Source organism: Shewanella sp. MM_2022_3 (assembly GCF_022557375.1).
GTDB lineage: Bacteria > Pseudomonadota > Gammaproteobacteria > Enterobacterales > Shewanellaceae > Shewanella > Shewanella xiamenensis.
Map to the genome: position 1 here is coordinate 1 of NZ_JAKZGV010000038.1, position 43,065 is coordinate 43,065.

33 protein-coding genes are annotated in these 43,065 nt (G+C 46.0%); 25 read left to right on the forward strand and 8 right to left on the reverse strand.

What is annotated here, in order from left to right:
• Window positions 1-302 precede the first annotated feature (302 nt).
• Window positions 303-1,595 (forward strand): aminotransferase class I/II-fold pyridoxal phosphate-dependent enzyme, encoded by a 1,293-nt coding sequence (locus MMG82_RS16085; RefSeq protein WP_047538434.1) that lies wholly within the window; start codon window positions 303-305, stop codon window positions 1,593-1,595.
• Between the two features lie 78 nt (window positions 1,596-1,673).
• Here the strand turns inward: MMG82_RS16085 and MMG82_RS16090 are convergent, their stop codons facing one another.
• Together MMG82_RS16090 and MMG82_RS16095 are read right to left on the reverse strand one after the other, a co-directional pair.
• A complete protein-coding gene (locus MMG82_RS16090) occupies window positions 1,674-4,826 on the reverse strand; it encodes a DUF2339 domain-containing protein (RefSeq protein WP_241407099.1) in 3,153 nt (1,050 codons plus the stop codon).
• A gap of 211 nt (window positions 4,827-5,037) precedes the next feature.
• The gene (locus MMG82_RS16095; protein WP_172591066.1) at window positions 5,038-6,171 is read right to left on the reverse strand and encodes a methyltransferase; all 1,134 of its coding nucleotides are present in this window, start codon (window positions 6,169-6,171) and stop codon (window positions 5,038-5,040) included.
• A 259-nt stretch (window positions 6,172-6,430) separates the two neighbouring features.
• On the opposite strand from MMG82_RS16095, the gene MMG82_RS16100 reads away from it, so the two are divergent.
• The 17 genes from MMG82_RS16100 (at window position 6,431) to dinB (ending at window position 24,114) form a co-directional block, all read left to right on the forward strand.
• Window positions 6,431-7,093, forward strand: coding sequence for an alpha-ketoglutarate-dependent dioxygenase AlkB (locus MMG82_RS16100; protein ID WP_241407100.1), 663 nt, complete (start codon window positions 6,431-6,433; stop codon window positions 7,091-7,093).
• Between the two features lie 134 nt (window positions 7,094-7,227).
• On the forward strand, window positions 7,228-7,548 hold the full coding sequence (locus MMG82_RS16105; RefSeq protein ID WP_037415031.1) for a BolA family protein: 321 nt from the start codon (window positions 7,228-7,230) through the stop codon (window positions 7,546-7,548).
• Window positions 7,549-7,760: 212 nt separating this feature from the next.
• On the forward strand, window positions 7,761-8,867 hold the full coding sequence (locus MMG82_RS16110) for a TRAP transporter substrate-binding protein (RefSeq protein ID WP_069453374.1): 1,107 nt from the start codon (window positions 7,761-7,763) through the stop codon (window positions 8,865-8,867).
• 155 nt (window positions 8,868-9,022) lie between these two features.
• A complete protein-coding gene (gene luxS, locus MMG82_RS16115; RefSeq protein ID WP_037415025.1) occupies window positions 9,023-9,532 on the forward strand; it encodes an S-ribosylhomocysteine lyase in 510 nt (169 codons plus the stop codon).
• A gap of 130 nt (window positions 9,533-9,662) precedes the next feature.
• The gene (locus tag MMG82_RS16120) at window positions 9,663-11,714 is read left to right on the forward strand and encodes a TonB-dependent receptor (protein ID WP_241407101.1); all 2,052 of its coding nucleotides are present in this window, start codon (window positions 9,663-9,665) and stop codon (window positions 11,712-11,714) included.
• A 403-nt stretch (window positions 11,715-12,117) separates the two neighbouring features.
• A complete protein-coding gene (locus MMG82_RS16125; RefSeq protein WP_037415063.1) occupies window positions 12,118-13,452 on the forward strand; it encodes a Na(+)-translocating NADH-quinone reductase subunit A in 1,335 nt (444 codons plus the stop codon).
• The gene (locus tag MMG82_RS16130; protein ID WP_241407102.1) at window positions 13,452-14,651 is read left to right on the forward strand and encodes an NADH:ubiquinone reductase (Na(+)-transporting) subunit B; all 1,200 of its coding nucleotides are present in this window, start codon (window positions 13,452-13,454) and stop codon (window positions 14,649-14,651) included. The genes MMG82_RS16125 and MMG82_RS16130 overlap by 1 nt, the downstream gene beginning before the upstream one ends.
• Window positions 14,644-15,432, forward strand: coding sequence for a Na(+)-translocating NADH-quinone reductase subunit C (locus MMG82_RS16135; protein WP_047533885.1), 789 nt, complete (start codon window positions 14,644-14,646; stop codon window positions 15,430-15,432). Before MMG82_RS16130 ends, MMG82_RS16135 begins: the two co-directional genes overlap by 8 nt.
• Window positions 15,432-16,064 (forward strand): NADH:ubiquinone reductase (Na(+)-transporting) subunit D, encoded by a 633-nt coding sequence (locus MMG82_RS16140; RefSeq protein WP_037415013.1) that lies wholly within the window; start codon window positions 15,432-15,434, stop codon window positions 16,062-16,064. The genes MMG82_RS16135 and MMG82_RS16140 overlap by 1 nt, the downstream gene beginning before the upstream one ends.
• 5 nt (window positions 16,065-16,069) lie before the next feature.
• A complete protein-coding gene (nqrE, locus tag MMG82_RS16145) occupies window positions 16,070-16,678 on the forward strand; it encodes an NADH:ubiquinone reductase (Na(+)-transporting) subunit E (RefSeq protein WP_006080469.1) in 609 nt (202 codons plus the stop codon).
• Between the two features lie 46 nt (window positions 16,679-16,724).
• Complete coding sequence (nqrF, locus tag MMG82_RS16150; RefSeq protein ID WP_037427058.1) at window positions 16,725-17,981, forward strand: NADH:ubiquinone reductase (Na(+)-transporting) subunit F; 1,257 nt, start codon at window positions 16,725-16,727, stop codon at window positions 17,979-17,981.
• A gap of 98 nt (window positions 17,982-18,079) precedes the next feature.
• Entirely contained in the window at window positions 18,080-19,138 is a 1,059-nt protein-coding gene (locus MMG82_RS16155) for an FAD:protein FMN transferase (RefSeq protein WP_037415060.1), read from the forward strand.
• Window positions 19,139-19,149: 11 nt separating this feature from the next.
• Window positions 19,150-19,374: a (Na+)-NQR maturation NqrM gene (nqrM, locus tag MMG82_RS16160; protein ID WP_011071354.1), complete on the forward strand. Its 225-nt coding sequence runs from the start codon at window positions 19,150-19,152 to the stop codon at window positions 19,372-19,374.
• Between the two features lie 238 nt (window positions 19,375-19,612).
• A complete protein-coding gene (gene bfr / locus MMG82_RS16165; RefSeq protein WP_037415005.1) occupies window positions 19,613-20,086 on the forward strand; it encodes a bacterioferritin in 474 nt (157 codons plus the stop codon).
• A 9-nt stretch (window positions 20,087-20,095) separates the two neighbouring features.
• Complete coding sequence (gene bfr / locus MMG82_RS16170; protein WP_047533927.1) at window positions 20,096-20,563, forward strand: bacterioferritin; 468 nt, start codon at window positions 20,096-20,098, stop codon at window positions 20,561-20,563.
• 299 nt (window positions 20,564-20,862) lie between these two features.
• Window positions 20,863-22,866 (forward strand): methyl-accepting chemotaxis protein, encoded by a 2,004-nt coding sequence (locus MMG82_RS16175; RefSeq protein ID WP_047533930.1) that lies wholly within the window; start codon window positions 20,863-20,865, stop codon window positions 22,864-22,866.
• Between the two features lie 174 nt (window positions 22,867-23,040).
• Window positions 23,041-24,114, forward strand: coding sequence for a DNA polymerase IV (dinB, locus tag MMG82_RS16180; protein ID WP_047533933.1), 1,074 nt, complete (start codon window positions 23,041-23,043; stop codon window positions 24,112-24,114).
• Between the two features lie 30 nt (window positions 24,115-24,144).
• On the opposite strand, the gene MMG82_RS16185 is transcribed toward dinB, so the two are convergent.
• From MMG82_RS16185 to MMG82_RS16195, 3 genes are all read right to left on the reverse strand, one after another.
• A complete protein-coding gene (locus MMG82_RS16185; protein WP_047533935.1) occupies window positions 24,145-25,791 on the reverse strand; it encodes a methyl-accepting chemotaxis protein in 1,647 nt (548 codons plus the stop codon).
• 63 nt (window positions 25,792-25,854) lie between these two features.
• Entirely contained in the window at window positions 25,855-26,409 is a 555-nt protein-coding gene (locus MMG82_RS16190; protein WP_047533938.1) for a cache domain-containing protein, read from the reverse strand.
• Window positions 26,410-26,593: 184 nt separating this feature from the next.
• Window positions 26,594-28,054, reverse strand: a complete 1,461-nt coding sequence (locus tag MMG82_RS16195; protein ID WP_047533941.1) for an aminoacyl-histidine dipeptidase — start codon at window positions 28,052-28,054, stop codon at window positions 26,594-26,596.
• A gap of 218 nt (window positions 28,055-28,272) precedes the next feature.
• Here MMG82_RS16195 and MMG82_RS16200 point away from each other — a divergent pair, with 218 nt between their 5' ends.
• The 5 genes from MMG82_RS16200 (at window position 28,273) to MMG82_RS16220 (ending at window position 37,180) form a co-directional block, all read left to right on the forward strand.
• Complete coding sequence (locus tag MMG82_RS16200; RefSeq protein WP_047533942.1) at window positions 28,273-29,811, forward strand: leucyl aminopeptidase family protein; 1,539 nt, start codon at window positions 28,273-28,275, stop codon at window positions 29,809-29,811.
• A 919-nt stretch (window positions 29,812-30,730) separates the two neighbouring features.
• Window positions 30,731-32,896, forward strand: a complete 2,166-nt coding sequence (locus tag MMG82_RS16205) for a TonB-dependent siderophore receptor (RefSeq protein ID WP_047533944.1) — start codon at window positions 30,731-30,733, stop codon at window positions 32,894-32,896.
• A gap of 408 nt (window positions 32,897-33,304) precedes the next feature.
• A complete protein-coding gene (locus MMG82_RS16210; protein ID WP_037414991.1) occupies window positions 33,305-34,594 on the forward strand; it encodes an NCS2 family permease in 1,290 nt (429 codons plus the stop codon).
• Window positions 34,595-34,771: 177 nt separating this feature from the next.
• A complete protein-coding gene (gene proB / locus MMG82_RS16215; RefSeq protein WP_037414989.1) occupies window positions 34,772-35,890 on the forward strand; it encodes a glutamate 5-kinase in 1,119 nt (372 codons plus the stop codon).
• Window positions 35,891-35,902: 12 nt separating this feature from the next.
• The gene (locus tag MMG82_RS16220) at window positions 35,903-37,180 is read left to right on the forward strand and encodes a glutamate-5-semialdehyde dehydrogenase (protein ID WP_047533946.1); all 1,278 of its coding nucleotides are present in this window, start codon (window positions 35,903-35,905) and stop codon (window positions 37,178-37,180) included.
• 57 nt (window positions 37,181-37,237) lie between these two features.
• On the opposite strand, the gene MMG82_RS16225 is transcribed toward MMG82_RS16220, so the two are convergent.
• The 3 genes from MMG82_RS16225 to MMG82_RS16235 all read right to left on the reverse strand — a co-directional run bounded on the left by MMG82_RS16225 (window position 37,238) and on the right by MMG82_RS16235 (window position 39,171).
• Window positions 37,238-37,540 (reverse strand): hypothetical protein, encoded by a 303-nt coding sequence (locus MMG82_RS16225; RefSeq protein WP_037414983.1) that lies wholly within the window; start codon window positions 37,538-37,540, stop codon window positions 37,238-37,240.
• 110 nt (window positions 37,541-37,650) lie between these two features.
• A complete protein-coding gene (ybaK, locus tag MMG82_RS16230; RefSeq protein WP_047533948.1) occupies window positions 37,651-38,127 on the reverse strand; it encodes a Cys-tRNA(Pro) deacylase in 477 nt (158 codons plus the stop codon).
• Window positions 38,128-38,250: 123 nt separating this feature from the next.
• The gene (locus MMG82_RS16235) at window positions 38,251-39,171 is read right to left on the reverse strand and encodes a DMT family transporter (protein WP_047533950.1); all 921 of its coding nucleotides are present in this window, start codon (window positions 39,169-39,171) and stop codon (window positions 38,251-38,253) included.
• Window positions 39,172-39,479: 308 nt separating this feature from the next.
• Between MMG82_RS16235 and dnaK the strand changes: the two genes are divergently transcribed.
• Together dnaK and dnaJ are read left to right on the forward strand one after the other, a co-directional pair.
• On the forward strand, window positions 39,480-41,399 hold the full coding sequence (gene dnaK, locus MMG82_RS16240; protein ID WP_047533951.1) for a molecular chaperone DnaK: 1,920 nt from the start codon (window positions 39,480-39,482) through the stop codon (window positions 41,397-41,399).
• Window positions 41,400-41,508: 109 nt separating this feature from the next.
• The gene (gene dnaJ, locus MMG82_RS16245) at window positions 41,509-42,642 is read left to right on the forward strand and encodes a molecular chaperone DnaJ (protein WP_047533953.1); all 1,134 of its coding nucleotides are present in this window, start codon (window positions 41,509-41,511) and stop codon (window positions 42,640-42,642) included.
• Window positions 42,643-43,065: the final 423 nt, after the last annotated feature.

Consider the following 43,065-nt stretch of genomic DNA (forward strand, 5'->3'; position numbering starts at 1 on the left):
CCATACCATAGGCCAACTAAAAAAATAAAGCAAGCCTGAAAATGATTGTCATATTAATAACAATATAATAACGGATAAATGGGTGAAACTTATTTTACTCAAAATACTTGTTCTTTAATTGCAGCAGTTAAATTTTAAAGCACTATGTATAAAAATGTTTAGACTTCTAGATGGCCGTCTGGTAGCTTGGGTGCAGTGCACAAATCTTGTGCGGTTTTAGTGTCTATTTTCGCAAAGTGCCCCCAATGTTTGTGTTGGCTTAGGCGCAATGGTTGGGAATTTTTCAGGGGAAGGAAGCAAAAATGAAACTTGAATCACTGGCGTTACACCACGGATATGAGTCTGAGGCAACGACTAAAGCTGCTGCGGTACCTATTTATCAAACGACGTCCTATACCTTCGATGATACCCAGCATGGTGCTGATTTATTTGACTTAAAAGTTGCTGGGAATATTTATACGCGGATTATGAATCCAACGACCAGCGTACTTGAGCAGCGTCTTGCCGCCATTGAAGGCGGGATTGGTGCGCTTGCTGTGGCGTCTGGCATGGCGGCTATTACCTATGCGATTCAAGCTCTAACTCAGGTTGGCGATAATATCGTCAGCACCAGCCAGCTCTATGGCGGTACTTACAATCTGTTTGCCCATACGCTGCCGCGCCAAGGAGTGGAAGTGCGGATGGCGGCCTTTGATGATTTTGAAGGACTTGAAGCTTTAATCGATGCCAAAACCAAGGCGTTATTTTGTGAGTCTATCGGTAACCCCGCCGGTAATATTGTCGACCTTAAACGTTTAGCCGAGATTGCCCATAAACATAGTGTGCCTTTAATTGTCGATAACACTGTCGCCACGCCAGTACTATGTCGCCCGTTTGAGCATGGTGCCGATATCGTTATTCATTCCCTCACCAAATACATTGGCGGCCATGGTACAACCATCGGCGGTGTGATTATCGATTCGGGTAAATTCGATTGGGTGGCGAATAAAGAACGTTTTTCCTTGCTAAATCAGGCCGATCCTTCCTACCACGGCGTGGTCTACACCGAAGCCTTTGGCCCCGCGGCCTTTATCGGACGTTGCCGTGTGGTGCCGCTGCGTAATACGGGGGCGGCACTTTCACCCCACAGTGCATTCCTGTTGTTACAAGGACTTGAAACGCTGAGTCTGCGTATGGAACGTCACTGTGCTAATGCGCTCGCGTTAGCCGAGTATTTGATACTGCATCCTTCCGTTAGCTGGGTAAATTATGGTGCTCTGCCGAGCAGTCCTTACCGTGAGAATTGTGAAAAGATCACTGGCGGTAAAGCCTCTGGGATCATCAGTTTTGGTATTAAAGCGGTAACGCCAGAGGAAGGTAAAATCGCGGGAGGTAAGTTTATTGATGCCCTGAAGATGGTTTTGCGCTTAGTGAACATTGGTGATGCGAAATCGTTAGCTTGTCATCCTGCCAGCACCACCCACAGACAGCTGGATGCGAATGAACTTGCTAGAGCTGGGGTGTCTGAAGATCTCATTCGTATTTCCGTCGGCATTGAACATATCGACGATATTATCGCCGATGTTTCGCAGGCGCTGGAAAAAGCATTGATGTAAAGTTTGTCATATCATCGTATGTGTTTGAAAAAGGCCGCTAGTAGAAGCGGCCTTTTGCGTTTGAAGGATAAACGTCTCTTACTCATTTGCTTCTTGAAGGCGGTTACGCGCTTTTTGATAGAAGTAAGATACGCTCAGTAAAATGACTCCAATTAACATAAAGGCGATGACTTTTTGCACCAGTTCGAAGGACGCCATATCCAGTAATAACACCTTGAGCGTGGCTAAGGTAAAGATCCCTGCGGCGAGGCGGATCATATCCGCATGTTGGGGTTTTAAGCTGATAAACATCAATACACTGCCATGCACCACTAATAAAATCGCACTGAGCGGCGCGGCAATCATGTTATCAAATACATAACTCCAGGTGAGATAGCTGAGCGCAAGTAATCCATGCCAACCCCATTTTAACCATTGCAGCGGTAAGAAGCGTCGATGTAAACGGATAGCAACGCCGCGGCGTAATATCAGCGTGGCAAGCAATGCTAAGGCGGTAAATTCGCAGAGGATCAGTAACGCATTATTCAAATCTACTCTCAACGATATCTCAAAATGCAGCAGGATAGGCAGCAGCGCTAGGCCAAGGCAAAGACCGTAGGCAAGACTGTAGCTTGAGCGCACTGCGGCTTGGATTTCACAGGCAATGTGACCGAATAAGCTGGTCTTTTCGCCCGTATGGTTAGTCCCTCTTTGGAGTAATAGTGCAAAGTAGCCACTGAGCGCTAAAGCCGTCATCGACCAAGCCACCACATCAGTGCGATTTAATCCATAGACAAGTACGGCCAACGGCAGTGCAAAGTAATAGGGACTCAGTTGCCATTGAAGGGTTAATAGTAGCCGCCACCTGTCGGGGAGAGTGCGATAACGAATGAGTACAAATCCCATAACAAGCATGCCAATCAGCAGCGCAATAAGCCCTTGCCAGATTTCAATCAGACATAAGCTCGCTGTGGTGAGTATGGCAAGCCAGGTCAGAATTTTAGTTTCAATCTCAAGGGCTTTGTGTCTAACCACATAGGCAAGTCCAAGGCTGAATAGGCTGCTAAGCCAGAATGCGGCTGCGGTAAACTCCCAATAACTGCGGATGACTTTAGGTAATAAAAACAGTGGTAAAAGAAGATAACAGCCGATTTGTATCTGTTTAGCGGCCTGAGCGAATAAGGATTCTGGATAGCATCTACGATACCAATAATGACCCAATAATAGGGCTGCGAACAATTCAATCCGCGCGAGTTTGGCCATCAGTGGCTGTGCACTAAAACTCATGCTGCCGGAGAGAGTAATGCCTTCGATTACAGCGAATAGCAATGGTAGCAGCAATAGCCAGGCGGCAAACTCACTGACCACCAGTTTGTCTTTGCTACTTAAATATAAGAGTAACAGGCTAAGGAGTGGCATAATGGCGAGGTAGTAATCACTGCTAACAAGATAAGCTGTAATCAATAGCGTCGCGACATAAAACCCGCTGAGGCTTTCTTTTAGCAGATAACAGAGTTGCCCTTCTAAGGTGGAGAGTGTTGATTCATTAGTTTTTAATTGATTGATTGTAAATAACAATCCGCCAGCACTTAAAGCTAATGCGATAAGGGGGAAGCCAAGGGCACCCACTGGCGATAAGCCGCCGAGTTCGAGTAAGGTCAAGCCCGAGAGTAGGCTGTAGGCATTGAGCGCCAGTCCCATCACTAGCAAGACATAGGCTTCGGCGCGCACTGAAATCAGTTTTTCGTTGAGCCCAATCCACAACAGCAATATTGCCTCGAGTAGCAATACTAATCCTAAGAAATCATGGCTTACCAGATAAAGTGCCGCAAAGGCGGCAAAGCTTCCGCCAAACACTAGCAAGAGGCTAGATTGGGATTTAGCGAGCCGATTGTTAAGTTTAAGGTATAGCCCTACGCAGACTAGTGCGTTAGCGATAAAGATTTCCCCTGCAAACTCAGTAAATTGTGTCAGTTCAAAAATCACAAAAGCCAATAACGCAATCGGCAGTGCCAATACCCTATGGCTTAGTGATGTTGTCGATGAGTTAACGATAAGCCCAGCTAGCCCATAGAGATAAAAGAGCGCGTTAAGACTCAAAACGGCCAGCACAGCTTCGCCGTGCCATTGCTGGAGTGGTAAATCGACAAAATAGCTGAAGGCTTCAATACAAGCGATATGTAATAAGGCGGTCATTTCAAGCAGTAATGGCCACTGCAATTTGCGGCTTTGTGCTAATGCCCCAGTACCAATCAGCAGTAAGTAGGGAATATATAGCAGCGGCGCATAGCTTTGGGATAACAGCATCATTGGTGCCGTTGAGCCACCAATTAAGGCGATGACCGCAATGACTTTGGCATCGAGGCGCATTGAAAGGCCATAGCCCGCTAAGGTAATCAATAGCAATAGAATAAAGCTGGCGCCGTTGGGAATAATCTCAAAATAGGGGCCAATAAAATAAGCGCACAGGTAGTTTAAGATCAGCCCTAATCCAACGATTCCCGAGCCAAAGTCGGCCATACCTTGGCGTTTTTGACGGATAAAAATGCCGCCAGCGATTATCGCATTAGCACAGCCAAAGCCGAGCAATGCTTTACCGAGTTCAGAAAACCAGTGATTGATGGAATATTGCAGCAGATAACCAAAACCTAGGGTGAGGGTAATAATGCCGGCCACAGTCATTAAAAACACTGGCCCCAAGCCCTTCGCTTGATAATGTTGATAGAAGCCTTTTAGCTGTTCTTTTATGGCCACAAAGGGAGCCATTATTGCGGCAACGCCTTGCGATAAAAAGGCTTCTACTTGGGCTTCAACTTGGCTTGTTGCTTGAACACCTAGTTCTACCCGAGTTTGCTTTATCAGCTCGATATCAGTGGCTTGTGGCGAATCATGTTGCTCGCGAGAGCGCGGGTTAGTTTGGCGCTGCCATGGATCATCCTGCCAAGGTGACGTGGCTGGGGCTTGTGACTTAATAGGATGTGAAACCGTTTCGGACTGCAGAGCGGCATGGCTCGCCATTGCGTGGGTATCTGTTGTGATCGCAATCGGGGATGACTCGGTAGCAGATTGCTCAGTTATGCTGCTCGTGTGAATAAAACCATTATTTTGCTGTTCAAGCTTTAAGCTTAAGGAATCGAGTTTGGCTGAGAACTCAGCTAGTTGGCGGTCAAGTGAAGATTGCTGCGCGAGGTGCTGCAACGTTAATTGCGTCAATTCTGCCTTGAGTTGCTCTACGTCATCCTTTAACTGCATATCAGTATCCTAAATACGCTATCCATATAAATCAGGTACATAAAAGTCTAAGTTGTTTAGTTTTATGTATTTGCTTTCGCGGATTGTACTGACAACTTCGGGCGGCGGCTAGTTAAAAGCCGCTGTTCAGAACATTCTGATGATGAGCATCTGAGCTAATTTTGCGAAAACAGCGCTAATCGCTAGCGCCAGTTTCGCGGTGTAGAAAGGACTATTTTTGGGCTTGCAGGATGACAAATTTGCCATTTGAGGCAACGGTGGTGCAGTTTTTAAATAAGCGTTGTAATTTCACATGGTAAGCCAAGTGACGATTGCCCACTATATGTAAAATCCCACCATTTTTTAACCGACGACGGGCATCTAAAAACATTTGCCAAGCAATATGATCGGTAATGGCTTCGCCCTGATGGAAGGGCGGATTACACAGTACTAAATCAGGCTCTATATCATCGGGAAAGTGGCTCATGCAATCATCCCAATGAAAATGTCCCTTGCCTTCGGGGAGTTGATTGGTTGTCCAATTGGCCTTTGCCGAGGCAACAGCCATTTCGGAGTCATCGATAAAATGGATATCGGCATTGGGATATAATTGGGCGGCACGAAGCCCGAGCACGCCATTACCACAGCCAAGGTCGACAACCGTTTTAAACTCTCCTTGGGGTAGATTATCGAGCATAATTCGTGCGCCAATATCGAGCTTGTTGGCGGCAAATACGTTGCTTAAGTTGCTGATTTTCAGTTTAAACTCTGGAATATCCCAAATGATTTCATTTGGCAGTGTTCTTGGCTTACCATCACTAATACAAGTGATCACGCGGGTTTTCTTCCAAGCAAGGCTGGCGCTCGCTGGCCCCAAGTGTTTAGCAAATAATGCCAGTAAACTCGCGTTGATTGATTTGGCTTTTGCGCCAACTAAGACGCGACAGCCAGCGGGTAATACCTGCGACAGGCGCATGAGCTGGTGGGCAAAGTAGGTGAGATTCTTCGGTAATTTCATCAACACTAAGGCGACATCTTGAGGCAAGGTGTCGCGACTGGTAAACCATTGCAGGTTATCCATCGGCAATTGATTGCGATGATGATTTTGCTCGGCACCTAAAAAACTGGTTCTGGCATCGGTTTCAACGCGAAGCGGCCAGTTGGGATTGATACGCGAGAGGGCGCAACTTAAGGCGCCAAAACTATCGTTAATAATGGCCGTTGGCACAGCTGGTTGTTCACCTTCAATCAAACTATTGATTAAATGCTCGTCTGCGGCATCCCACGCTTGAAGATTCGATTCCTGCGATGCGGGATAGCGAAATAGTTCGAGTTCTATTCCTGCTACTGAAAATTGTGTCGTCATGTTGTGTTGTGCCAATAAAAATAAGGCGCTGATTATCGCAGATTTCATGGCCGCTTGCGATGTTTGCCTTAGTTTGTAGACCTTGAGGTATGCCTTTGATGCCGTACCATGGCAGCCAAGTTTACTGGTCAAATTTGAATCCTCAGACTGAGGCTGGATACACTGTTGACTCGCAACGCTGCGCAAACCTACGTAAAACACTACTATCATTGGCGTTAGGCTGATTGTCGAAAGAGCGAACTGTGAATAAGGTGGGGGTATGAAACAAGCTGAATTAGGATTCGAATTTGAGGATTATCCTTTGGATACACCTGATGATGTGCTTGCCATCGAAAGCCTCGATATTGGACAACTCGAACCACCTATCACCTTAGTGCGGGATTATCTAGGTAAGGCGCAGCAAAATGCGTTGATTAATGAGGCGCAATCATATCCGCTTACTCGCCCGCAAATTCAAGTGTTTGGACGATACCATTCGATCCCTCGCCAGCAGGTTTGGTATGGCGATTTGGGATGTGACTATATGTATTCGGGGCTATTTATTCGCGCCTTGCCTTGGCCTCAGTATCTGCAAAAATTACGCGATAAATTGCAGCGAGATTTTAGCCTTGGCAGTAATGGGGTGTTAGTTAACCGTTACGTCGATGGCCAGGATTGTATGGGAGCCCATAGTGATGATGAACCTGAAATTGCCCACGGCAGCGATATTGCCTCAATCAGCTTAGGTGCGACTCGTGATTTTGTGATTAAACATAAACATAGCAAGCTTAAATACACGATTAGTTTACATAGTGGTGATTTATTAATTATGCACTGGCCTATGCAACGTGATTGGTTGCACAGTGTACCTAAGCGCCTAAAGATCATAGAGCCTCGTTGGAACTACACATTTAGGCAACTTATCGTTAATTATCATGGATAATTGAAAGGTTATTGAATTCAAAATGTTGTCGGATTTGTTAGGTTTTAAGTTGCAAAACGGGCGCTGAAATTTGATCTTTTATACTTGAAGCAGTACTCTGCGGCCACTGGATTTACCCATATTGAGAGTTGAATATGTCCAATACCCAAGTGCAGAGCACCGTGGCTGAGACCATCAATCAGAAGTTAACTGAGAGCTTCTCACCAACCTATTTAGAAGTGCTAAACGAAAGCCATCGTCATCATGTACCTCCTAATTCAGAGACTCACTTTAAAGTTGTGGTGGTCAGCGATGAATTTGAAGGGCTCCGTTTGCTTGCCCGTCATCGCTTAGTGAACAACTGTTTAGCCGATGAGTTAGCTAATGGTGTCCACGCGCTTTCTATTCATACCTTTACTCAAAGTGAATGGGCGACGAACGTCGAGGTGCCTAAAACCCCCAATTGTCGCGGCTAATTAACGCTATTTAGGACGAGTCATGCTTAAAACAAAAAGCCACTTTAATAAAGTGGCTTTTTGTTTTAAGTCAAATTGGTCTCATTCTTAGGTTCCCCTGTCGAATATTCTGTGTTAACAATATGTTCTATTTATCGAGTTAAGCGCCTATTTTCTACAAAAAGAGTGCTATTTTTCATGTGGTTAACAGTTTTTGTTGCGGGGATTGCGTGATGCGTTATTTGGGGGGGCTGTTATTTGCGGTATTGTTTTTTGGCGTGACTGGCTGTAATCCCTCATCTCAACATGCGGAGTCTATTTCCGTTGCTGAAAGGCCTCCTGTTAAAGAGGTGATTGAATGGCGTTTAGCCACTTCTTGGCCAAAAAATTTTCCTGGGTTAGGCATGGCCCCTGAGCGTTTTGCCACGCTTGTCGATGAGATGTCCCACGGCCGATTGCACATTAGCGTCTACGGCGCGGGAGAATTAATGCCTGCCTTTGCTGTATTCGATGGCGTTAGCCAAGGTAAAATCCAGATGGCGCATGCAGCCTCCTATTATTGGAAGGGCAAAGCCCCCGCCTCCCAGTTTTTTTCTTCAATTCCCTTTGGGATGACAGCACAAGAGATGAACGGCTGGTTACATTATGGTGGTGGTATGGCGCTGTGGGAGGAAGTCTATCGTCCCTTTGGCATTATCCCTCTGGCTGGTGGTAATACGGGAATGCAAATGGGGGGGTGGTTTAATAAACCCATTAATACGATAGCTGACTTTAAAGGATTGAAGATCCGCATGCCAGGACTCGGTGGTGAGGTGCTTAAACGTGTCGGTGCTGTGCCCGTCAATATGCCAGGAAGAGAACTCTATGGTGCTCTGCAAACTGGTTCAATCGATGCGGCTGAGTGGGTTGGGCCTGTGAATGATCTCGCCTTTGGCTTACATAAAGTGGCTAAATATTATTACTATCCCGGTTGGCATGAACCAGGTTCCAATATGGAGTTTTTAATTAACAAGGACGCTTTTGAGAATCTGCCTAAAGATTTGCAAGCCATCGTTAAGACGGCTGCACGTGCCATTAATCAAGATATGTTGGATGAATACACCACGCGTAATGTCAGTGCACTTGAAACTCTCGTAAAAGAGGAAGGGGTAGAGCTTAAGGCGTTTCCGTCTGCTGTGTTAACTGAACTTGAACGGATCTCACAACAGGTGATTGCAGAGCAGGCGCAACAAGATCCCATGATGGACAAAGTGTATAGGGCTTATCATGCTTATGAGCAAGGCGTGCGTGAATACCATAAGATTTCTGAAGATGCCTACAGCCAACAACGACAGCATTAATGATGGCTATTTACCCAAAATGTTCATATTAGCACCTTACTGATATGAGATGATTTCATCTTGCGTTAACTTGTTACTGTTTGGTGTTATGCTTGCACTCATATAAATAGATAGCGACAGTGGCGTTGTATCGCCCTGATAATTTGGAGATCCCTATGCCATTACTTGATAGCTTTACTGTTGACCATACTCGAATGAATGCACCTGCTGTGCGTGTCGCCAAACATATGACTACCCCCAAAGGTGATGCGATCACAGTATTTGATCTACGTTTTTGCGCGCCGAATAAAGATATCCTAAGCGAGCGTGGTATTCACACTTTGGAACATTTATTTGCAGGCTTTATGCGTGACCATCTAAATGGCAATGATGTGGAAATTATTGATATTTCGCCAATGGGCTGCCGCACTGGGTTTTATATGAGCCTGATTGGTGTGCCCACTGAACATCAAGTGGCTGATGCTTGGCTTGCTTCTATGGAAGATGTGCTGAAAGTTGTTGAACAATCTGAAATTCCTGAGCTGAACGAATATCAATGCGGTACCTACGAGATGCACTCTTTGGAGCAAGCACAGGAAATTGCACGCAATATTATCGCTGCTGGTGTGAGTGTTAACCGCAACGATGATTTAAAACTCAGTGATGAGATTTTAGGTAAACTCTAAGCCACAAATATGGGCTTAATGCGAAAGCGTCAAGAAAGCGACATTAGTCGCTTTTTTTTTCGAACTAATTCCGCTATTTTACAAAATAACAACAAACGCCGTACGCTAACAAAAATTTTGGGAGCTTGGTATGCCAAGTCGCTATTTTGTCATGTCGCTGACCGCGCTGGCGGTTTCCTGTATTTACGCTAACTCACTCAATGCAAATCCCCTTTATTCTCAAACGCTCGATTTAGCCAAGCTCAATGATCAGTACCATTCCAGCGATGATGCGATGCAATTAAGCAATCTTAATAGCTTAACCTTGCTTCGAGCCGACCATAGTGGCAATTCCGCCAATATCAGTATGCGTTCTGCCAGCCAAGGTGTCGCTGTAATGCAAGATCGGGTGTATTTCTCACCTGCGCCTTACTCAGCCCCTCAACTGCAACTCTTACCCCATCTTTTATTACAGCAAAGTGTGACGACTACACCACTGGCCAATATGGCTGTTGGTGGTCAGGGAGCGTTTGGGGTTGTAGATTATCAAAGCCTTAACATTATTGAGCGCCCGCAATCCGGCAGTGTTCAAATTGAGGGGACAACGGATTCCGATGTAAATGCTGGCCTGCGTTGGGGCGTTAAGCAAAAAGAATACGGAGCCTTATTTGCCGCCAATTATTTAAAACAACAAGGCGATGCGAATTTTTTAAACGGCAGTGATGCTGACAGAAAAAAAACGGATATCTTATTTAAGGTCAACGCCACGAGCTTGCTTGGTGCTCGCAGTCCACAGCAAACTGAATTTACCTATCAATTTATCGATGACGATAGTTATCGCTCATTGCTTGGGATAACGGCTGCCGACTGGCAGCAAGATCCATTACAGCTATATTCCGCTACAGCACAAGATACCCACCAAGGGAGACAGCATAAATACCAGTTATCACATCAAGTGGATTTGGGTGACAGTCGAGTGATTAGCGACTTTTACTATCAATCATATTCACAACAACTGGATCAGCTTGGCGTGTTTAATGGGCAAAATATTGGCTTGGGAACCCTTTACGACATTGCCGCCTTTGACCGAAATCCCAGTGTTAATGGTGCCGATATCAATATGTTGGTACAAGATAATGATTACAGTGCGTTTGGTGCTCAGACTCAGGCGATAAACCAATATGGAGAGCATCAAATTACCTACAGTGCTCGTTATCATACCGATAAAGCCGAAATGCGTTTCGGTGATCAAACGGCTTTGTGGCAAGCGGACAGAAGTATAGTGCGTGATGAGTCTAATGCGGTGTTAGCCTACACCGATGATGCCACTGCGCTGACGTCGGCAATCGACTCTTTATGGCGTTGGCAAGGTATGCAAATCAAGTTAGGGCTTACTTACGAGCATGTCAGTGTCAATCGTGAGCTTAGCTTAGTCTTTGCAGGGCTTGATGAAGCGGACTTTTCTGATAGCGATTGGATGCCACAATTTGGTGTGCTGTATGACGCTGGCGATTGGCGCTTTAGTACTGATATCCGCCGAGCGTGGGCAGCCGCGAGTGCAGGCAATCTTACTCAGGAAGCACAGGAGTCACTCCATTATCAAGTCAGCGCCCAATATGCGAGCGAAGGGATTAAGGCCGATTTGCGCGCCTATGTGCAAGAATTTGATAATCTACATGTTGATTGTGATAGCTATTCCATGTGTGTTGATAGTCGTCTACTCACCCAAGAGAATATTCCTGATGTGCTCAGCTATGGGATTGAACTCGGCCTAGGTTATCAGTGGATGCTGGGTGAATTTGAATTGCCCTTAGGCTTAAGCTATCAGTATCTTAGCGCTGAATATCAGACGAGCACCTGCACCGATATCCAAGGTTGCGTCCTGGAGGGCGACAAACTGGCTTGGTTACCCGAGCATCAATTGCAATTGAGTGCGGGGATTGAATACGCCCAATATCAATTAAACCTTGTTGCTGCTTATCAATCTGAGCGTGATTTCAGTCAGTATGGTAGTGAGTTGCAGCGTGTTGACGGTCAATGGCGTGCCGATATAGCGGCTAATTACGATATTGATAAGCACCATCGATTGTATGTTCGGGTCGAAAATCTACTTGATGAGTCCTTGGTAACCTCAGCATCAAATAGCGGAATTCGAGTAGAAAATGGACGGATCAGCTATTTGGGCTATCAATGGCGTTTCTAAACTGAGTTAAATCTTGTTTGACGTTTGTTCAGCAAGAAAGCGAAAAGGTATTTATATTTCTGGTTATCTTGATATATCGACCTTTTGCTAAATTAATTCTTTTAAAATTAATGTTATAGTATTTAGTGACCGTAATACTCTCTCTTTCTGAGCCCTCACTCGGTCGGAAGGTGAACGCTGTAGTGCATGATTCTTTTAAATCCTTATTTTAGGTTTGAAAACACCTATAATTTTCGTGGCGATGGCACGGCAATTGGGGTAAAATGCGCGCGACCAGCGTGATTGCGATCGCATTTCTGTGATAAATCTGCGCTAGCTCAATGCAGTAGGTTTTGTTTAAAACCTACGTATTTAGCAGGAACGCGGCGCATTGTCTTTCCTTCAAAACGTAGTGCTTGTGGATATGATTACAATTAAGAAAGGATTGGAACTGCCTATAGCAGGCGGACCAGAGCAAGTTATCCATAATGGCCCAGCCATTAAACATGTAGCTACTTTGGGTGAAGAGTATATTGGCTTACGTCCAACGATGAAGATCAAAGTGGGCGATAAAGTACAAAAAGGTCAGGTGATTTTCGAAGATAAGAAAAATCCTGGCGTAAAATATACGGCTTTAGCCAGTGGTACTATATTAGACATTAACCGGGGCGCCCAGCGTGTGCTGCAGTCTGTTGTTATTCAAGTGGAAGGTAACGAAAGCGTTTCCTTTGCTAAGTATGACGCCACTGCTCTTGATACGCTTGACTCGCAACTGGTCCGTGACAACCTGATTGAGTCAGGTTTATGGACTGCATTGCGTACTCGTCCTTTCAGCAAAGTGCCAGCCGTAGATTCTTCTGCTGCGGGTATATTTGTAACCGCCATTGATACGCAACCCCATGCTGCCGATCCCGTAGTGGTGATCCGCGAGCATAAAGAAGATTTTGCTAATGGTCTTAAAGTCTTAGCAAGACTTACCGAAGGTAAAGTTTACCTTTGCAAAGCGCCTGGCGCCGATATCCCTGCCGCAAACGCCCAAGTTGAAGAATTTGCCGGTGTTCACCCTGCAGGTCTTGTTGGTACTCATATCCATTTCCTACTTCCAGCTTCTGCAAAACGTACTGTTTGGCATGTCGGTTACCAAGATGTAATAGCCATTGGTCAGCTATTTACGACGGGTCAACTGAATACCGAACGTGTGGTTGCAATTGCCGGTCCTAAAGCAGCTAAGCCACGTTTGGTTCGCACTGTTTTAGGTGCAAGCATGACTGAGTTGACTGCTGGCGAAACCTTAGATGGTAACGTGCGTTTCATTTCAGGCTCTGTGCTGAATGGCCGTACTGCAGTTGGTCCTCAAGGATATTTAGGCCGTTACCATATGCAGGTCAGTCTGCTTGAAGAAGGTACTGAAAAAGAATTTTTGGGTTGGGTATTGCCTGGCGCCAACAAGTTCTCTATCACTCGCGCATTCCTTGGTCACTTAAGTTCTTCTCGTTTGTTCAATATGACAACGAGCACTGGTGGCTCGGACCGTGCAATGGTGCCAATCGGTAACTTTGAGCGTGTAATGCCTCTGGATATTCTTCCTACAATGTTACTGCGTGACCTGATTTCGGGTGACTTTGACGGTGCGGCTACCCTAGGCGCGTTAGAGTTAGATGAAGAAGATCTCGCACTGTGTACGTTCGTATGTCCAGGCAAATATGACTACGGTTCATATCTGCGTGACTGTTTAGATACGATCGAGAGGGAAGGCTAATGAGCTTGAAAGATTTTTTCGAACGTATTGAACCCGACTTCGAGAAAGGCGGTAAATACGAAAAGTTTTATGCCCTCTTCGAAGCGGCATACACCATTTTTTATACGCCAGGTAAAGTGAACAAGGGAAAAACCCATGTTCGCGATAACCTTGACCTAAAACGTATGATGATTACGGTTTGGGCCTGTGCATTTCCCGCGATGTTCGTCGGTATGTACAACGTAGGTTTACAAGCACAACTCGCATTAATTGCGGGTTTTGCGACCCCAGATGTATGGCAAGTGAGCTTGTTTGGCATGTTCGGTACCGAACTGACAGCAAACTCTGGTTGGCCTGCATTAATGTGGTATGGCGCCTGTTTCTTCCTACCTATCTACGCGGTGACGTTTGCTGTCGGTGGTATTTGGGAAGTGTTGTTTGCCTCTATCCGCGGTCATGAAGTTAACGAGGGTTTCTTCGTTACCTCTATCCTGTTCGCCTTAACTTTGCCAGCCACTATTCCATTATGGATGGTTGCACTAGGTATCACCTTCGGTGTGGTTGTGGCTAAGGAAGTGTTCGGTGGTACAGGGCGTAACTTCTTAAACCCAGCGCTGGCCGGTCGTGCATTCCTGTTCTTCGCTTACCCATTGAACATGTCTGGTGACGCTACATGGGTTGTGGCTGACGGTTACTCTGGTGCGACTGCACTGAGTCAAGCTGCTGCGGGCAATTTGGATTATGCCTTCAACCAAAACTGGTGGGATGCGTTCTTCGGTTTCATTCCGGGTTCTGTCGGTGAAGTGTCTACGCTAGCGATTCTTTTAGGTGGTTTGGTCATCATCTATACCCGTATCGCATCATGGCGCATCGTGGGTGGTGTAATGCTGGGTATGATTGCCATTTCTACGCTGCTGAACGTTGTGGGTAGCGACACTAACCCAATGTTTGCAATGCCTTGGTACTGGCACTTAGTGTTAGGTGGTTTTGCATTTGGCATGATGTTTATGGCGACTGACCCAGTGTCTGCGTCATTCACTAACCAAGCTAAATGGGCATACGGTATCTTGATTGGTGCAATGGCTGTGTTTATCCGCGTGATTAACCCTGCGTTCCCAGAAGGCATGATGTTAGCGATTCTGTTTGCTAACTTGTTCGCGCCATTGTTCGACCACTTCGTGGTTCAGGCAAATATCAAGCGGAGGATTGCTCGTGGCTAGTAATAGAGATTCGTTCGGAAGAACGCTATTTATCGTCGTTGGCTTATGTCTAATTTGTGCGATATTTGTGTCGACTGCGGCAGTATTACTGCGCCCAACTCAAGCAGAAAACAAACTGCTTGATAAGCAAAAGTACATTCTGGAAGCTGCAGGTCTGATTGACACTAAAGCTGGTAAAGTGACCAAAGCGCAAATTTTGGAAACTTACGGTAAGCATATCGAAGCTAAGTTAGTAAACTTAAAAACCGGTGATTGGGTTGAAGGTGTTGACGCCAATACATTTGATCAACGCAAAGCGTCTCGCGATGTGAAAACCTCATTTGTACCTGAAAACGATATCGCTTCAGTTAAGCGTGTTTCAGAAGATGCAGTGGTTTATCTGGTTCGCGACGATCAAGGTAAGTTAACCAGTGTGATCCTGCCTATCCATGGTTATGGCCTGTGGTCGACTATGTATGCTTTCCTCGCGTTAGATGCTGATCTGAACACGATTCAAAGCTTAGTTTACTACGAGCAAGGCGAAACCCCTGGTTTGGGTGGTGAAGTCCAAAACGCTCAGTGGAAAGCGAAATGGCATGGTAAAAAGTTATTTGATGCGCAAGGTAATATTGCGATTAGCGTAACCAAAAACCCCGCTGTTGCTACCACTGAATACGGTGTAGATGCATTATCCGGCGCGACTCTGACCAGTAATGGTGTTCAACACTCTCTGACGTTCTGGTTAGGTAAAGAAGGTTTTGCGAGTTTCATTGAAAAAGCACGCAATGGAGGTCTCAGCTAATGTCTGACGCTAAAGAACTGAAACAGGTTCTGACTGGACCTATCGTCAACAACAACCCGATTGCATTACAAGTCCTTGGTGTATGTAGTGCGTTAGCGGTAACGAGCAAGCTCGAAACTGCACTGGTAATGGCGTTGGCATTAACTGCGGTAACAGCGTTTTCGAACCTGTTTATCTCAATGATCCGTAATCATATTCCTAGTAGCGTACGTATTATCGTGCAGATGACCATTATTGCCTCTCTGGTAATTGTGGTTGACCAATTGCTGCAGGCTTATGCTTATCAGATTTCTAAGCAGTTATCGGTATTCGTGGGTCTTATAATTACGAACTGTATCGTAATGGGACGCGCTGAAGCCTATGCGATGAAAACACCACCAATGATGAGCTTTATGGATGGTATCGGTAACGGTTTAGGTTACGGTGCGATTCTGTTAGCCGTTGGCTTCGTGCGTGAACTGTTTGGTAACGGTTCTCTGTTCGGTGTTGAAATCCTGCACAAGATCTCTGATGGTGGTTGGTATCAACCAAATGGTTTGCTATTACTGCCGCCAAGTGCGTTCTTCCTAATCGGTATGCTGATTTGGATTATTCGTACCTATAAGCCAGAGCAAGTTGAAGCAAAAGGGTAATTGAGATGGAACATTATATTAGCCTGTTAATTCGCTCTGTTTTCATTGAAAACATGGCACTGGCCTTCTTCTTAGGTATGTGTACTTTCTTAGCGGTATCAAAGAAAGTGACTACCGCGATGGGCCTAGGGATTGCGGTAGTTGTAGTGTTAACTATCTCTGTTCCTGCTAACCAAGTTATTTACCAAGGGCTGTTAGCGCCTGGCGCACTGGCTTGGGCTGGTGCACCTGAAGCTGACTTAAGCTTCTTGAAATTCATTACCTTTATCGGTGTGATTGCGGCTTTAGTTCAAATTCTGGAAATGGCACTGGATAAGTACTTTCCTCCTTTGTACAACGCGTTAGGTATCTTCTTACCTCTGATCACTGTGAACTGTGCGATTTTCGGTGCGGTATCATTCATGGTTGAGCGTGACTACAAACTGGGCGAAAGTGTGGTGTTTGGTTTCGGCTCTGGAGTAGGTTGGGCATTAGCTATCGTATTGATGGCCGGTATCCGTGAGAAGCTGAAGTATGCCGATGTGCCCAATGGCCTACGTGGTTTAGGTATTACCTTTATCACCGCTGGTTTAATGGCCTTAGGTTTCATGTCGTTTTCTGGTGTGTCTCTGTAAGAGACACCAAACGGCTTCTTGAATTGGACCTTCTAAGGATAAGTTAATGGATATTCTTGGTATTTTTAAATCTACTCCGCTTGAGGTTTACCTCGGTGTGAGTATGTTTACTGCTATCGTCCTCGTCTTAGTGTTAGTGATTTTATTCGCTAAATCTAAGCTAGTGTCTAGCGGTGACATCACGATCGGCATCAACGACGATCCTGAAAAAGCGATTACAACCGGTGCTGGTGGCAAGCTGTTAGGCGTGCTGGCGAACAACGGTATCTTCGTATCGAGTGCCTGTGGTGGCGGTGGTTCTTGTGGCCAATGTCGCGTAGTGGTTAAGTCTGGCGGCGGTGATATTCTGCCAACAGAATTGGACCACATCAGCAAGGGTGACGCCCGTAAAGGTTGTCGTCTGTCTTGCCAGGTGAACGTTAAGAACGACATGGAAATCGAGCTTGACGAAGAAATCTTCGGTATCAAGAAGTGGGAATGTACTGTTATCTCTAACGATAACAAGGCGACCTTCATTAAAGAACTGAAGCTGCAAATTCCTGATGGTGAATCTGTTCCGTTCCGTGCGGGTGGTTACATTCAGATCGAAGCGCCAGCACACCATGTTAAATATGCTGATTTCGACGTACCAGCAAAATACCGTGGTGACTGGGAGCACTTTGGTTTCTTCAATCTTGAATCTAAAGTTGACGAAGAAACGATCCGTGCTTACTCAATGGCTAACTACCCAGAAGAGTTCGGCATCATCATGTTAAACGTGCGTATCGCAACGCCACCTCCACGTAACTTGAGCTTACCATGCGGTAAGATGTCATCTTACATTTGGAGCCTAAAGGCTGGCGATAAAGTGACTATTTCTGGTCCATTCGGTGAATTCTTCGCGAAAGATACCAATGCAGAAATGGTGTTTATCGGTGGTGGTGCGGGTATGGCACCAATGCGTTCACACATTTTCGACCAACTGAAGCGTCTGAAGTCTAAGCGTAAGATGAGCTTCTGGTACGGTGCACGTTCTAAGCGTGAAATGTTCTACGTGGAAGACTTTGACGGCTTAGCGGCTGAAAACGACAACTTCGTATGGCATGTGGCCCTGTCTGATCCTCAACCAGAGGACAACTGGGATGGTTACACAGGTTTCATCCATAACGTACTGTATGAAAACTACCTGAAAGACCATGAAGCGCCAGAAGATTGTGAGTTCTACATGTGTGGACCTCCAATGATGAACGCGGCCGTGATCGGTATGTTGAAAAATCTTGGTGTCGAAGACGAAAACATCCTATTGGATGACTTCGGCGGCTAATGTGAATTAGCCCAAGGTGAGAAGAGTTGCAGATGTGGAGTAAAGCTCTCATCTGCAACTTTTGCATTAAAGGGCATCCAAAAGAGTTGTTAGTCACTATGTTTAAAACCCTAGCGTTAAAAACCCCTGTGTTAAAAACCTCAGTGTTGAAGCATTCAGTGAACTGGCTGGTCCTTGTAGGTCTAGCCTTTTTTATTTCAGCCTGTAGCAAACAGGATGAGGTTATCTCCCTTGCGGGCAGCACAATGGGCACGACTTACCATATTAAAGTGGTTCCTAATGAGCAAATGCCCACGGCCCAGCTATTGCAGGCCGAAATTGACTTAGCCCTAGAGCAAGTCAATAACCAGATGTCGACCTATCGACCTAATTCAGAATTGTCCCGTTTCAACCAGTTACCGCTTGAGCAAAGTGTCGAAGTGTCGCCGGATACTGTCAAAGTGGTTAAAGAAGGCATGCGTTTGTATCACGTGACAGACAAAGCCTTAGACATTACCTTAGGGCCGCTGGTGAACTTATGGGGATTTGGCCCCGATAAGCGCCCAACCAAAGTACCGACTCAAGCCGAGATTGATGCAGCTAAGGCTAAAACGGGTATCAGTGAGCTTTCTATCGAAGGCAATCGCTTAAGCAAGCATAACGCCCATTTGTACGTGGATTTGTCATCTATCGCCAAGGGCTTTGGCGTGGATAAAGTGGCTACTATTTTAGATAAATATCACGCAACGGGTTACTTAGTTGAAATTGGTGGCGAGCTGAGCATTAAAGGTACCAAAGGCGATGGCAGTTCGTGGCGTGTCGCCATAGAGAAGCCGACCGATGAGGGCATGGCGGTACAGCAGGTGATTGAACCGGGCACTATGGCCATGGCGACGTCGGGGGATTACCGCAATTATTATGAGGAAGAAGGTCAACGTTTTACCCATATAATCGATCCGCGTACAGGTTTGCCTATCAATCATAAGTTAGCATCTGTGACCGTTTTGCATAAAGAATGTATGACGGCCGATGGTTTTGCGACGGCGATGATGGTTTTAGGCACAGAAGCGTCATTGGAGCTTGCCAAGAAAGAACACTTGGCGATAATGCTAATAGAAAAGCAAGGCGAAGGATTTAAAGTCTACTACAGTGACGCCTTCAAGCCTTTCCTTAAGTAGTTGGAGTTAACATGAGCACTTTTATCGCGGCATTTGTGATTTTATTACTGTTCTTTTTGCTTATGTCGATAGGTTATCTCATCAAGCGCAAAGCCGTTGAAGGAAGCTGTGGCGGTTTAGGTGTATTAGGGATTGAAAAAGCCTGCGATTGTGATGATCCCTGCGACAAGCGTAAGCGTCGTATGGCCGCTGAAGAAGCGCGCCGAGCGAAGTTAACCAAAGACCGGATCATTTAATTATCCGCTTCAACTAAAATAGCCTCCTCTGGAGGCTATTTTTTTGCCTCAAATTTAGCATCGTTAAAATTAATCCTTGATTTATGAGGAGGATAGCAGGCTAATCTAAGCGATAATGAGAATGCTTTTTATCTTTAAGTTTGTGAAAAATAAAGAAAATTTGAGTTAGCTTGAAAACTGTACTAGGCTAGAAGCTTGATTTAGATCAATCTTTCACTCATATCAAGGATCGTAACTTATGAAAGGTCATCCAAAAGTGGTGGGACAACTCAATCGGGTGCTTACCTGTGAGTTAACGGCCATTAATCAATATTTTCTCCACGCCAGAATGTTCAAGCATTGGGGGCTGGAGAAGCTAAACCACGTCGAATACAAGAAATCCATCCAAGATATGAAACACGCCGATAAGCTTATTGAGCGGGTATTATTTTTAGAGGGATTACCGAATCTACAACAGCTCGAAAAACTGCGTATTGGCGAGCACACTCAAGAGATGCTCGATTGCGATTTAGCCATGGTGCAGGAACAACTCTCGCTGTTGCGGGATGCCATTACACTCTGCGAAGTTGAGCAGGATTATGTCAGTCGCGATCTGCTCGAAGATATTCTTGAAGATGAAGAAGAGCATTTAGATTGGCTCGAGTCACAGCAGGAGCTGATTAGCTTAACAGGCATTCAAAACTATCTTCAATCGCAAATTAGTGAGTCATAGGAGCTGAATATGAAAGGTGATAAAGACGTCATCGATGCGTTAAATCGACTCCTAACCGGAGAGTTATCGGCGATGGATCAGTATTTTGTCCATGCTCATATGTACGAAGATTGGGGACTCAACGAACTTTATGAGCGTATTGCCCATGAGTCGGATGATGAGAAAGCCCATGCCGCAAAACTGGTGCAGCGTATCTTATTCCTCGAAGGTGTGCCCAATGTGGCTGCAAGGGAAGCGCTCAACATTGGCTCGACTGTCGAAGAGATGCTGCGTAACGATCTCGCCTATGAATACAAGGTGGCCGATGATTTACGTAAAGTCATTGCGTTGTGTGAGCAGAAAAAAGATTATCAAACCCGTGAGATCTTAGAAGTGCTACTCGATGATACCGAATCTGACCATATGTATTGGTTAGAGAAACAGCTCGGTTTAATTGACCGCATTGGTTTAGCGAATTATCTGCAAACTAAGATGTAACAATATCCGATTGCGCGGCTCAAGCACAAAGGCCAGTCATTTTATGACTGGCCTTTGTTTTGGGATTTTGAGTATTTAGTCTAACACTCTGTAAAAATTAGCTGTAGTAATGAGATGTTCTGTTTGAGGTGGATTGTTTAGCGATTCCTGTTATGTCATTAATGTCTATTCTTTACAAATACTTGTTTACGTTTTTTCTCATCATTTTGGCTGTTGTTGGCGGGTAAAAATTGTTACCGTGTGAAGCTGTTTTTGCAGGCTTTTATGTTAAGTGGTTGGTTAACCAGACGGGAAGATGAATGAGATATATAAAACGTTCTCTAAGTTTGCAGTTAGTGGTAACTATCGTCGGTGCCCTCGCTGTACTACTTACTTTAGTTGCCGCTTTGCTCGTGAATAAAGAAAGTAATAATACACGTAAGCAGGTGGATGCCGACATTTCGGCACTTGTAGCCTTAAAAGCCAATGAGATCAGTGGTTACTTTGTTGCCAAGGGGCAAGTAATCCACTCGGTATTTGCCGAGCCTGGGCTTATCAACTGGTTTAGTCAGTATCATGCCCGAGGCAGTAATCTGGCGCAGGATCAGCAATATCAAGATATTATTCGTTATTTTCGCTCGTTTTCCGACCGTGATAGCGATGTGAAATCAGTATTCTTTGGTTCGGCAAACACCTTTGAGTATTTTGACCTTAATGGCCGTTTCGATGGCGATCCTGATTATTACACCAATAAGCGTCCTTGGTGGCAGGAGGCGATTGATCAACATGGCCTGTTTGTGGGCGATCCTGCGGTCGATGCCAACGATGGTTCTATTTCTGCAACGGTTAAAACCCCAGTCTATAGTGCTAATGGCGAACTTATTGGCATTGGTGGTATGGATATTCTGATCGATACCATTGGTAAAAACCTATTAGCACCGATTAAATACCGCAACTATGGCCAAGCCTTCCTGATGACGGATGAAGGTAAGCTTGTGTATTTCCCAGGATTCTCGGATAAATTCCCTCCCGGCTCACTTGCCAATCAAATTGATAGCCAATTTAAAGATACCTCCGGTTTTACAGCATTAATGCAACAAATGCAGCGCGAGCCTCAGGGGTTTGCCGAAGTTACTTTTAATGGCGTATCACAGCGAGTGACCTTTGTGACTGTAGGCGGGGATTATCCTAAGCAAAAGTGGCATTTAGCCTTTATGTTGCCCCATGAAGTAATTGAAGCGCCTGTTACCAAAGCCTTTTGGAATGCCTGTTTTGTTGCATTAGGGATCATGCTGTTAGTGGGGATTACTGTTTGGTTGATGTTATTACCCTTTAGACGCCAGCTCAGCAAGTTACTCGATGCGATGGAAGACATTGCCGAGGGTGACAGTGACTTATCCCAACGCATTTTAATGGAACGGGAAGATGAGCTAGGTAAACTGGGTGATGCTTTCAATCGTTTTGCTGAAAAGGTTCAGCAAATGTTGCTGCATACCCGTAGCTTAACCCAAGAGGTCGGCACTGGAGTGATGGATGCGCGCCAAGTGTGTGATTTAGCTGTCTCGTCGGTGTCATCGCAAAAACAACAAATCGATTCTGTCGCGACGGCAGCAACTCAAATGGCGCAGACGAGCCAAGAAATGGCGATAAGTGCTCAACGTGCAAATGATTTTGCCGAAAAGGCACAGACTCAGGCCCTTGACGGTACGCAAATTGTGTCCCGTGCGACCGAAGGGATGAAGGCATTATCGGTTCAAGTCATCGAAGCGGCTAATGTGATTAAGCGGCTACGAAGCAGCTCAGAGCAAATTGGTGAAGTCTTGAGCGTGATCCGCAATATTGCCGACCAAACTAACTTGCTGGCATTGAACGCGGCCATCGAGGCGGCGCGGGCGGGTGATCAAGGTCGAGGCTTCGCCGTTGTTGCTGACGAAGTGCGCACGCTGGCTTTGCGTACCCAAGATTCTACCGCCAATATTCAAGGCATTATCCAAACTCTGCAACAAAGTGCGCTTCAGGCTGAACAAGTGATGGAATCAGGGGTTGAGCAGGCAAGAGTAGGGCAAGACTTAACCACGCAAGTCGAGCAAGCCCTCAGCGACATCGCCAGTGCGATTACGTCTATCCAGCAGCAAACGGTGGAAATTACTGTGGCGATAGGCCAGCAGGCAGTGGTTGCCGATGAAGTGGCGCAAAACGTGGTGAGCGTGCGTGGTTTATCCGATCAATCCCTATTGTCAAGCCAAGATCTCTCCCAAAGTCTACAAGGATTTGAGCAAGCAACTCGAGAACTGACACGTAATATTGGTCAATTTAAAATTTAAATGCTGTTGTTTTAAAACCAAAGGAGCCTTAGCGCTCCTTTGGTTTTTTTGGGAATGTTATACTTGGATAAGGATGCTTGAGTCGATAGGTGAACTTCGCGACTGCGTAAATATGTCCTAGATACTTGATCACTGTTTTTATATACAGTATTTTGGGTGTTGGAGGAACCTTTAGTGCGAAAAATCATTCATGTTGATATGGATTGCTACTTTGCTGCGGTGGAAATGCGAGACTTTCCCGAATACCGTGGTAAACCGTTAGCCGTTGGTGGGAGCCGTGAGCGGCGAGGGGTTATCAGCACCTGTAATTACGAAGCGCGCCGATTTGGTGTGCGCTCCGCTATGGCAACGGCTTATGCGCTTAAACTGTGCCCAGACTTAATTCTTGTCCCCGGTCGAATGCAGGTCTATAAGGATATATCGCAACAAATTCGCGCTATCTTCTCTCGATACACTGAATTGATTGAACCCCTCTCCCTCGATGAAGCCTACTTAGATGTTAGCGATTGCAAGCTGTTTAAGGGCTCTGCAACTCTGATTGCTGAAGCGATTCGCCATGATATTTTGGCCGAAACAGGGCTTACTGCTTCGGCTGGCGTTGCTCCTGTTAAATTCCTCGCCAAGGTGGCCTCTGACTTAAATAAACCTAATGGTTTGTATGTTATTTCGCCCGACAAGGTTCCTGAGTTCATTAAAACCTTATCCCTACGCAAGATCCCCGGTGTGGGGAAAGTCACCGCAGAAAAACTTTCCTCTTTGGGGTTAAATACTTGCGGAGATATACAAACTTATCCAAAACAAGACCTTATTACTCGTTTTGGCAAATTTGGTGCCGTATTAATTGAAAGATCCCATGGGATTGATGAGCGTGGGTTATCAGTGAGTCGCGAGCGTAAATCTGTCGGCGTTGAAACTACGTTGGCGCAGGATATTTATACCCTCGAGCAGTGCCAGCAAGTGATGCCTGGATTAATACAAGAGTTATCAACTCGCCTAAGTCGTAGTGCCAAGGATCGACAAATCCATAAGCAGGTGGTGAAGCTTAAATTCAGTGACTTTAAACAAACAACCATTGAACATCGCAGTAATGATGTGTCTGTGATGATGTTTTACGAATTATTATCCCAGGCAATGACAAGGCAAGAAGGGAGGGGGATTCGGCTACTCGGCGTGGCTGTGGGACTTACTGATAAATCACCGATTGCGAAGGTTGATCCATTGCAAACCCAACTCGCGTTATCAATTTAATCAATCTCATCCCTTACACGTTATCAATCGCTATAACTTAAAGCGGCTGACTAAGGCTGTTAGTTCATTGGCCATGGTTGAAAGTTGGATACTTGCAGCATGGATTTCGTCTGTTGTATGTCGACTCTCTTCTGATTGCTCTGCAATATGCTGAATATTGTGATGGCTTTCGTTTTCCATTATTGACTGTGCTTTCGCGGCAAGCGCGATTTGATTATTCATTTCGCTGATTTCGCTCACCATTTCCGCAATATGAGCCAAAGCTTCTCCAGCATTGCTGGCGGCTTCCACACTAGCAATCGCTTTTTGATTACCGATATTGATAGCTGCAACGGCACTTTGAGTGCCATTTTGGACATTCGCTATCATCAGTTTTATTTCCTCCGTTGATTGATGGGTTTTGGAGGCGAGAGAGCGCACTTCATCGGCCACGACGGCAAAACCTCGGCCTTGTTCTCCTGCACGAGCGGCTTCAATAGCAGCATTTAGGGCAAGTAAATTGGTTTGTTCGGCGATAGCTTGAATCACTTCAAGTACTTTTCCTATGTGCTGCCCTTCGAGCTCTAGCTTGTTAATTTGGTTTTCTGCTTGGCTAACATCTTGGGCGAGTTGTCGGATAACAGCTATGGTGTTTTGTACTTTTTCTTGGCCTGTGGCGGTAAAGTTGTCAGCCTGTTTAGCCGCCTCTGCTGCATGGTTAGCGCTGCTTGAAACCTCTTGCACAGAGGCTGCAATATGGTCGCTTGCATCAGCCACTTTCCGAGTCGTTTCTTCCTGTGTCCTTAAGGTTTGCTTGGCCATTTCGCTGGCGTGGGCAAGCCCTTGTGCTGATAGCGTAAGCCTGGCGGTCGAGTCTTTAAACTGCGAAATAATACTATGCAGATTGTCCAGGAAATGATTAAAGGCACGGGCTAAGTCTCCAAGCTCATCCTTGGAGGTTAAGTTAATCCTTGCTCTTAAGTCTCCATCACCATCGGTAATATCATGAATTTTCGCCAATAAAACAGCGAGTGGCCGACTAATTAATTTAGGTAATGCTATGACATAGATGGCGCAAATAATAATGCTGATTGCAAGGGCGACAAGTTGTAGTTTTTGTCCTTCTAGGGCATCAGCTTCAACTTGTTCTACGGCACCCTTTGTATGGCTATTTAGCTCATCGGTCAGATGACTGATATGTACATGGAGCTTATCAAAGAGGGTTGCACCTTGACCAAAGCTTAAATCTATTGCTGTGGTGCGACCATTTCGGCCATTGTTAGTGCGTTGATTACTAATTTCATTGGTTATTTTTTGCCATTCATTAAAGGTTTGGGTTAACTCTGTGAGTTGATTTAGAGCCTGCTGGCTTGTTGTTACCTTGGCAAAATGTGTTAAGTGTTGGTTGACTAGCTCAATACTTTGGTTGTGTTGCTTCAAAAGTTGGTTGTAGGAGTCTGTTCCAACATTAACAAACATTAGACTTCTTTCTGCCACTTGCGCTTGGTATAACTCTTTATCCGCTTGTAGCAGCAGGGATTGGCTAGGTAAATATTCTAATGCCAGTTTATCTGCACTTTGTTTTAGTGCTTTTAGGCCCACAATCCCTGTGAAAGATGCAAAAATAACGACCCCAGCAAGTAGTAGACTCGGGTAGATAAGTTTTTGGTTTATTGATAGATCCTTATACCAACGCATATATGATTTCCTTGAGATCAGCTAGGATGAGTAGCGTATTAAAATCAATGTTGCCGTTAGTACTTACTTGCCAAATTCATCAAGGTTAATCCCTATCGTTATTGCGCCAATGGCAGTGTCACCATCCATAACAGGGATAGATATTTGCACTAAATAGGCTTGTGAGCTGGTATCAAATTTAACGGGGCCAATATGTTTGTCCCCTTTTCCATTTGCGAAGGATTTTTGCCACTTATCTTCATCACCCTGCCAATAGTCAGAGGTTTTAGCTGTCATAGCGACGTTAGCCCCTTGATTATCCATTAGGAAAATTTCTTGGTAATAAGGCTTACTTGCTTCGAAGGTTGTTAAGAATTTGGCTGCATCATTACTCATCAATGATGACATAAAGGGATCGATACCTTCAGTGGCTATCCACTTTTGGTCGAGTTCTTTGATGGAATCTAAACTTTTTCCCTGAGCATTTTGTGCTTTTACTGCTGTAACAAGTACAGGCTCTCTTCCTAATGGCATTAAGGTGTTTGTTAAATCTATGACTTCTTGCGGCACTTCTTCGGCAAAACTCATGTGACTGATGAAAACTAATAGGGCGGCAGAAACAATTTTTCCTAGTTTCATGATCTCTTTCCTTAAGCTAGCAAGTTTATAAAGATGTAGCTAAATGCCACTAGTTTTATGGGGTTGCTAAACAACTATAGTAGAGAATCAAAATTGTTGATGGGAATTAACACCTTATTTCTATCTGAAAAAACAATAAAAAAACCGCGCATACTATGCGCGGTTGAGTCTGAGGAGAGTTTACTTAGGCCTTAGCGGGAATGCGCTCTAGCACGGCTAATAGTAGATCCCAGTACTGACCAACGGTGGCGATATTGACCATTTCATCTGGGCCGTGCGGATAACGGATGGTCGGGCCAATCGACACCATGTCCATTTCTGGATAGGGCTTTTTAAACAGACCACATTCAAGGCCCGCGTGGATCACCATAATAACCGGTTCTTTATTGTAGATTGACTCATAGGTCTCACGCACAATTGCCATCACCGGCGAAGTATTGTCTGGCTTCCAACCCGGGTAAGCGCCGCTGAGTTCAATATCTGCACCCGCTAAGTTGGTTAACGCAGTAAGCATGCCTTCAACTTGGCTACGGCCAGAATCGATGAGCGAGCGAATTAAGCAAAGAATGCTGACTTCTTCATCGTTAGTGCTGATCACACCAACGTTGAGTGAGGTTTCGGTTACGCCAGTTACTTCATCACTCATGCGCATTACCCCGTTAGGGCAAACATGCAATAAGTCGATAAGGGTATTTTGGCTGTTTTCGCTCATCACGCGTTTTGGCGTTGGGATTTCGCTCAATACTAAGCGCATATCTGGGTCGGCAATGGCCAGTTCGGCGCGGACTAAGGCTTCAAAAGCACGCACTTTTTCATTCAGTGCATCGACATTTTCAGCAGGTAACATAAAGCTGATATTGGCTTCGCGTGGGATAGCATTACGCAGTGAACCACCGGTAAATTGGGTTAACTCTAGGGCTAATTCATCGGCATTTTCGAACAGGAAGCGCGCCAAAATCTTGTTGGCGTTGCCACGACCCAAATGGATGTTGACCCCAGAGTGACCACCTTTTAAGCCCGATAAATGCAGGCTAAATGATGCATAACTTTGCTCCGACGCTTGCCATACCATAGGCAAAGTGATCTGAGCATCGACACCGCCAGCGCAGCCCATGTAGATCTCACCTTCTTGCTCTGAGTCGGTGTTGATCAGGATCTCGGCATCAAGCATACCTGCTTGCAGGCCAAAGGCGCCTGTCATACCGGCTTCTTCGTCAATGGTGAGCAGTACTTCGAGTGGACCGTGCTTGATGTCATCTGAGCCTAAAATCGCTAAGGCCGATGCCATACCAATGCCATTGTCGGCGCCTAAGGTTGTGCCTTTGGCTTTTACCCAGTCACCGTCAACATAGGCTTCGATAGGATCTTTGGTAAAGTCATGCACTTTGTCGGCATTTTTTTGCGGCACCATATCGATATGGGCTTGGATCACAACGACTTTACGATCTTCCATTCCCGCAGTTGCGGGTTTGCGAATGATTAAATTGCCGACGGCATCTTCTACTACATCGAGTTGTTTGCTCTTAGCCCAGGCTTGGATGTGTTGGCTGAGTGCTTGTTCATGTTTGGAAGGGTGGGGAATCGCACAGATTTGTTCGAACCATTGCCATAAAGGCTGTGGGTATAACTGACTTAGCGCTGTCACAGAAGGTCCCTCATCAGGTCTTGTGGGTATGGGGCAAATTTGCGCTAATCCTAACACATTCTGCTCGGGCGATTAATCATCTCGATAACTCCGTGTGCGTTTGTGGCAGCGAAAGTTGCCACCCTCTGTATTTTCGATAGTGTCAAAGCGATTTTTTGATTGGTAATTAAGCGTTATAGCGGGAATAATGCTGGCACAATAATGAAAAAGGATGGGTCATGTTTCAAGTTAACTTTATTGATGTACAAGCAGAAAATGCCATTTTTGATGGCGAAGGTTGGGATGCGGTTGTGGTGGTCACACCGGATCTCGTTTCTATCGGAATTGATGAGATCAGTTTGTTGGCCGAGCACGGTGCTAAGGTCGATAAGCGGGTTGGTAAGAGCCCGACGTTACTATTTGCACCGGGTTTAGCCGGTGGCCGTTTAATCATAGCGCCCATCACTCAAGTGACTGATGATTATGCCGATGTGCGTATTTATGGCGATGCGGCAAGAGTTGCGATTGCTATTGCCAAAGACGCGGGTGCTAAGCGTCCGCTGCTTTATGTTGTTCCTTCAGCAACCCCTAAGTTTGGTTTTGCGACCGAAGTCGCGGCGTTGGCCTGTGGTCAAGAATTATGGCAAACCTTAGAGTTACGTGAGGCGACAGGCTTAACGCCGGCCTTTGAAGCGATAGGTTTATTGTCGTTATCATCTGAAAAGAGTCAATTGCTCAACGCATTAGAAGCAGGCCGCGTATTAGCGCGGGATTTATGTGGCACTGAACCTGAGCGTATGTCGGCGAAGGCCTTTGCTGAATATTGTTTGCAAGCCTTTAAAGGCAGCGTTATTAAAACTGCAGTGGTGGAAGATAGGGATATTCTCGAGCGAGATTATCCACTATTAAGTGCGGTGGCGCGCTCTTCCTTTGCGGTTGGCCGTCATCAACCGCGGGTGGTGAAACTCGAATATCTGCCCGAAGGTGAGATTACTCGTACCTTCTTATTTGCTGGCAAAGGCGTGGTCTACGATACGGGCGGCGCCGATCTGAAAGTCGGTGGCGCAATGGCCGGCATGAGCCGCGATAAAGGCGGCGCCTCTGCTGTGGCTGGGTTATTTAAAACCTTGTCTATGCTCAAGCCTGAAGGGATCCGCGTAATTGCCGAACTGGGTTTAGTGCGTAATAGCATTGGCAGCGAAGCGTTTGTCACCGACGAAATTATCACCAGCCATGGGGGCGTGCGGGTACGCATTGGTAATACCGACGCTGAAGGTCGTTTAGTGCTGGCTGATTTGCTCAGTCATCTGCGTATTAAAGCGGTAACGGCTGTTAAGCCTGAGCTGTTTTCGGTTGCGACGCTCACGGGACATGTGGTGCGCTGCTATGGTAATTATCCCGCAGCAGTTGAAAATGCGGTCGCCAGTGGTGCACTGTGCGCGCAGACACTTGCGTCACAAGCGAGCCACTGGGGCGAACCCTTTGAGGTTTCCACATTACGCCGTGAGGATTTTGCCAAGATCCGCGAAGTGTCTGGGGCGGCTGATATTTTATCTTCAAACAATGCGCCGTCTTCAGTAACTGCCCGCGGGCATCAATATCCTGCAGCCTTTCTACTTAAGGCGTCAGGTCTATTTGAACACGGTGTTAATGCCGCTATTCCTTTAGCTTATACACACTTAGATATTGCTGGCAGTGCAACTGAGGGCGATCCGCTCTACGGTAAACCCACTGCCAGCCCCTTGGTTAGTTTGTATCAATATCTGATCAATCGTTAACGAAATAACGTAACAAATAGAAATAATTTTGTAATATCTTATTTATTAGGTGGTTACAGGGTTATTTCTGTTTTTATGTGATGCAGGTCGCCAATATTTTTGATGGTTTGTGTAATTTAATTACATTAAAAAGCCTTAATCAAAATAAATACAAAAAAAGCTTGTAATAAAACTACGAAAACATATAATAGTTTTCGTGGACAGGGCATTAAGCCTTTCCCCTCTAGTCTATCCAGGATGGATACCCTTCTCCAAGGACCCGAGTGACAAGTCGTCTCAACGGATTTGAGAATCTCTAGTTCCAAGGAACCGAGCCAAGCTTTACTAGAGTACTTAATCTCAACTTTACTTAGGAGTAATTGACTATGTCTTATACAGGCAACAACCATTTTTATTGGCAAAATACTTGGTTTAACACTGATGTTTTGCGTGGCGGTTTATTCGCTATGAGCTTTAAGGGCTAACTATCCCTTTAAATCTAGTTTCCATCATCCATCAACCTTTGTATCGCCTTTTTGGGCGTGTTTAGACTCAAGTAGCATATCGGTGTTTTTGCATGGGTATGCCAGGTTTTTCCCGCTAGCGCGGTAATGTACTTCCCCGAAAGGGACGCTTGAAACATGTCTTGCCTGCTCATTGAGCAGGCTTTTTTTTAGCTTTTTTCTGTCGTTATGACGCAATGCCTCTCATTCCTTCCCATAAACGTAAAATTTTTTGCGGCCATCTTGCGATGACTACTCTTCGCAATAGTTAATTTAATTAGTTGTTTTTAAAACATAAAACCTTGTCATTAATCTATTCATCTTTTTGTACGACTTAAGAATGATGAATTTGTTACATTTGTCACATAAAATACAAATGCAAATCGTTCTCAATGGTGTTACCGTATGCGCACCTTGACGAAACTTGCTGAACGACTATGCGTTTTAATCTACTTCCTCTGGCGGCTGCGGTCACACTAGCCTTGAATCCTTTGGCATTGATGGCCGAAGAACAAACCTCTTCTAAAACAGAGGCACAAGATCAAAATATCGAAAAAATCACAGTGATGGGTAAATACACTGTGAGTCGCAATATTGATACCGCGACAGGTCTAGGACTCACATTACGAGAAACGCCTCAGTCGGTCAGCATCATGACGGCAGATCGGATTGAAGATCAGGCATTAAATACTGTGGTCGACGTGGTGAATAACACTGTGGGCTTATCATCTTCAAAAACCGATAATGTGCGTAACGGTTTTTCGGCCCGCGGTTTTACCGTGCAAAACTATCAAATTGATGGAGTGCCTTTATCTTGGAGTTTAGGCGGTGATGCTGGCGAAACGGTATCGGATGTGTCTATCTATGAGCGTGTTGAAGTTGTGCGTGGCGCTACCGGATTATTAACCGGCGCTGGCGATCCTTCTGCCTCGATTAACTTAGTGCGTAAGCATGCTGACAGTTCTGATCTTAAAGGTTATGTGGATGTCGCCACTGGAAGTTGGGATAAAAAACAAGTCACCGCGGATGTGTCTAATGGTTTGAATGACGACGGCAGTGTGCGTGGCCGTTTGGTCGCTAAGTATGTGAATAGCGATTCCTATCAAGATCTATATCAAGACCGTAAAACCATTCTCTATGGTGTTGTCGATAGCGATATCACCGCCAACACTTTACTGCGTGTCGGTGGTAGCTATAACCACAACGATCCGAAGGGGGCGATGTGGGGCGCGTTGCCCGCCGTCTTTAGCGATGGTTCTGCCACAGATTGGGATACATCGACCACTACAGCCGCCGATTGGAGCCGCTGGGAAACTAAAAACATTAACTACTTTGCTAACCTAAATCATTACTTTAGCAATGGCTGGCAATTGGTGGCTAACTACAACCGCATGGAATATGAAACCACCACTAAGATGATTTACATGTCGGGTTTACTCGATAAAGACACGGGGGCGGGGCTTAGTGGTCAGCGTTATCACAGCCATGGTGAAAGTAACTCGAATAACTTTGATGTGCAGCTTAAAGGCGACTATGACCTCTTTGGTCAAACCCATGAGTTTGTGACGGGGGCTTTGTATAGTAAGCAAAAATCCTACGCTGATACCTATGAGCCTATCCGTGACAATATGACGGGTTGGGACTCACAAGTGGTCGATAACTTCTACGAATGGCAACAAAATCAGTTTGCTGAGCCTGAATGGTCGAGCAACGCGAACCGTCAGCTCAATATGGATACCGAGCAAAAAGGCTTTTATGCGGCGACCCGCCTGACCATTACCGATGATTTTAAACTGATTGCCGGTGGACGTATTTCAAGCTGGAACCGTGAAGGCGTGAGCTATGGTACCGATACTAACTTTGGCGATGATGGCGTGTTTGTGCCCTATGTTGGCGCCTTGTACGATATCAATGACGCGCATCGTATTTACGCCAGTTATACCGGGATTTTTAATCCGCAGAATAATTTCGATGCCGATCAAAATTACCTCGATCCATTAGAGGGCAAAGCCTACGAATTAGGTCTGAAGAGTGCTTATCTTGACGATCGTCTACATACCACTGTAGCCGTGTTCCAAATTGACCAAGATAACTTGGCAACCTTAGCCGGAACGATTTATATCGGTGGTAAACCCGTGAATTACTATGAGGCCGCACAAGGCACAAAGAGTAAGGGTTTTGAGCTAGAAGTGGTGGGTGAGCCTGCCGATGGCTGGAATATCTCTGCGGGTTACTCGCAATTTAATGCCGAAGATGCAGAGGGTAAGCGAGTCGCAACTACCAGTCCGCAGAAGCAATTTAAACTGTTTACCACCTATCAATTTGTGGGCTTATTGCCTGAGTTAACCATAGGTGGTGGAGTGAATTGGCAAAGTGACAGTTACTCAGATGTCAGTGATGTGGCAATTAAGCAGGATGCTTACTCCCTAGTGAATCTGATGGCGCGCTACGATCTGGCTGAGAATATGGATCTACAGGTTAACGTAGAGAATCTGCTGGATGAGAAATATTATGCCTATATGTCAGCGTCTGGCCTAGCATACAGTGTGTATCACTACGGTGCTCCACGTAACTTTACCGTCAGCTTTAACTATCGCTTTTAAGCATTTTCCCCGTTGAACTCAAAAAGCCGGTGCCCTTAAGGGCGCCGGCTTTTTGCTATCGACTTAAATCCCATTGGCTGCGCAGATGCAGCCTAATATGCCTGTATGGGAAAACCATTGTACTGTTTTGTGATTATTTCGCTTTAAAAACAATACGCTGTTAATCCTGAACGACGTTTGAATTTTCCTAGATTAAGACTGGTATGCTAACCCCTATTTACAGTGAACTTTAATGTAAATTAAGTGCGGTGGTTTTTTGTTCTGTTTAGCGATTTCTATCAATAAAATCTCCATCAATTTTCTGGCCTGACCAGCACAAACTCCCTATAATCCCCTGCGAAAAACACCGCTACATAGTGTTTACATTTTTAGACCCTACCTACTTAAAAATAAAAGGAACCCAGTTCCATGTTAGAAAAGCTGTTCAAACTGAAACAAAATCAAACGAGCCTCAAGCAGGAAGCGATAGCAGGTTTGACAACATTTATGACGATGGCCTACATCATTTTTGTGAATCCCATGATGTTAGCCGATGCGGGTATGGATCATGGCGCCGTGTTTGTGGCTACCTGTCTAGCTGCGGCCGTAGGTTGTATCGTGATGGGGCTGATGGCGAATTATCCTATCGCGCTCGCCCCAGGTATGGGACTCAATGCCTTTTTTACCTACACCGTGGTGGGTGAGATGGGCTACAGCTGGGAAACGGCACTCGGTGCGGTTTTCTTATCGGGGATCTGCTTTCTGATCCTATCTTTAGTGCGTATTCGCGAGTGGATTGTTAACAGTATTCCTATGTCGCTGCGTATTGGTATTGCTGCGGGTATTGGTCTGTTCTTAGCGCTGATCGGCCTTAAGAGTGCAGGTATTGTGGTGGCAAGCCCTGCAACATTAGTGACCATGGGCGATATTACTGCGTTTCCGGCGGTGATGGCTGTATTAGGCTTCTTCCTCATTATCGCTATGGTGCAGCGTGGCATGAAGTCAGCGGTGATTTTAAGTATCCTGATCATTACTGGGCTTGGATTGGTATTTGGCGATGTACATTACAACGGCATCGTCTCTATGCCGCCTTCAATTGCGCCCACGTTTATGGCGATGGATTTATCCCAAGTGTTTGAAGTAACGATGCTCTCAGTGGTGTTTGCCTTCTTATTTGTGGATTTATTTGATACTTCAGGCACCTTAGTTGCGGTTGCTCAGCGTGGTGGTTTTCTCGATGAAAAAGGCCGTTTACCTCGATTAAATCGTGCCTTAACCGCTGACAGTTTAGCGACGATTGCGGGAGCAGCTTTGGGGACTTCTACCACCACCAGTTATATCGAAAGTACCGCTGGGGTGAGTGCGGGCGGTCGAACTGGCTTAACGGCGGTCGTGGTTGGTTTGCTGTTTATCTTGGCATTATTTTTATCGCCTTTAGCAGGGATGATCCCCGCCTATGCCACGGCAGGTACGCTGTTCTATGTGGCTATTCTGATGATGTCAGGGTTGGTTCACGTTGAATGGGAAGACTTAACTGAGGCTGCGCCAGTAGTCGTAGTGTGTATCCTGATGCCGCTGACCTTCTCGATTGCGACAGGGATTGCACTGGGGATTATTTCCTATGCGGCCATCAAGCTGTTAACGGGTCGGTTTAGCGATTTAAATATCGGTGTGCTGGTGCTCGCTGCGATGTTTATTGCGAAATTTATTTACGGCTGATACTTAGAACGAGTTGCCGTTTAAGGGATATTTTTTGAGGGTCATCTAATCGATGGCCCTTTTTAATGCGCGATCCCAAGCAGAATTGAAAATTTCTACCCGCATCCAGCCCTCTGACTACCAATTATCTAGCGGATTAGGTATAAGGATTGTCCGGTTATTTTCTACAAATGAATAATGAACTTAAGTGAGATAGCGTATCGCCGCGTGGTGGTGAAGTTGGGGACGAGTGTGCTGACTTCTGGCAGTAAACAGCTAGATAAAGCTCATATGGTTGAGCTTGCTCGTCAAATGGCCGCACTGATGAGATCAGGGGTCGAAGTCGTATTATGTACTTCTGGGGCAATTGCCGCAGGACGCGAACATCTCCAATACCCGGTATTGCCCGACACTATGGCTAACAAACAGTTATTAGCCGCTGTCGGGCAGAGTCAGCTTATTCTTGCTTGGGCGCAACTCTTTAGCATCTACGGTTTGCATGTGGGGCAATTGCTGCTGACCCGTGCAGACCTACACGATAGAGAGCGCTATTTGAATGCCCGCGATACGCTTAATGCCTTGCTGGCACACAATATTATCCCCATCATCAATGAAAATGATGCGGTTGCAACTAACGAAATCAAAGTGGGTGACAACGACAACTTGTCAGCGCGCGCAGCATTGCTGTGTGATGCTGATCTGTTGATTTTGTTGACGGATCAAAAGGGCTTATTCGATGCCGATCCACGCACCAATCCCAATGCCAAACTGATTTCGCAGGTTGAGAAAATTGATGACAGTTTGCGCCTGTTAGCGGGTGGTTCGGTCTCGGGGTTAGGCACCGGGGGGATGTCGACTAAGCTCGAAGCGGCCGATATCGCTCGTCGTGCGGGGATTGAAGTGGTCATTGCCTCGGGCCATCATCCTGATGTGATTAAAAAGGTGGTCGCTAAAGAATCCATTGGCACCCATTTTAGTGCGATCGAAAATCCGTTAGAGAGCCGTAAACAGTGGATTTTAGCGGGACCCGCCGCCCAAGGTTCACTGGTGCTCGATGCGGGCGCCGTTAAAGCCGTGACCGAAAAAGGTCGCAGCCTGTTATCGAAGGGCATTATTGGCGTTAAAGGGGAATTTGAACGGGGGGCAACCCTGCAATTGGTTGACCAAAAAGGCAAAATCATTGCCAGAGGCATAACCCGTTACTGTGGTGAGGCCTTAGGGTTAATTGCAGGTAAACATTCCGACGAAATCGAGTCTGTACTCGGTTACGATTATGGTGACGCAATAGTGCACCGCAACGACATGGTCGTCTTATAAGCGAGGTCTGTTTTGAGTCAAACTAATCAAGCGCAATATTTACAACAACTGGGTAGTCAAGCTAAGCAAGCCAGCTATGCCTTAGCAAATCTTAGCGCCGCACAGAAAGCGGATTTACTCGAGGCGATTGCCGAGGCCCTGACGCAGAACACTCAGGCTATTCTTGCGGCGAACGCCAAAGACGTTGTAGCCGCAAAGGCTGATGGCTTGAGTGATGCGATGATCGACCGTCTATTACTAACCGAGTCGCGCCTGGCGGGGATTATCGGTGACATCAGTGATGTGGTTCGCCTTGCCGATCCCGTTGGCGAAGAGTTCGGTAGCCGAGTGTTGGACAATGGCTTAAGGCTCACGCGCCGCCGCGTACCGCTTGGGGTGATTGGGGTTATCTATGAGGCACGGCCGAATGTGACGGTCGATATTGCGGTGTTGGCACTTAAAACCGGTAATGCGGTGATTTTACGTGGCGGAAAAGAGACCCTCGAATCCAACAAACTGATTAGTGAAGTGATCCGTGGAGCGATTGCAAGCCAAGGGCTGCCTGTCGATGCGGTGCAATTGATTGATTCTTCCGATAGGGCCTTAGTCACAGGGCTACTCAAGCTCGACCAATATGTCGATATGATTGTTCCCCGTGGCGGGCAAGCCTTACAGCGCCTTTGTGCCGAGCAAGCTACAATTCCGGTGATTTTAGGTGGCATTGGGATCTGCCATCTGTATGTCGATAAACATGCCGATCTTGAGCGGGCTCTTGAGGTGATTGCCAACGCAAAAGTGCAGCGCCCAACGGTATGCAACGCTCTGGATACCTTGCTGGTGGATAACGCTGTTGCCGAGCGCTTTGTGCCACAAATTGCCGAATACTTACATCGTTTAGGTGTGCGTTTTTCGGTGTGCGAACAAAGCTATACACTGCTCGATGGGTTGGGGTTTGATATTTCCCCGGCAACGGAGCAAAGCTTTGCGACCGAATGGTTATCTTTGACCTTAGGCATTAAAGTGGTGAGTGATATTGATGCAGCAATTGCCCATATCCGTACCTATTCCAGTGGGCACTCTGAGGCGATTCTGACCGATGATATCCATGCTGCAACGTATTTTATGAATGAGGTTAATTCGGCCGCTGTGTATGTAAATGCCAGTACCCGCTTTACCGATGGCGGCCAATTTGGCCTAGGTGCCGAGGTGGCTGTAAGTACGCAAAAGCTCCATGCCCGTGGTCCAATGGGGCTTGAGGCGCTAACCACCTATAAGTGGTTAGCGTGGGGCGATTATACGAGTCGTTCATAGCCTGATTGGTACACTAAAAAGCCGCTGAAAGCGGCTTTTTAGTGGTAAATCTTTATCTTAGTGGATAAGTGGGGTATAGGTGGCAATCAGCCATAAACATACAAAAGCGATTGACATCACTGTGGTGAATTTTCGAAAGGGCCGGATATATTCCAAGGTATAGAGAAAATACTTCTCTTGCACTTTGCGAGTCAGTAATACCGACGGAAGTAAAAAACTGCAATAGAGCATCACAACCATGGTGGTAAAACCATTCCCCCAAAAATGCTCGTAGATAAAAAGGGCGATACACACCAGCATGGCAACCCAACCGATAGGGGTTATGCCATCTTCTTGATTCCAATGGGTTGATTTTTCCATATGACTATCCTTAGTCACTTAACCGATTGTTTAATTTATAGACGGTTAAGGGGGGCTTTTCAATGATTTTATGGATAGCGTGTAAAAGAATTTTCTAGACCGAGTTTAAGTTATAGGGTTTTAATATCGGCAAATGATCCGCGGCACAACTTCGCTAAGTCATTTGCAGCGAGACATATCTCAAGCCCACGGCGACCAGCACTGACATAGATTTTGTCAAATTGCTTCGCACTTTCATCAATCAGCGTTGGCAGTTGCTTCTTTTGCGCTAACGGGCTGATCCCTCCAACCAAATAGCCGGAAGACTTTTGCGCTAAATCCGCATCGGCCATTTGCAGTTTTTTCTGGCCTAAACATTTGGCTACGGCTTTTAAATTGAGTTGATGATCAACTGGAACGAGCGCAACTGCAAGCGGCGGATGAGCTTTATCGATCGCGACCAGTAAGGTTTTAAATACCTGCGCGGGAGCGAGGCCTAACACATTGGCGGCTTCTTCGCCGTAGGCGGCGCAGTGTGGGTCGTGGCTGTATTCTAAGATTTCAAAGGGGATTTTGGCTTTCTTTGCCATTTGTACGGCAGGTGTCATGCTTTACTCCTTGCGTCAATTTCTGGGGCAATAAAAGTCCGCCATAGTAGCTCTTTATTGGCGTTTAAAATGTTAGCTCGGGCATAAATTATCTATACCCGAGTAAGGCACCTTATCCGTTGCTTAGTCCGCAAGTTTGGTATTGAGTTTGGTTTTGCGCTCCAGATAGCGCGGGAATAATTGCTGCAACATCATGCCGCTTAAAATAAAGCCTAGGCCAATGTAGGTTGCGGTGGCGATGGTTTCTTGCAAAATCCAAGCAATAAAACCAATGGACATCACCGGCGATAAAAATACTAAGGTGCTGATATTGGCGGTACGAGTCGCAGTTTTAAGCGCCATTAACCAGAGTACAAAGGTAATCCCCATTTCAAATAAGCCGACATACATCCCCGCCATTACGGCTTTAATGCTAAAGCTAGGGAGCGTATCGGTAAGTAACAGCGTGATGGTAATAAAGGGTAAACCGATTAAAAAGCTCAACAGTAGGCTGACGACGGGGTCGCCTTGATCTTTGGTGTTCACAATCCAATATAGGCACCAGAGCAGGGTGCTAGTCAGCGCCAGCCCAATGCCAAGGGGGCTATCGAAGCGAAAACCGCTGATATCGCCGCCGGTGGCAATAATAAATACCCCAGAGTAGGCAATCAGTGCCGCAATCATATCGCTCTTACGCAAATGTTGTTTTAGCAGTGGCGCAGCTAACAGCGGTAGCAATACCGCCCACGTGTAATTAAGTGACAGTGCCTGCTGGGCGGGTAATAGTGAATAGGCTTTAAACAGCACCACATAATAAAGAAAGGGATTAATCAGCCCAGTGATCAGATAAAAAGTCGGGCGACGCAACAGCTGCGCTTTAAGTAGCGGTAGCTTTTTTTGCCAAGCGAGAATGGCGCCTAGAGCGACGATAGAGGTGAGTACCGCCACAAATACCAGTTGTAGTGGTGTGTAAAATCCAAGGGCAATTTTAAAGGCGGTTGCCACCGTCGACCAGAGGAATACCGCACCCATGCCGTACACATACGCCAAATTTGAAGATTTCACACTCTTACCTTATGCACTTAAACCGCCACTCAATGTGCGCAGATTGAATAACAGCTATTGTTGATATGCAAGCGGATTTTACCGTTTTGAATATTTTATACAGCTGAGTTTTTCGAAAAGATAAATCAGAAAATTTTTTGTATGGCCCTTGTAATTAAATTCCCTGTCCCAATATAGGTGTTAAGGCAAAGAAAGTGGCCAGCGGTGATGATAGTTAATAGGCACCGTGGACTTGAAAAAAATGCGTCCGGCCCCATATCAAAACCAACTTATTAATTTAGTTTGACAGAAATTTTTCGGAGGACCTCATGGGTAAAATTATTGGTATCGACTTAGGCACAACAAACTCTTGTGTAGCTGTCCTCGATGGTGGCAAAGCACGCGTATTAGAAAATGCTGAAGGCGATCGCACAACCCCGTCTATCATCGCCTACACCGACGATGAGACTATTGTGGGCCAGCCAGCAAAACGCCAAGCTGTAACAAACCCAAATAACACATTCTTCGCGATCAAGCGTTTGATCGGTCGTCGCTTTAAAGATGACGAAGTTCAACGTGACGTGAACATCATGCCATTCAAAATCATCCAAGCCGACAACGGTGATGCTTGGGTTGAATCACGTGGCAACAAAATGGCTCCACCACAAGTTTCTGCTGAAATCTTGAAAAAGATGAAGAAAACAGCAGAAGACTTCTTAGGTGAAGAAGTGACAGAAGCGGTAATTACCGTTCCTGCATACTTTAACGATTCACAACGTCAAGCCACTAAAGATGCTGGCCGCATCGCAGGTCTTGAAGTTAAACGTATTATCAACGAACCAACGGCTGCTGCTCTGGCCTACGGTATCGACAAGAAGCAAGGCGACAACATCGTTGCAGTGTACGACTTAGGTGGTGGTACATTCGATATCTCTATCATCGAAATCGACAGCAACGACGGCGACCAAACCTTCGAAGTATTAGCGACTAACGGTGACACTCACTTAGGTGGTGAAGACTTTGACAACCGTTTAATCAACTACTTAGCTGACGAATTCAAGAAAGAGCAAGGCTTAGATCTGCGTAAAGATCCATTAGCAATGCAACGTCTGAAAGAAGCGGCTGAAAAGGCGAAGATTGAGCTTTCAAGCACCAACCAAACTGAAGTGAACCTGCCATACATCACTGCCGATGCAACAGGTCCTAAGCACTTAGTGGTGAAAATCACCCGTGCTAAGTTAGAGTCACTGGTTGAAGACTTAATCATTCGTACCTTAGAGCCATTAAAAGTGGCACTGGCTGACGCTGACTTATCAGTATCAGACATTAACGAAGTGATTTTAGTGGGCGGTCAAACCCGTATGCCTAAGGTTCAAGAAGCGGTTTCTAACTTCTTCGGTAAAGAACCTCGTAAAGACGTAAACCCAGACGAAGCCGTAGCCGTAGGTGCTGCGATTCAAGCGGGCGTACTGTCAGGCGACGTGAAAGACGTTCTGCTGTTAGACGTAACACCACTGTCTCTGGGTATCGAAACCATGGGCAGCGTAATGACCAAGCTGATTGAGAAAAACACTACTATTCCGACTAAGGCACAGCAAGTGTTCTCAACAGCCGATGACAACCAAAGTGCAGTAACCATTCACGTACTGCAAGGTGAGCGTAAGCAAGCGAGCGCGAACAAGTCATTAGGTCAATTTAACTTAGACGGTATTGAGCCAGCACCACGTGGCATGCCACAAATCGAAGTGATGTTCGATATCGACGCTGACGGTATTCTGCATGTTTCTGCCACCGACAAGAAAACCGGTAAGAAACAAAACATCACCATCAAAGCTTCTTCAGGCTTAAGCGAAGAAGAAGTGGCGCAAATGGTACGTGATGCTGAAGCCCACGCTGAAGAAGACAAGAAGTTTGAAGAGTTAGTGCAATCTCGCAACCAAGCTGACGGCTTAGTTCACGCAACTAAGAAACAAGTTGAAGAAGCGGGCGATGCACTGCCAAGCGAAGACAAAGCTAAGATTGAAGCGGCAATGAGCGCGGTTGAAACTGCTGTAAAAGGCAACGACAAAGAAGCCATTGAAAAAGCGACTCAAGCGCTGATTGAAGCGTCTGCTAAGCTGATGGAAATCGCTCAGGCTAAAGCTCAAACTCAAGGTGGCGCACAAGAAGGTGCTGCTAAACAGTCTAACGCGACTGCCGATGACGTTGTCGATGCTGAATTTGAAGAAGTGAAAGACGACAAGAAATAACATTTGCTTTCAATCAAATTGATTGATTTCAAATAGTTAATTTCTAGGCGGGCGTTACGGGGAAACCCTAACGCCCGTTCGTTCAACTTAAGCTGAGAAGCATGAGATTATGTCAAAGCGAGATTATTACGAAGTATTAGGCGTTGGTCGTGACGCCAGCGAACGTGAAATTAAAAAAGCCTACAAGCGTTTGGCGATGAAGTTTCACCCCGACCGCAACCCTGGCGATAAAACTGCCGAAGCGAGCTTCAAAGAAGTCAAAGAAGCCTACGAAATCCTTACCGATGCTAACAAAAAAGCGGCCTATGACCAATTTGGTCATGCGGGTGTGGATCCCAATCGCGGCGGTGGTGGTGGCTACGGCGGCGCGGGAGATTTCGGTGATATTTTCGGTGATGTCTTTGGCGATATTTTCGGCGGTGGACGTCGTGGCGGTCAACGCCAAGCAGCCCGCGGCTCAGATTTACGTTACAACCTAGAGTTATCACTGGAAGAAGCCGTAAAAGGCCTCACCAAAGAACTGCGTATTCCAACCTTAGCCAGCTGTGATGTGTGTGACGGCAGCGGTGCGAAAAAAGGCACGTCGGCGACCACCTGTACAACCTGTCATGGTCAAGGCCAAGTGCAAATGCGCCAAGGTTTCTTTACCGTGCAACAGCCTTGTCCAACCTGCCATGGTCGCGGCAAGATCATTAAAGATCCTTGCACTAAGTGCCATGGCGATGGCCGTGTCGAAAAAACGAAGACACTGTCAGTTAAGATCCCAGCAGGTGTCGACACTGGCGACCGTATTCGTTTAGCGGGTGAAGGTGAAGCGGGCGAGTTTGGCGCCCCAGCGGGCGATTTATACGTTCAGGTCAGTGTGCGTGAACATGCCATCTTTGTTCGCGATGGCAACAACCTCTACTGCGAAGTGCCGATTTCATTCAGTAAAGCGGCGCTCGGTGGTGAGATTGAAGTGCCAACACTGGACGGTAAAGTCAGCTTGAAGATCCCAGCCGAAACTCAAACGGGCCGTATGTTCCGTCTGCGTGGTAAAGGGGTTAAATCGGTTCGCAGCCATGCCGTTGGCGACTTGCTCTGCAAAGTCGTGATGGAAACGCCAGTTAACCTCAACGAGCGTCAGAAAGAATTACTGCGTGAGTTTGAAGCGACCTTAACCGGCGAATCAAAGAAGCACAGCCCAAAGGCTGAAGGCTTTTTCGATGGCGTGAAGAAGTTCTTCCAAGACCTAAATAGCTAATTAGGTTGGGTGGTGCAGCTGTTATATTAGTTAGCAGCGCACTAGATAAATAAAGCCTCGCAGTGTTTAACACTAGCGGGGCTTTTTTATGCTTAATTGCATGCTCAAATTTCAAACTCTGTCCGCAGCAATCAATTAAGCACAGTCATTTCAGTGACTCGCCTGACTATGGGGTAAAAATAAGTCATCCTGAGGGCTCGATGACGGCATATGCTGCGTATGGATGTGCGAATGCCGCGATCACATGGTCAATGATGCTCCCGGCATCATAGTGACATTTCCCATATCCCTATGGGTCAGATGTGAATGAGCGACCATGCCGTCAACACTAGCGGGGCTTTTTTATGCTTAATTGCATGCTCAAATTTCAAACTCTGTCCGCAGCAATCAATTAAGCACAGTCATTTCAGTGACTCGCCTGAC

Bases quoted from the DNA above. Each gene is read 5' to 3' on its own strand.
- MMG82_RS16085 (WP_047538434.1), top strand. From the start codon at position 303: ATGAAACTTGAATCACTGGCGTTACACCACGGATATGAGTCTGAGGCA.
- MMG82_RS16090 (WP_241407099.1), bottom strand. From the start codon at position 4,826: ATGCAGTTAAAGGATGACGTAGAGCAACTCAAGGCAGAATTGACGCAA.
- MMG82_RS16095 (WP_172591066.1), bottom strand. From the start codon at position 6,171: ATGACGACACAATTTTCAGTAGCAGGAATAGAACTCGAACTATTTCGC.
- MMG82_RS16100 (WP_241407100.1), top strand. From the start codon at position 6,431: ATGAAACAAGCTGAATTAGGATTCGAATTTGAGGATTATCCTTTGGAT.
- MMG82_RS16105 (WP_037415031.1), top strand. From the start codon at position 7,228: ATGTCCAATACCCAAGTGCAGAGCACCGTGGCTGAGACCATCAATCAG.
- MMG82_RS16110 (WP_069453374.1), top strand. From the start codon at position 7,761: ATGCGTTATTTGGGGGGGCTGTTATTTGCGGTATTGTTTTTTGGCGTG.
- luxS (WP_037415025.1), top strand. From the start codon at position 9,023: ATGCCATTACTTGATAGCTTTACTGTTGACCATACTCGAATGAATGCA.
- MMG82_RS16120 (WP_241407101.1), top strand. From the start codon at position 9,663: ATGCCAAGTCGCTATTTTGTCATGTCGCTGACCGCGCTGGCGGTTTCC.
- MMG82_RS16125 (WP_037415063.1), top strand. From the start codon at position 12,118: ATGATTACAATTAAGAAAGGATTGGAACTGCCTATAGCAGGCGGACCA.
- MMG82_RS16130 (WP_241407102.1), top strand. From the start codon at position 13,452: ATGAGCTTGAAAGATTTTTTCGAACGTATTGAACCCGACTTCGAGAAA.
- MMG82_RS16140 (WP_037415013.1), top strand. From the start codon at position 15,432: ATGTCTGACGCTAAAGAACTGAAACAGGTTCTGACTGGACCTATCGTC.
- nqrE (WP_006080469.1), top strand. From the start codon at position 16,070: ATGGAACATTATATTAGCCTGTTAATTCGCTCTGTTTTCATTGAAAAC.
- nqrF (WP_037427058.1), top strand. From the start codon at position 16,725: ATGGATATTCTTGGTATTTTTAAATCTACTCCGCTTGAGGTTTACCTC.
- MMG82_RS16155 (WP_037415060.1), top strand. From the start codon at position 18,080: ATGTTTAAAACCCTAGCGTTAAAAACCCCTGTGTTAAAAACCTCAGTG.
- nqrM (WP_011071354.1), top strand. From the start codon at position 19,150: ATGAGCACTTTTATCGCGGCATTTGTGATTTTATTACTGTTCTTTTTG.
- bfr (WP_037415005.1), top strand. From the start codon at position 19,613: ATGAAAGGTCATCCAAAAGTGGTGGGACAACTCAATCGGGTGCTTACC.
- bfr (WP_047533927.1), top strand. From the start codon at position 20,096: ATGAAAGGTGATAAAGACGTCATCGATGCGTTAAATCGACTCCTAACC.
- MMG82_RS16175 (WP_047533930.1), top strand. From the start codon at position 20,863: ATGAGATATATAAAACGTTCTCTAAGTTTGCAGTTAGTGGTAACTATC.
- MMG82_RS16185 (WP_047533935.1), bottom strand. From the start codon at position 25,791: ATGCGTTGGTATAAGGATCTATCAATAAACCAAAAACTTATCTACCCG.
- MMG82_RS16190 (WP_047533938.1), bottom strand. From the start codon at position 26,409: ATGAAACTAGGAAAAATTGTTTCTGCCGCCCTATTAGTTTTCATCAGT.
- MMG82_RS16200 (WP_047533942.1), top strand. From the start codon at position 28,273: ATGTTTCAAGTTAACTTTATTGATGTACAAGCAGAAAATGCCATTTTT.
- MMG82_RS16205 (WP_047533944.1), top strand. From the start codon at position 30,731: ATGCGTTTTAATCTACTTCCTCTGGCGGCTGCGGTCACACTAGCCTTG.
- MMG82_RS16210 (WP_037414991.1), top strand. From the start codon at position 33,305: ATGTTAGAAAAGCTGTTCAAACTGAAACAAAATCAAACGAGCCTCAAG.
- proB (WP_037414989.1), top strand. From the start codon at position 34,772: ATGAACTTAAGTGAGATAGCGTATCGCCGCGTGGTGGTGAAGTTGGGG.
- MMG82_RS16225 (WP_037414983.1), bottom strand. From the start codon at position 37,540: ATGGAAAAATCAACCCATTGGAATCAAGAAGATGGCATAACCCCTATC.
- ybaK (WP_047533948.1), bottom strand. From the start codon at position 38,127: ATGACACCTGCCGTACAAATGGCAAAGAAAGCCAAAATCCCCTTTGAA.
- dnaK (WP_047533951.1), top strand. From the start codon at position 39,480: ATGGGTAAAATTATTGGTATCGACTTAGGCACAACAAACTCTTGTGTA.
- dnaJ (WP_047533953.1), top strand. From the start codon at position 41,509: ATGTCAAAGCGAGATTATTACGAAGTATTAGGCGTTGGTCGTGACGCC.